General features: G+C 42.1%; 53 protein-coding genes (2 of these 53 cut by a window edge). 32 read left to right on the top strand and 21 right to left on the bottom strand.

Features of this window, described 5'->3' with window-relative positions; all coding sequences use genetic code 11:
* From EAH55_RS13560 to EAH55_RS13535, 6 genes are all read left to right on the top strand, one after another.
* Positions 1-1,218 carry the 3' portion of an MFS transporter gene (locus tag EAH55_RS13560; protein ID WP_121810138.1) on the top strand. 111 nt of this gene lie to the left of the window's left edge, so 1,218 of the gene's 1,329 nt are visible here — the last part of the coding sequence; its start codon lies beyond the left edge, outside the window; it ends in the stop codon at positions 1,216-1,218.
* 41 nt (positions 1,219-1,259) lie between these two features.
* Positions 1,260-1,607: a hypothetical protein gene (locus tag EAH55_RS13555; RefSeq protein ID WP_121810137.1), complete on the top strand. Its 348-nt coding sequence runs from the start codon at positions 1,260-1,262 to the stop codon at positions 1,605-1,607.
* 83 nt (positions 1,608-1,690) lie between these two features.
* Complete coding sequence (locus EAH55_RS13550) at positions 1,691-2,215, top strand: DinB family protein (RefSeq protein WP_121810136.1); 525 nt, start codon at positions 1,691-1,693, stop codon at positions 2,213-2,215.
* Between the two features lie 119 nt (positions 2,216-2,334).
* Positions 2,335-2,667 carry a YnfA family protein gene (locus EAH55_RS13545; RefSeq protein ID WP_208644848.1) on the top strand — a complete coding sequence of 111 codons (333 nt, stop codon included), beginning with the start codon at positions 2,335-2,337 and terminating at the stop codon, positions 2,665-2,667.
* Between the two features lie 57 nt (positions 2,668-2,724).
* Entirely contained in the window at positions 2,725-4,047 is a 1,323-nt protein-coding gene (locus EAH55_RS13540) for an MFS transporter (protein WP_121810134.1), read from the top strand.
* A 13-nt stretch (positions 4,048-4,060) separates the two neighbouring features.
* The gene (locus EAH55_RS13535) at positions 4,061-4,789 is read left to right on the top strand and encodes a (Fe-S)-binding protein (protein WP_121810133.1); all 729 of its coding nucleotides are present in this window, start codon (positions 4,061-4,063) and stop codon (positions 4,787-4,789) included.
* Positions 4,790-4,794: 5 nt separating this feature from the next.
* Here EAH55_RS13535 and EAH55_RS13530 read toward each other — a convergent pair whose 3' ends face one another.
* Both EAH55_RS13530 and EAH55_RS13525 read right to left on the bottom strand, forming a co-directional pair.
* Entirely contained in the window at positions 4,795-5,820 is a 1,026-nt protein-coding gene (locus EAH55_RS13530; protein WP_121810132.1) for a hypothetical protein, read from the bottom strand.
* An 85-nt stretch (positions 5,821-5,905) separates the two neighbouring features.
* Positions 5,906-6,514 (bottom strand): hypothetical protein, encoded by a 609-nt coding sequence (locus EAH55_RS13525; protein WP_121810131.1) that lies wholly within the window; start codon positions 6,512-6,514, stop codon positions 5,906-5,908.
* Between the two features lie 368 nt (positions 6,515-6,882).
* On the opposite strand from EAH55_RS13525, the gene mtaB reads away from it, so the two are divergent.
* The 4 genes from mtaB to EAH55_RS13505 are packed head-to-tail and all read left to right on the top strand — an operon-like array spanning position 6,883 to position 10,638.
* Positions 6,883-8,202, top strand: a complete 1,320-nt coding sequence (gene mtaB, locus EAH55_RS13520; RefSeq protein ID WP_121810130.1) for a tRNA (N(6)-L-threonylcarbamoyladenosine(37)-C(2))-methylthiotransferase MtaB — start codon at positions 6,883-6,885, stop codon at positions 8,200-8,202.
* Between the two features lie 28 nt (positions 8,203-8,230).
* Positions 8,231-9,400 (top strand): prolipoprotein diacylglyceryl transferase, encoded by a 1,170-nt coding sequence (locus tag EAH55_RS13515; protein ID WP_121810129.1) that lies wholly within the window; start codon positions 8,231-8,233, stop codon positions 9,398-9,400.
* Complete coding sequence (locus tag EAH55_RS13510) at positions 9,393-9,881, top strand: GtrA family protein (protein ID WP_121810128.1); 489 nt, start codon at positions 9,393-9,395, stop codon at positions 9,879-9,881. The genes EAH55_RS13515 and EAH55_RS13510 overlap by 8 nt, the downstream gene beginning before the upstream one ends.
* Positions 9,847-10,638, top strand: coding sequence for an inositol monophosphatase family protein (locus EAH55_RS13505; protein WP_121810127.1), 792 nt, complete (start codon positions 9,847-9,849; stop codon positions 10,636-10,638). Before EAH55_RS13510 ends, EAH55_RS13505 begins: the two co-directional genes overlap by 35 nt.
* Before the next feature lie 36 nt (positions 10,639-10,674).
* Here the strand turns inward: EAH55_RS13505 and EAH55_RS13500 are convergent, their stop codons facing one another.
* From EAH55_RS13500 to purB, 3 genes are all read right to left on the bottom strand, one after another.
* Positions 10,675-11,277: a hypothetical protein gene (locus EAH55_RS13500; RefSeq protein ID WP_121810126.1), complete on the bottom strand. Its 603-nt coding sequence runs from the start codon at positions 11,275-11,277 to the stop codon at positions 10,675-10,677.
* Between the two features lie 83 nt (positions 11,278-11,360).
* Positions 11,361-11,912 carry a NifU family protein gene (locus EAH55_RS13495; RefSeq protein ID WP_121810125.1) on the bottom strand — a complete coding sequence of 184 codons (552 nt, stop codon included), beginning with the start codon at positions 11,910-11,912 and terminating at the stop codon, positions 11,361-11,363.
* A gap of 219 nt (positions 11,913-12,131) precedes the next feature.
* Entirely contained in the window at positions 12,132-13,475 is a 1,344-nt protein-coding gene (gene purB, locus EAH55_RS13490; RefSeq protein WP_121810124.1) for an adenylosuccinate lyase, read from the bottom strand.
* A 209-nt stretch (positions 13,476-13,684) separates the two neighbouring features.
* Between purB and EAH55_RS13485 the strand changes: the two genes are divergently transcribed.
* The 5 genes from EAH55_RS13485 (at position 13,685) to EAH55_RS13465 (ending at position 20,916) form a co-directional block, all read left to right on the top strand.
* Positions 13,685-14,296 (top strand): TetR/AcrR family transcriptional regulator, encoded by a 612-nt coding sequence (locus EAH55_RS13485; protein WP_121810123.1) that lies wholly within the window; start codon positions 13,685-13,687, stop codon positions 14,294-14,296.
* 77 nt (positions 14,297-14,373) lie between these two features.
* Positions 14,374-15,726: a TolC family protein gene (locus EAH55_RS13480; RefSeq protein ID WP_121810122.1), complete on the top strand. Its 1,353-nt coding sequence runs from the start codon at positions 14,374-14,376 to the stop codon at positions 15,724-15,726.
* A 33-nt stretch (positions 15,727-15,759) separates the two neighbouring features.
* Positions 15,760-16,863 (top strand): efflux RND transporter periplasmic adaptor subunit, encoded by a 1,104-nt coding sequence (locus tag EAH55_RS13475; RefSeq protein ID WP_121810898.1) that lies wholly within the window; start codon positions 15,760-15,762, stop codon positions 16,861-16,863.
* A 25-nt stretch (positions 16,864-16,888) separates the two neighbouring features.
* On the top strand, positions 16,889-20,311 hold the full coding sequence (locus EAH55_RS13470; protein WP_121810121.1) for an efflux RND transporter permease subunit: 3,423 nt from the start codon (positions 16,889-16,891) through the stop codon (positions 20,309-20,311).
* Between the two features lie 119 nt (positions 20,312-20,430).
* A complete protein-coding gene (locus EAH55_RS13465; RefSeq protein ID WP_121810120.1) occupies positions 20,431-20,916 on the top strand; it encodes a DUF4126 family protein in 486 nt (161 codons plus the stop codon).
* On the opposite strand, the gene EAH55_RS13460 is transcribed toward EAH55_RS13465, so the two are convergent.
* Positions 20,913-22,040 carry a mechanosensitive ion channel family protein gene (locus EAH55_RS13460; protein WP_121810119.1) on the bottom strand — a complete coding sequence of 376 codons (1,128 nt, stop codon included), beginning with the start codon at positions 22,038-22,040 and terminating at the stop codon, positions 20,913-20,915. The two genes, EAH55_RS13465 and EAH55_RS13460, sit on opposite strands and share 4 nt — an antisense overlap.
* 177 nt (positions 22,041-22,217) lie before the next feature.
* On the opposite strand from EAH55_RS13460, the gene EAH55_RS13455 reads away from it, so the two are divergent.
* Positions 22,218-22,835 (top strand): TetR/AcrR family transcriptional regulator, encoded by a 618-nt coding sequence (locus tag EAH55_RS13455; protein ID WP_121810118.1) that lies wholly within the window; start codon positions 22,218-22,220, stop codon positions 22,833-22,835.
* Positions 22,836-23,053: 218 nt separating this feature from the next.
* Here EAH55_RS13455 and EAH55_RS13450 read toward each other — a convergent pair whose 3' ends face one another.
* The 3 genes from EAH55_RS13450 to EAH55_RS13440 form a co-directional block, all read right to left on the bottom strand.
* Complete coding sequence (locus EAH55_RS13450; RefSeq protein WP_114938063.1) at positions 23,054-23,467, bottom strand: OsmC family protein; 414 nt, start codon at positions 23,465-23,467, stop codon at positions 23,054-23,056.
* A 115-nt stretch (positions 23,468-23,582) separates the two neighbouring features.
* Entirely contained in the window at positions 23,583-24,002 is a 420-nt protein-coding gene (locus EAH55_RS13445; RefSeq protein WP_121810117.1) for a hypothetical protein, read from the bottom strand.
* Positions 24,003-24,074: 72 nt separating this feature from the next.
* The gene (locus EAH55_RS13440) at positions 24,075-25,322 is read right to left on the bottom strand and encodes a nucleoside recognition domain-containing protein (protein WP_121810116.1); all 1,248 of its coding nucleotides are present in this window, start codon (positions 25,320-25,322) and stop codon (positions 24,075-24,077) included.
* An 84-nt stretch (positions 25,323-25,406) separates the two neighbouring features.
* On the opposite strand from EAH55_RS13440, the gene EAH55_RS13435 reads away from it, so the two are divergent.
* From EAH55_RS13435 to EAH55_RS13410, 6 genes are all read left to right on the top strand, one after another.
* On the top strand, positions 25,407-25,841 hold the full coding sequence (locus EAH55_RS13435; protein WP_121810115.1) for a DinB family protein: 435 nt from the start codon (positions 25,407-25,409) through the stop codon (positions 25,839-25,841).
* A complete protein-coding gene (locus EAH55_RS13430) occupies positions 25,841-26,257 on the top strand; it encodes a DUF3052 family protein (RefSeq protein ID WP_121810114.1) in 417 nt (138 codons plus the stop codon). Before EAH55_RS13435 ends, EAH55_RS13430 begins: the two co-directional genes overlap by 1 nt.
* A 90-nt stretch (positions 26,258-26,347) precedes the next feature.
* Positions 26,348-26,776: an OsmC family protein gene (locus tag EAH55_RS13425; RefSeq protein ID WP_112570552.1), complete on the top strand. Its 429-nt coding sequence runs from the start codon at positions 26,348-26,350 to the stop codon at positions 26,774-26,776.
* Positions 26,777-26,805: 29 nt separating this feature from the next.
* The gene (locus tag EAH55_RS13420) at positions 26,806-27,645 is read left to right on the top strand and encodes a maleylpyruvate isomerase N-terminal domain-containing protein (protein ID WP_121810113.1); all 840 of its coding nucleotides are present in this window, start codon (positions 26,806-26,808) and stop codon (positions 27,643-27,645) included.
* 310 nt (positions 27,646-27,955) lie between these two features.
* On the top strand, positions 27,956-29,332 hold the full coding sequence (locus EAH55_RS13415; protein WP_121810112.1) for an OmpA family protein: 1,377 nt from the start codon (positions 27,956-27,958) through the stop codon (positions 29,330-29,332).
* A 385-nt stretch (positions 29,333-29,717) separates the two neighbouring features.
* Entirely contained in the window at positions 29,718-30,485 is a 768-nt protein-coding gene (locus tag EAH55_RS13410; RefSeq protein ID WP_121810111.1) for a hypothetical protein, read from the top strand.
* A 60-nt stretch (positions 30,486-30,545) separates the two neighbouring features.
* Here EAH55_RS13410 and EAH55_RS13405 read toward each other — a convergent pair whose 3' ends face one another.
* The 4 genes from EAH55_RS13405 to EAH55_RS13390 form a co-directional block, all read right to left on the bottom strand.
* Positions 30,546-31,409 carry an alpha/beta hydrolase gene (locus EAH55_RS13405; RefSeq protein WP_121810110.1) on the bottom strand — a complete coding sequence of 288 codons (864 nt, stop codon included), beginning with the start codon at positions 31,407-31,409 and terminating at the stop codon, positions 30,546-30,548.
* A gap of 4 nt (positions 31,410-31,413) precedes the next feature.
* Positions 31,414-33,030 (bottom strand): carboxylesterase/lipase family protein, encoded by a 1,617-nt coding sequence (locus EAH55_RS13400; RefSeq protein ID WP_121810109.1) that lies wholly within the window; start codon positions 33,028-33,030, stop codon positions 31,414-31,416.
* A 194-nt stretch (positions 33,031-33,224) separates the two neighbouring features.
* A complete protein-coding gene (locus EAH55_RS13395) occupies positions 33,225-34,028 on the bottom strand; it encodes an MBL fold metallo-hydrolase (RefSeq protein ID WP_121810108.1) in 804 nt (267 codons plus the stop codon).
* 30 nt (positions 34,029-34,058) lie between these two features.
* On the bottom strand, positions 34,059-34,628 hold the full coding sequence (locus tag EAH55_RS13390) for a TQO small subunit DoxD (protein ID WP_121810107.1): 570 nt from the start codon (positions 34,626-34,628) through the stop codon (positions 34,059-34,061).
* Positions 34,629-34,712: 84 nt separating this feature from the next.
* On the opposite strand from EAH55_RS13390, the gene pdxR reads away from it, so the two are divergent.
* The gene (pdxR, locus tag EAH55_RS13385; protein WP_121810106.1) at positions 34,713-36,206 is read left to right on the top strand and encodes a MocR-like pyridoxine biosynthesis transcription factor PdxR; all 1,494 of its coding nucleotides are present in this window, start codon (positions 34,713-34,715) and stop codon (positions 36,204-36,206) included.
* Between the two features lie 888 nt (positions 36,207-37,094).
* On the opposite strand, the gene EAH55_RS30890 is transcribed toward pdxR, so the two are convergent.
* The gene (locus EAH55_RS30890) at positions 37,095-37,238 is read right to left on the bottom strand and encodes a hypothetical protein (RefSeq protein WP_162996861.1); all 144 of its coding nucleotides are present in this window, start codon (positions 37,236-37,238) and stop codon (positions 37,095-37,097) included.
* Positions 37,239-37,274: 36 nt separating this feature from the next.
* On the opposite strand from EAH55_RS30890, the gene EAH55_RS13380 reads away from it, so the two are divergent.
* From EAH55_RS13380 to EAH55_RS13370, 3 genes are read left to right on the top strand one after another with little or no spacing between them, the layout of a single operon-like run.
* On the top strand, positions 37,275-40,271 hold the full coding sequence (locus tag EAH55_RS13380) for a glycosyl hydrolase family 28-related protein (RefSeq protein WP_208644847.1): 2,997 nt from the start codon (positions 37,275-37,277) through the stop codon (positions 40,269-40,271).
* A gap of 21 nt (positions 40,272-40,292) precedes the next feature.
* A complete protein-coding gene (locus tag EAH55_RS13375) occupies positions 40,293-41,552 on the top strand; it encodes a DUF5009 domain-containing protein (protein ID WP_121810105.1) in 1,260 nt (419 codons plus the stop codon).
* 23 nt (positions 41,553-41,575) lie between these two features.
* A complete protein-coding gene (locus tag EAH55_RS13370) occupies positions 41,576-42,724 on the top strand; it encodes a glycoside hydrolase family 18 protein (protein WP_121810104.1) in 1,149 nt (382 codons plus the stop codon).
* Between the two features lie 265 nt (positions 42,725-42,989).
* On the opposite strand, the gene EAH55_RS13365 is transcribed toward EAH55_RS13370, so the two are convergent.
* From EAH55_RS13365 to EAH55_RS13340, 6 genes are all read right to left on the bottom strand, one after another.
* The gene (locus EAH55_RS13365; RefSeq protein WP_208644846.1) at positions 42,990-43,781 is read right to left on the bottom strand and encodes a 6-phosphogluconolactonase; all 792 of its coding nucleotides are present in this window, start codon (positions 43,779-43,781) and stop codon (positions 42,990-42,992) included.
* Positions 43,782-43,927: 146 nt separating this feature from the next.
* Positions 43,928-44,194, bottom strand: a complete 267-nt coding sequence (locus EAH55_RS13360; protein WP_121810103.1) for an HPr family phosphocarrier protein — start codon at positions 44,192-44,194, stop codon at positions 43,928-43,930.
* Complete coding sequence (gene ptsP, locus EAH55_RS13355; RefSeq protein ID WP_121810102.1) at positions 44,191-45,903, bottom strand: phosphoenolpyruvate--protein phosphotransferase; 1,713 nt, start codon at positions 45,901-45,903, stop codon at positions 44,191-44,193. Before ptsP ends, EAH55_RS13360 begins: the two co-directional genes overlap by 4 nt.
* A gap of 12 nt (positions 45,904-45,915) precedes the next feature.
* The gene (locus tag EAH55_RS31155) at positions 45,916-47,502 is read right to left on the bottom strand and encodes a PTS system mannose/fructose/sorbose family transporter subunit IID (RefSeq protein ID WP_121810101.1); all 1,587 of its coding nucleotides are present in this window, start codon (positions 47,500-47,502) and stop codon (positions 45,916-45,918) included.
* A 42-nt stretch (positions 47,503-47,544) separates the two neighbouring features.
* Positions 47,545-48,015 (bottom strand): PTS sugar transporter subunit IIB, encoded by a 471-nt coding sequence (locus EAH55_RS13345; RefSeq protein WP_112570588.1) that lies wholly within the window; start codon positions 48,013-48,015, stop codon positions 47,545-47,547.
* Entirely contained in the window at positions 48,008-48,445 is a 438-nt protein-coding gene (locus EAH55_RS13340) for a PTS sugar transporter subunit IIA (RefSeq protein ID WP_121810100.1), read from the bottom strand. Before EAH55_RS13340 ends, EAH55_RS13345 begins: the two co-directional genes overlap by 8 nt.
* A gap of 375 nt (positions 48,446-48,820) precedes the next feature.
* Between EAH55_RS13340 and EAH55_RS13335 the strand changes: the two genes are divergently transcribed.
* From EAH55_RS13335 to EAH55_RS13310, 6 genes are all read left to right on the top strand, one after another.
* Complete coding sequence (locus tag EAH55_RS13335; RefSeq protein ID WP_121810099.1) at positions 48,821-50,674, top strand: glycoside hydrolase family 9 protein; 1,854 nt, start codon at positions 48,821-48,823, stop codon at positions 50,672-50,674.
* A 23-nt stretch (positions 50,675-50,697) separates the two neighbouring features.
* A complete protein-coding gene (locus tag EAH55_RS13330; RefSeq protein WP_121810098.1) occupies positions 50,698-51,831 on the top strand; it encodes a redoxin family protein in 1,134 nt (377 codons plus the stop codon).
* A 9-nt stretch (positions 51,832-51,840) separates the two neighbouring features.
* The gene (locus tag EAH55_RS13325) at positions 51,841-52,593 is read left to right on the top strand and encodes a ThuA domain-containing protein (protein WP_121810097.1); all 753 of its coding nucleotides are present in this window, start codon (positions 51,841-51,843) and stop codon (positions 52,591-52,593) included.
* A gap of 25 nt (positions 52,594-52,618) precedes the next feature.
* Positions 52,619-53,377, top strand: a complete 759-nt coding sequence (locus tag EAH55_RS13320; protein ID WP_121810096.1) for a ThuA domain-containing protein — start codon at positions 52,619-52,621, stop codon at positions 53,375-53,377.
* 75 nt (positions 53,378-53,452) lie between these two features.
* Positions 53,453-53,929, top strand: coding sequence for a hypothetical protein (locus tag EAH55_RS13315; RefSeq protein WP_121810095.1), 477 nt, complete (start codon positions 53,453-53,455; stop codon positions 53,927-53,929).
* Positions 53,930-53,948: 19 nt separating this feature from the next.
* Positions 53,949-54,707, top strand: coding sequence for a ThuA domain-containing protein (locus EAH55_RS13310; protein WP_121810094.1), 759 nt, complete (start codon positions 53,949-53,951; stop codon positions 54,705-54,707).
* Positions 54,708-54,770: 63 nt separating this feature from the next.
* Here EAH55_RS13310 and EAH55_RS13305 read toward each other — a convergent pair whose 3' ends face one another.
* Positions 54,771-57,671 carry the 3' portion of a ligand-binding sensor domain-containing protein gene (locus EAH55_RS13305; RefSeq protein WP_121810093.1) on the bottom strand. It continues 12 nt past the right edge of the window, so 2,901 of the gene's 2,913 nt are visible here — the last part of the coding sequence; the start codon falls outside the window, past its right edge; it ends in the stop codon at positions 54,771-54,773.

Here is a 57,671-nt window from a genome sequence, read left to right as displayed (position 1 = left end):
GAGGTAACCAAGTTCAATTCAAAAAACACCCAAATGGTTACTTTCTTTGGGCATAAGTATGTGAACACGGTTTTATCAAACTATATATTGGGCTTATCCTATCTAATCGTGGCGGCTATATTGCCCATCCTTACTTCCATAGCCGATTACCGGGGCAATAAGAAGTCATACCTGCAATTATTTACCTGGCTGGGCAGTCTGGCATGTGCAGGCTTGTTTTTCTTTAAGCCGGGCACGGGGCTGGAAATCCCGATGCTGTGCTTTGGGCTTGCCTCGATAGGCTATTGCGGTGGCTTCGTATTTTACAACTCCTATCTGCCGCAAATTGCTACGCCTGATAAACAGGACGCTGTAAGTGCCAAAGGATTTATTTATGGCTATGTGGGCAGCATCGTAGTGCAGGTATTGTGCTTTATCGTGATGCTTCAGCCAAATTGGTTTGGCATTACTGACGATTGGCTGCCTGCCCGCATCTCATTCCTGATGGTTTTTGTTTGGTGGATTGGTTTCTCTGTTATCCCGTTCCGCCTGCTTCCTAAAGGACAACCTAACGCCGGTAAGCATAGCTATAATGTACTTACAGGTGGCTTTAAAGAACTGGCCAAAGTTTTTGGCAAAGTGCGCAACATGCCTTTGTTAAAACGCTTCCTGGCTTCATTTTTCCTTTACTCGGTTGGTGTGCAAACCATTATGCTGGTCGCAGCCAATTTTGCTGCTAAAGAATTACACATGCCCGATGCCGCCCTGATCTCTATAGTGCTCATCATCCAGGTTGTCGCGGTACCGGGCGCATTGATCGCATCCAAATCATCTGAGAAATTTGGAAATGTGCGTACGTTGGTTGGTTTGGTAGCGGTATGGTCGGCTATTTGCCTGTATGCTTACTTTATCACCAGCTCTATCCAGTTTTATGCGGCTGCAGTGGTTATCGGGATAGTGATGGGAGGGGTACAATCCTTATCGCGCTCAACCTACTCCAAATACTTGCCCGAGAATATTCCGGATACGGCTTCATATTTCAGCTTTTATGATGTTACCGAAAAGCTGTCGATAGTAGTTGGCCTGTTTTGCTTTGGCTTTGTGGAGGCCGTAACTAACGAAATGCGCGACTCTACATTGGCTCTTGACGGCTTTTTTGTTTTAGGATTGATCATGCTTATTGTGTTAATGTTTACCGAGAGCAAGATCCGCAAGCAAAACGTTAAAGTAGATGCTTAAACAATTTGGCGGCAGGCTTGTACTATATAAAAACGTAAGCCATGATCCATACAGTTAATCACAATGTAACCGACGATAACGGCACACAAAGGAATATTATTATCGAGCCGGTGCTTCATCAATCAACAGATCACCAGTTAAATGCCACAGGCTTGTACAAGCTTTACAAGGGTGGTAACGATGGTGAAGCAATCCTTTTTGAGATCCAGGAGATAGCTCCCGAAATTGGTGAAAGCAAGCCGTTGCTTGACGATAAAAAGAATCCGGATTATTTAGGGCAGATTATGTTTGATGGCGATGCTACCGCTAAATGGCATTATTCGGAAGGTTCCCTTTCGCACTATGAGCAGCAACAGGTGGTTGAATTTATCCAAAATACAAATAGTTGATTTTTCTTTTTTTCCTGCTGACATAGGGTTGTCACCGGCCTGTGGTTACTTTGTATTGTAATCAAAAACAAAACCACAATACAATGGAAACCAACGCAATTCAACAGCCAACAGAAACTGCAGTAGCATCTGTTTATACACCCGATCAACTTTTACAAAGCTGGCTTGGCCAGCGTCGCGTTACCCGTCGGTTGATAGAAGCTTTTCCGCAGGAAGCGCTTTTTAACTATTCGATAGGAGGAATGCGCCCCTTTTCAGAAATGGTAAAGGAGATCATCAGCATGAGTAGCCCCGGCGTAAAAGGATTGGTAACCAACGACTGGACACCAATAGCAGGCCTCGATCATCATACCGGGAAAGTTGAAGCTCACTCTAAAAATGATCTTTTAAAGTTGTGGGACAACGCGACCGAAGATATAACAACCTACTGGGCGCAGATCCCTGCCGAACGCTTTCAGGAAACACTATTGGCTTTTGGTCAGTACGAAGGGGTTGCAAACAGCATTATTCAATACATCATCGATAATGAAATTCATCACCGCGGCCAGGCTTATGTCTATCTCCGCTCATTAGGAATTGAGCCGCCTGCGTTTTACGACAGAAGCTAAGCTTGATTTACAAGAATAATTAGAGGCCTCCCACACAGGAGGCCTTTTTTTATGATAGTCTCAAGCTAATGCTTGTGTTTTTATATCTTTAGCTGCATTATCACTTCTAAATTTTAATAATGGCAATCCTTCGCTCTTTTGCTTTGTTTTTATTGGCCGGTTTATTTGAAATAGGCGGAGGCTACCTGGTTTGGCTTTGGTTAAAAGAAGGTAAGCCGGTTTGGTTTGGAATATTGGGTGGTGTTATCCTGGCGCTTTATGGAATTGTTGCCACCTGGCAAACCGCTAATTTCGGGCGCGTGTACGCGGCGTATGGTGGTATTTTTATTGTGATGGCATTAATCTGGGCCTGGAAGGTTGATGGTTTTAAACCCGATAGATATGATATTATCGGCGCCCTGGTTGCCTTGATCGGTGCTTGTATCATTGTTTACGCGCCACGCGGACATTGATTGAGACCACAGTCAGTTTTTTGCAGTTTGTAAAATTTGCATACATTTAGTGAGCAAATGGAAAACAAAAACAACAAAAAAACCATAAGGGCTTGGGCTTTCTTTGATTGGGCCAACTCTGCCTATAACCTTGTCATCACTTCAACTATTTTTCCGGCGTATTATGTTGCCATAACAACCAATCATGCTAATGGCGATAGGGTTAATTTTTTCGGAAAAAGCTTTGTAAACACCGCGCTTTCAGATTATGCTTTATCGGCTGCTTACCTGGTGATGGTATTGCTGTTGCCCATATTATCGTCCATAGCCGATTATAAAGGCAATAAAAAGATCTTCATGCTGTTTTTTACGCTTCTTGGTTCGGCGGCATGCTGTGCGTTGTTCAATTTTGACAAAGATCACCTGGAGATGGGGATCATCTGTTTTGCGCTGGCGGCTATAGGTTACAGTGGCGGTTTTGTGTTTTACAATTCATACCTGCCCGAAATTGCTACGGTTGATATGCAGGATAACGTAAGCGCCAAAGGTTTTACCTATGGCTACATAGGCAGCGTACTGCTGCAGCTTATCTGCTTTTTGTTTGTGCTCAAAGGCGAGTGGTTTGGTATTGTTGACAAAACCTTTGCGCCACGCCTGTCGTTTTTGTTGGTAGGTTTATGGTGGATAGGTTTTGCCATGATCCCGTTCAGCGTATTGCCTAAAGGTAGCCCCAACGCGGTAAGCCATAGCCATAACATTATAAAGGGGGGCTTTATTGAGTTAGGACATGTATGGAAAAAGGTTAAGGAAATGCCGCTGTTAAAGAGGTTTTTACCGTCGTTCTTTTTTTATTCGATGGGGGTACAAACCATTATGTTGGTAGCTACCGGTTTTGCTGCCAAAGAATTGAAAATGGAAACCCCGCAGTTGATCACGATAATTTTGATTATTCAATTGGTTGCTATTTTTGGTGCAACGCTGATGTCTCGCCTGTCGGGTAAATATGGTAATGTAAGGGTATTAATTGGCGTAGTGATCCTGTGGATTGGGGTTTGCGTGGCTGCATATTTCACTTATACGCAAACACAATTCTACATAATAGCTGTTGTGGTAGGTTTAGTGATGGGAGGTATCCAGTCTATGTCGCGCTCAACGTATTCAAAATATCTGCCCGAAAATATCCCGGATACGGCGTCTTTTTTCAGCTTTTATGATGTTACCGAAAAACTGGCTATCGTAGGCGGCGTGTTTAGCTTTGGTTTTTTTGAAGAAATAACCGGAAGTCCGCGAAATTCGGTCCTGGTATTGGGCGTATTTTTCATTGTCGGCTTAATTTTATTGTTTTCTTTACTGAAGGCGGAACGAAACGTCAATAAAAATTTGGATTTTAGCGCCCGTTAACTAATTTGTGCAGATGAAGGTTGAGTTGTTCATACCGTGTTTTATAGATCAGTTGTTTCCCGAAACAGCTTTTAATACTGTAAAACTGCTGGAGAAAGCAGGTTGCAAGGTTAGTTATAATCCGGCGCAAACCTGCTGCGGTCAGCCGGCTTTTAACGCCGGTTTTTGGGATGATGCCAAAGAGGTTGGCAGCAAATTTTTAAGTGATTTTTCAGAAGATAGCGTTATAGTATCACCTTCGGCATCTTGTACCGGCATGGTGAGAAACTACTATAACGATCTGTTTACCAATACTGCTGTACATAACAAATGCCGGGCTATACAAGGGAATATCTACGAGCTATCTGATTTTTTGGTAAATATCCTGGAGTATGATTATTTCGGCGCCGAGCTTGACGGCAAGGCTGTTTATCATGATAGCTGTGCCGGTCTGCGCGAATGCAAGATCAAAGATGAGCCACGTCAGTTGCTGTCCAAAGTGCTTGGCCTCGAATTACTTGACCTGAAAGATGGTGAAACCTGCTGTGGCTTTGGCGGCACTTTTGCAGTTAAGTTTGATGGTATTTCAACTGCCATGGCGCAGCAAAAGGTAAATAACGCGCTTGATGCCGGCGCGGAGTATATCATTTCGACAGATACATCATGCCTGATGCATATGCAGGGATATATCGATAAAAATAATCTCCCTATTCAAACCATGCACATTGCCGATGTCTTGGCCCTGGGCTGGGGGAATGTGTAATCCTGCTATTCTTTAACCAGTTTCAACTTTAGGGTATCATCATACACTTTGGTATCCCATTGCATTTGCTTTCCGTTGTAGTTGCTGATCTTTACCTTTGTGGTATCATTGTTTGTGCCGCCGTCGAAATGTACATTGAATGTTTTTTGGTTAGCATTATAATTATAACGGCCAAACCATGCCCGGTTAGCCTCAAACACGTAAGGATTTGCACAAAATGATATTCTGCCGTCATCTTCAATGTATATATAGCACCAGTTTTGCGCACCATTCATCCAATCGTTTTCACCGACAGTTTTGCCATTTCGTTTGAATTCCTTGATTTTCCATTTTCCCGTAAAGGTTGATGACGGTACAGCCATCACATAGCGGTAAATGCTATAAAAAGCAAGGCCGATTACTAAAAGTTTTAAAACTGGTTTTGCAAAACTTAGCCTTAAGGGCGGTATTACCACTTCTTTAAATAAAACAGGTTTAATATCCGGCCATCGTAGTAGTAAAAGGTATAACAGGCCGGTAGTTATAATGATTGAGTTTATGAATGCCCCTGTGGCTATATCATAAAATACATTGATCAATACAATGTTTAACATTACCGGTAATAATATACAGGTGCCTAATAAGGTAGTACGCCTGAATAAAAGCATAACGCCACCGCCAATCTGAAGCAAACCCAGTATAACCGCGAAACTGTAGGAGTGGCCAAAATAATTCCAGGTGAGATCGAAGCCGCTTAGCTCGCCTATAGGGGTATTATCTCTCATGTAAACATGCCCGAACTGTGTTTTTAAGATCTTGGCAAAACCATAAGCCGACACTTGGTATGCAAGGAAGTATCTCATAACGCCACGCAAAAACGCGTGTATTACTCCTGAGTTAAATTCTTCCTTTTTGCTTTTTTGATGCCAATAGATAGAATAAACCAATGAAAAGATGAACATACCAGCAATAATCCAGGTGAAAAGCCTCGCAAAGGAAACATCACCAAAAGAATTAAACAGTTTGTAAAAGAAAGAGCCCAACAACGTCATTAAGCAATCATAAATTGCTATGAATATATACAGGCATTCGAAGAATTTAGCGAACCAATAGGAGCGTGGTGTGGGAGTCATAAGCTTACTTCCGTTCAATATCCAGAATAGTCCCTTCTTTCGCCATTTCTACAAGGAATGGTTTTGCAATGCCTTCCTGCGCGCTATCATAAGCAGTATCACCTTTTGCGGCGATATCATCAAGGCCGTCTTCGCGGTCAACCTCGTATTTATTCAAGGCCAGGTAAACCGAATCGCCTGAAACCTTATTCACTTTGTACAGGGTATAGTGATCATTCTTGAGTTTGATATGAAAAACATCGTTCTTCTGCGGTGATAAAACCCATTGGTTTACTTTTTTGGATTTCTGCTTTTCGCTTATGTAAAAAAATATCGAACCAATAACTATCAAAAAGCACCCTGCAAATGTCCATACCGGTATTTTGGTCTGTACTTTCAAATTGTCATAGCTTAATTTGAGCGAGGCCGGCATTTCCTTCAGCTTTAAAACCTGCTTGCAATTAAGGCACTGTGAAACACCTGTTTTACCTATCGGGAAAAACGGGATCCAGAAAATATGCGCCCAGCGTTGAAATACATTCATCTGGATGCTATTGGCCGTATTGCAGTTAGGGCAGGTGTCGCTGGTTATTTCAGATTTTAGCAGTTTGGCTTTGATACCGTATATGATCATGGTTGATAAGGTTTAGAATATGTAAAATCGGTTTGAAAATACAGAAATGATGCTGATAAATGAAATTATCAAATTGTTATACAGGGAATCGCTTTTAAAATACGAGGCACCTAATGGAGCCTTAAAATTGACTCGAATCTGCTATAAACACGTTACCCTCTCTGGGGTATTATATGACTCCGTTAGGAGTATCGTGTTTATAGCATGACAATCTATCACGAATCGGCTCCATCGGAGCCCCGTATCAACTATTCGTTTAAAAAGCGTTTTTATTACCTCCGTCTGGTTTTAACATTTATTCTTTTACGCTGATATGAAAAATGCTTCGAACCAACATTTTATAAAAAACTGTATCTTTGCCGTTTGAAATGAACAAGAAAGTCGCTTTTTACACTTTAGGCTGCAAGCTGAATTATTCAGAGACCTCATCTATTGGTCGACTGTTTAACCAGGCCGGTTATGATACGGTAAATTTTACCGAAACACCGGATGTTTTTGTAATCAATACCTGCTCGGTAACTGATAATGCCGATAAAAAGTGTAAGAAGATTGTTAAGGAAGCGCTCAAAATTTCGCCTAACGCCTATGTAACTATAGTAGGTTGTTATGCGCAGCTAAAACCACAAGAAATAGCCGAAATTCCGGGTGTTGACATGGTGCTTGGAGCTGCCGAAAAATTTCAGATAGTTGATCATATTACAGATCTAACTAAAAGGCCAAAAGCATTGGTGCTTAATCAGCCTGTATCAGAGGCAAATGAGTTTGTACCGGCATATTCTTTTGGCGACCGCACCCGTACTTTCCTGAAAGTGCAGGACGGCTGCGATTATTCTTGTACATTTTGTACCATTCCGCTGGCGCGTGGCGCAAGCAGGAGCGATACCATTGAAAACGTTGTTACGCAAGCCCGACAAATTGCCGAATCGGGAGTAAAAGAAATTGTACTTACCGGTGTAAACCTGGGCGATTTCGGTATCCGTAACGGACAGCGCGAGGATAAGTTTTTTGACCTTGTGAAAGCGCTTGATGAGGTAGAAGGTATCGACCGTTTCAGGATCTCATCTATTGAGCCTAACTTGCTTACCGACGAGATCATTGCCTTTGTTGCCGCTTCAAAACGCTTTGTACCGCATTTCCATATCCCGCTACAGTCAGGCTCTGATAAGATCCTGGGACTGATGCGCCGCCGTTATAAACGCGACCTTTATGTTAACCGTGTTGCCAAAATAAAAGAACTGATGCCCGATTGTTGCATTGGTGTGGATGTTATTGTCGGCTTCCCTGGCGAAACAAGAGAAGACTTTATGGATACCTATAATTTCCTGAACGAACTTAATATATCATACCTGCACGTATTTACCTACTCGGAGAGGGAAAATACTTTGGCTGCCCAGATGACTGGCGCTGTTCCAGGTTCAGCACGCGGAGAACGGAGTAAAATGCTGCACATCCTGTCTGATAAAAAACGCCGTGCTTTTTACGAAAGTCAATTGGGTGAAAATCAGGAGGTTTTGTTTGAGGGCGATATTAAGGATGGCTTTATGCATGGTTTTACCCGTAATTATGTAAAGGTACGCACCAAGTATGATCCTGTGCTGGTTAATGAATTGAAGACAGTACATCTAACAAATATTTCACCTGATGGTGATGTTGAAATAACAGAAGGCGAAGAAATATTAGTTCATTAAATTCTATATTCGCCTTAAAATATAACCTATGTTTCCTACGCTTACATCGTTATTAAAATATCTTTTTGGCTTTAATCTTCCTTTGCCCATACAAACTTTTGGCTTTTTTGTAGCGATAGCTTTTGTTGGCGGTTACTGGGCTTTTGGCCAGGAGTTTAAACGGAAAGAAGCATTAGGCGTTATTCATACCTTTAAAAAGAGGGTAACTGTAGGTTTGCCGGCTTCAAGTAGCGAGTTGATAAGCAATGGTATTTTTGGCTTTTTATTGGGTTATAAAATTGTTGATTGTGCGCTAAACTACCAAATGCTGTTAGATACGCCGCAAGAATTTTTACTATCCCTAAGAGGTAACTGGATTGGTGGCATACTCGGAGCCGCAGCTTTTGCTTATTGGGCATGGCACGAAGCTAACAAGCAAAAGCTTGACAAACCGGTAACTAAAGATATTGATGTACATCCTCATGAATTATTAGGCAGTATATTGCTTTGGGCTGCGGTGTTTGGCTTTGCCGGCGCCAAGTTGTTTAATGCATTGGAAAACTGGGGCGATTTTATGAAAGACCCGGTTGGTATGCTGGTCGGTTTTAGTGGTTTAACCTTTTATGGTGGCCTGATATGTGGTGGAGCGGCCGTGCTTTATATTGCTAACAAACACGGCATTAAACCATTAGATATGCTTGATATTGGCGGTCCGGGTATGATGCTGGCTTACGCTTTAGGTCGTATAGGCTGCCAGATGAGTGGCGACGGCGACTGGGGCATAGTTAATCTCGCACCAAAGCCTCAGTGGTTAAGCTGGGCGCCCAATTGGATGTGGAGCTTTAAGTTTCCGCATAACGTAAATGATGAAGGTGTGCAGATGGTGAACTGCATGGGTAAGTTTTGTCATGAGCTGCAATACCCGGTTTATCCAACCTCATTTTACGAATCTGTAATTTGTTTATTACTGTTCTTTGTATTATGGAAAATAAGGCACAATTTTAAAGCTCCGGGCGTTTTGTTTGGTGTATACATGATATTAGCTGGCGTTGAGCGTTTCGTTATTGAGCTCATCAGGGTTAATACTAAATATGTTGTTGCCGGTGTTCCATTTACCCAGGCCGAAATGATCTCGGTGATCATGGTTTTGGGCGGCGCGGCATTAATCATTACCGGACTAAACAAAGAAAAGAAAGCACTGGGCACTACAAATGGCTGATAACAAATCAAAAGGCAAATTAATTAATAACCAGGTATTCAGATTTGTGCTTTCGGCCGGGGCCGGTTTTTTGGTAGATGTTTGTGCATTTTACCTTTTTTACCATAATCTGCTTACACAGCATACTTACCACATTTTTGGGCTTACTGTTCGTAACTATACTGTTTCGCTGGCATTATCGTTTTTTATGGGCGTTGTGGTTAATTTTTTAATCACCCGATATATGGTATTTAACGAGTCGAAATCGGCACCACGCAAGCAGTTCTTTCGTTTTGTGACGGTAGCCTTTATCGGCTTCTTCGCCAATTTATCCGTTGTGAAAATATTGATCCAGGCTTGCAGTTTTAATCCAACGGTAGCAAGGATCTCGGCGGCATTGAGCCTGTTCTTTGCAAGCTTTTTTATCCACAAAGTTTTTTCATTTAGCCTATCATTAAAACGTAACCATGCAAACAGCCAACATCCTAAACCAGGTAATTGAAGTTTCAAAACAAGCAGGTGATTTTATTAGGCAGGAGCGTAAGGCTTTTGATCCTGATAGGATAGAGTATAAAGGGCTCAACGATATGGTATCATACGTTGATAAAACCGCCGAAGAAACCATTGTAAAAGGCCTGAGCAAAATTTTGCCTGAAGCCGGTTTTATTACTGAAGAAAAAACAACCACTAAAATAGGCGAGCGCTACAATTGGATCATCGACCCGCTGGATGGCACTACCAATTTCATTCACGGTGTACCTGCTTTTTCGGTAAGTATCGCTTTAAAAGAGTACGACGAGCTGATTGCAGGCGTGGTTTATGAAATAAATCTTGATGAATGTTTTTATGCCTGGAAGGATGCGCCCGCATACCTGAACGGTAAAGAGATCAGCGTAAGCAAAAACAACACGGTAGGCACAAGCTTATTGGCAACCGGGTTTCCATATTATGATTTTACCAAACAAGCTGCCTATATCGAATTATTTACCGAGCTGATGCGTACGAGTCATGGTTTGCGCCGCTTGGGTTCGGCTGCTGTCGACCTGGCTTATACAGCTTGTGGTCGTTTTGATGCTTTTTACGAGTATAACCTCAACGCCTGGGATGTGGCCGCAGGTATTGTAATTGTAAAGCAAGCAGGAGGCGAAGTGGTAAACTTTAAAGGCGGCTCGGAAGTATTGGATACCCGGGAGTTATTAGCTACTAATGGTAAGATAACAGGGGAGTTGCTGCAGGTGGTGCAGAAGTATTTTAAGTAAGGGAAATATTTAATTATTTGTTTGTCTAATTTGTTTTCAAATCTGATTATGCAGCTGAATTGAAAAGTTCTCCATTCGCATTCCTTTCCCGGTTAACTCAAAAGTTCCTAAATTGAGTTGAGCTGTAGCTGGCCAAACGTAACCGTAATCGCCGCCCTTCTTATTGAACCAATCAAATGGAATGATATCAATAGATGAATTATTGATAATTACTATAGCGAAATTTTCAGCATAGTCAAAATCATAGTTAATACTGCTTTTTCTAACATAAGTTACAAAATTTGATAGGCCATAATTGTTGCCCAGTTCATCTTTTCCCGCATGGAGCCCCTTTAATTCGATTGTGAAATCAATTTTATTTATAAGCCCGTAGTTGGTTTTTATTTTTGAAAAATTAATCACGTCTTCTTCTGTTTTCCAAATTATAAGATCGCCATTTTGATCAAACATCAAATTCGTAAAGCAATTAATGAAAAAGTTGAAATTGTGGTTGTTAAATATAGATAACGAGTTAAATAATCTTGTTTTAGTATCAAAGCTCAACTTATATTGCAGACCCATTTGTTCAATGAGGCTTTTGAAATCATATTCATCAAAAAAGTATGGAAAGCAATATTGGACTGGTGTGATTAATGACATTGATTAAAGTTAATAAAAAAAGCCTCTCATTCTCATGAAAGGCTTTTGGATAAGCAAAGGGGCTCGAACCCCAATCTTCAATATTATAATGCTTCAGAAACCACTTCGGTAACTTCAGGTACCATGCGTTTAAGCAGGTTTTCGATACCGGCTTTAAGGGTTACGGTAGATGATGGGCAACCGCTGCATGAACCGCGAAGCTCAACAGTTACTATACCTTCATTAAATGAGCGGTAAGTGATAGCGCCGCCATCCTGCTCAACAGCCGGGCGAACGTAATCATGCAAAATCTGCTGAATTTTAACTTCAGTTTCGGTACCTTCAAAGTTTCCTGCTTCGGCTTCTTCCTCTAACTGGATCTTTAATTCAGATTCGATAGCGCCTTTAACAAACTCTTTCATGATAGGCTCAACATCTGCCCAGTCACTGCCTTCAGTTTTGGTAATGGTTACAAAATTGCTGGCAAAGAAAACGCCGTTTACAAACGAGAACTTGTACAGTTCTTTTGCAAAAGGTGATTTTTCGGCACTTTCCTTAGTAGGGAAGTCAACACTGCCATTAATAAGCAGTTTGTTAACTATGAATTTCATAGTTGCCGGGTTAGGCGTTAATTCGGTATATACGTTGATGTTCATCGTTTCGTGTTTTTATTCAATCTAATTAACAAATTTAATGAGCTTTTTTATTAAAAGCTACCTTAAACTTTGTTATGACATTTCTTTGATGCGAAGATTTAGATGTGCAGATAAGCAGATTTCAAATGTGCAGATTTCAGATGTGCAAATTGATGCACAATCAAAGCATCAATAAATCAAAATATTATTTGCACATCTGCACATTTGAAATCTGCACTTCTAAATACCTGTATAATTTAATGGCGTTATTTTTTTAATCTCCTCTTTAATGACATCACTTACATTTAACGTATCAACAAACTCCGCTATTGTGTTGGCGTTGATTTGCTGATTGGTACGGGTAAGATCTTTCAGAGCCTCATACGGGTTAGGGTAAGCTTCGCGCCTTAATATGGTTTGGATGGCTTCCGCTACAACGGGCCAGTTAGCTTCAAGGTCGGCATTAATGGCATCTGTGTTAAGCAATAGCTTGTTTAATCCCCTTACAGTTGATTTAATGGCGATCAATGTATGCGCGAACGGTACACCGATGTTCCTTAACACCGTAGAATCGGTAAGGTCGCGCTGTAACCTTGAAATTGGCAATTTGGCTGCGAGGTGCTCAAATAAAGCATTGGCGATACCCAGGTTGCCTTCAGAGTTTTCAAAATCAATAGGGTTAACCTTGTGCGGCATGGCCGATGAACCAACTTCGCCGGCTTTGATCTTTTGCTTGAAGTAATTCATGGAGATGTATGTCCACATATCACGGTCAAGATCAATCAGGATATTGTTAATGCGTTTTAGGGCATCGCATTGCGCGGCAAAATTATCATAGTGCTCAATTTGGGTAGTAAACTGTGAGCGTTTGAGGCCTAAAATATTGTTAACGAAATTATTGCCGAATGCTTTCCAATCGATAGCAGGGTACGCGATGTTATGCGCGTTGAAGTTACCGGTAGCACCGCCAAATTTAGCCGAATTCGGGATAGGTTTCAGCAGTTCAAGCTGGGCTTCCAGGCGTTCAACAAAAACCAGGATTTCCTTACCCAGGCGGGTTGGCGAAGCCGGTTGCCCATGCGTATGCGCCAGTAAAGGAACATTTTCCCAATCTGCAGCAAATGCCTTCAGGATGCTTACCAGGTCAGTAATAGCTGGGTAATAACTGTTATTTAAAGCCAGTTTGAAAGTGTATGGAATAGCAGTATTATTAATATCCTGCGAGGTAAGGCCAAAGTGAATAAACTCTTTGAATGGTTCCAGACCCAATTTATCAAACTCTTTTTTAATGAAGTACTCTACTGCTTTAACGTCGTGATTTGTCGTTTTTTCAATCACTTTGATACTTCCAGCGTCATCTTCCGAAAAATTTCTGTAAATGTCGCGTAACTTTTCTGATAGATTTTTATCAAATGCTTGTAACTGAGGTAGTGGGTATTCGGCAAGTGCTATGAAATACTCTATCTCAACAAATACACGGTACTTGATAAGGGCATATTCTGAAAAGTATGCAGCAAGTTCGGCAGTGGTGTTTCTATAACGGCCATCAATAGGCGAGATCGCTGAAAGTGAAGTAAGCGTCATATATTAAAAAGAGAGTGGATGAAATTTTTTGCAAAGGTAATCATTTTTGATGGCCTAAGGCAGATTAAAAGCTTCGCAAATAAACCACTGTATAACAAGCAATAATTAAATGGATTTTAAAAACGGACAAGTATTTGTAATGAAAAAGTAAAAATGAATGGAAACTTTTTATTCAAAAAATGTTTCCTTAGTTTTGACCCGGAAAGTCAATGAGTCAAACCGAAAGAATTATTAAAGGCGCCGAAGACCTGTTTTTAACCGCAGGTATTAAAAGTATCACCATGGATGATATTGCCAGGCATCTTGGTATGTCGAAAAAAACCATTTACCAGTTTTTTAAGGATAAGAACGAACTGGTGGTAGCGCTCACTAAACAGAAGCTGAAGGAAGATGAGGATCAAATGAATGATATCATCAGTAAATCGGCTAATGTGATTGAAGAGATGATCAACATGACCAAATGCTCGGAAGAGATCTTTTCGAGGATCAACCCGATAGTTATTCACGATTTGCAAAAGTATCATCCCGAAGCCTGGAACGATTTTCAGAAATTCAAATCCGAAATATTGATCCAAAAAATGGAAGAGCTGCTGATCAAGGGAATGGGACAGGGGTATATCCGTAAAGATATTGATGTACGCATTATAGCAAGGATGCGGGTTAATCAGGTAGAACTGGGCTTTAATACATCCATTTTCCCGGTGAGGGATTTTAGTCCTTGGAAAGTGCAGGTTCAGTTTTTAGATCACTTTAATTATGGCATTTGTACCATTGAAGGGTATAAACTGCTTAACGAGTATAAGAATATTAATAATGAATAACATGCTGACATAAGGTTGTCACTAACTGCATGAAATTTGTACCAGTTAAATTAAATCACTCAATCACAACATATATAATGAAATATCTATTTTTCACGGCAGCTGCAATTTGTGCCATCGCTTTTAAAAGCTTTGGGCAGGAGGCTGCGCCCAATGTACAAACCTTTAACTTTACTGTTGAGGATTGTGTTAACTATGCCTATGAGCATCAGGATTCGGTAGTTAATGCCAAGCTTGATATCAAGAGTGCCGAGTATAAAGTTAAGGAAACCACCGGCATTGGCTTGCCTCAGATAACAGGAACTGCTTCATTTCAGGATTACCTGAAAATTCCGACCACGTTATTGCCCGGTGAGTTTTTTGGACAGCCGGCCGGTACTTTCGTACCTATCCAGTTTGGTGTTAAATACCAGTCGAGCTTTGGGGTAAATGCTAACCAGATCTTATTTGATGGTAGCTATCTTGTTGGTTTAAAGGCGTCCAAAACTTATAAAGAACTTTCTATCCGCAGCCATATCCGTTCAAAAATTGAGGCTAATGTTAATGTTACCAAAGCTTATTACCAGGTTTTGGTTAGCAATGAGCAGTTGAGATTATTGAATGCCAATATTGCTCAGCTAAAGCAGCAAATGGATGAAACCACACAGCAAAATAAGCAGGGCTTTGTTGAAAAAATTGATGTTGACCGGATTGTTGTCCAGTACAATAACTTAGTTACGAGCCGCGAAAACACTATTCGTTTACTGGCTTTAAATTATCAGGTACTTAAGTTTCAGATGGGTATGCCTATTGAATATGCGCTTAGTTTGAAGGATAAACTTGAAGATATCAAACTTGAAGACAATACAGCCGATCTTGCTGCCGATACCGCGTTTTACCACAACCGCATCGAGTACAATTTAGCCGAGACTAATGTCGACCTTAAGCAACTGGACCTAAAACGTCAAAAATCGCTTTCTCTGCCGTCGCTTAAAGCTAACGCGGCTTATACCTCATCATATCAGGACAATAATTTTAGTAACTTGTATAAAATGAGTTTTCCGTCAAGTTACGTCGGTTTAACTTTAAACGTACCATTATTTAGCGGTCTTCAGCGTGTTAATCAGATCAGGCAATCAAAAATAGCCGTACTTAAATCACAAAATGATTTGGAGAACGCTAAAAATGGTCTAAAGCTACAGGCTAATCAGGCCCATGTTACTTATGTGAACGGTTTGCAGTCGCTTAATAACCAAAAACGTAATCAAACCCTTGCGCAGGAAGTATTGCGCGTTTCAAAAATAAAATATCAGCAGGGTGTAGGTTCAAGTATTGAGGTTACGCAAGCGCAAACAGGGCTCGAAGATGCCGATAATAAATACATACAAGGCCTGTATGACGCCCTGGTTAGTAAAGTTGACCTTGATAAAGCTTACGGACGAATTAAATAACGACAACACTAAACTCACTATATAACAATGAAAATGAAAAAATTTATATACATACCATTCCTGGTTTTACTTGCGGCCTGCTCAAGTAAGCCTAAAGATAAAAAGGCCGAGCTGGCCGATCTGAAAAAGCAGCAATCAGATATCAATTCAAAAATTGAGAAGCTGCAGTCTGAAATGGGCACTACCGATTCGGCAAAAAGCACTGACGTAAGTGTTACTGAAGTAAAAACGGGCAATTTTACCAACTACGTTCAAATACAGGGTAAAATAGATGCGCAGGATAACGTTACTGCCTATCCTCAAATGCAGGCTGCCATTACCGCGCTTTATGTAAAACCGGGGCAGCATGTAAGCAAGGGTCAGATCCTTGCACAGCTTGATAATAGCGTTATGCAGCAAAACATCGCTCAAAGCGAAGCCCAGGTGAGTTTAAACCAGCAATTATTTGATCGCCAGAAAAACCTGTGGGATCAAAAAATAGGCACCGAAGTACAATATCTGCAAGCTCAAACCACTTTACAAAGCAGCCAGAAAGCTTTAGCATCGTTAAAAAAGCAATCTGCCTTGTATCGTATCATATCACCAATAAATGGTACCGTAGATCAAATGGACCTGAAACTTGGACAGAGCGCGACACCGGGCCAAACAGGTATCCGTATTGTTAATGCTGATGTTTTAAAGGTAAAGGCTGATGTGCCTGAGTCATATGCAAGCAGTGTAAACACCGGTAACGATGTTAAGATCTTAATACCGGATGCTAATGATTCATTAGTTACCAAAGTAACTTTCGCCGCAAAAGCTATTGATCCTACATCACGTAGTTTTGGAGTGGAGATAAAGCTGCCAGTACGCAGTACACTGCGCCCTAATATGACGGCTATTTTAAAAATAGCCGATTATGCAAAAAATAACACTATTTCGGTACCTGTAAAAGCAGTGCAGAAATCAGAAACCGGCGACCATGTGTTTGTAAATCAGAATGGTATTGCAAAACAGGTAAATGTAAAATCGGGTATTACTTATGGTGGCCAAACAGAGATATTATCAGGTTTGAAAGCCGGTGACCAGCTTATAGTTGAAGGCGCAACAGAGGTTGAAGACGGCGATAAAGTCAAAGTTGTTCAATCGGCCAATTAGTTATTAACCAATTGATCTGTTCATTATGAAAGATGTAAAGAAAGAATTTGGCCCTTCAAGTTGGGCTATTGATAACAAAACGGCCATTTATGTGCTCATGTTCCTGATCACGGTGCTTGGCCTGGTAAGTTATAACCGCTTGCCTAAGGAAAACTTTCCGGATATAGCACAATCAAAGGTGTTTATAACAACAACCTTTGCCGGTCAGTCTCCGCAAAATATCGAAAACCTGGTAACCCGCCAGATAGAAAAGCAGCTGAAATCATTAAAGGGATTGAAGAAAGTGACTTCAAACTCGGTTCAGAATGTTTCTATTATTACTGCCGAATTTCAGGCTAATATTGATATCAAGGATGCAAAAATAGACGTAAAGGATAAGATTGACCAAGCCAAGAAGGATCTCCCGCAAAATGATAATAATTATACCGATCCTGTTGTTTCGGATATTAACGTTGCCGATCTGCCTATTTTATATATCAATATTTCAGGTAATTATGATCTGAAAAAGCTAAAGGAATATGCTGATATATTAAAAGATGAAATTGAAAGCTACAAGGAAATTTCAAAAGTTGATGAGGTAGGTGCTTTAACTCCTGAAATACAGGTTAATGTTGATATGAACAAGATGGCTGCCGCGCAACTAAGCCTGCCGGACATTAGTACAGCCATTGGTTACGAAAATATATTGTCATCAACAGGTACTGCTAAAACCGACGGCGTTCGCAGAACCATTGATATTAAGCAGGATTTTAAAAATGCCGATGAAGTGGCTGCCATGGTGATCCGTAACCCTAAAGGGCAGGCTGTTTATTTACGGGATATTGCCGAGGTTAAAGATTCATTTTTAGAACAGGAAAGTTATGCAAGGTTAAAAACCAATGATAATCCTAACTTCAAAAATGTAATTACCCTTAACGTGAGTAAAAGGGCGGGCGAAAACCTGATTGAGGCTTCTGATAAGATCAACGAGTTGATCAAGCTAAAACAAAAAACAGTTTTCCCTAAAGGCCTGGATATTGTTGTTACCGGCGATCAGTCTGACAAAACGCGTACAACACTTAATGACTTAATTAACACCATCGTTATCGGCTTCCTTTTGGTTACCGTTATCCTGATGTTTTTTATGGGCACAACCAATGCCATTTTCGTGGCATTATCTGTACCGTTGTCATGTTTTATTGCCTTCCTGGTAATGCCTGCCATTGGCTTTACGCTCAATATGATCGTGTTATTCTCGTTCCTGCTGGCGCTGGGTATTGTGGTGGACGACGCCATCGTAGTAATAGAGAACACACACCGTATTTTTGCCAATGGGAAAGTGCCAATTAAAGAGGCTGCTAAAATGGCGGCAGGAGAGGTGTTCCTTCCGGTATTTTCAGGTACCATGACTACTTTGGCTCCGTTTGTGCCTCTGGCTTTCTGGAATAGCTTGATAGGCCATTTCATGTTCTTCCTGCCAATTACTTTGATCATTACCTTGTTGGCATCCTTAGTGGTAGCTTATATCATTAACCCGGTATTCGCGGTTGATTTTATGAGGCCACATCACGATGGCGAACATGATCATCCTAAGTTTGACAGGCCTACAAAAAGGGCCATGATATTTTTGACAATTGCAGCAGTTATTGGCTATCTGATGAACGTTGGTATTGGAAACCTGATGGTGCTGATCATGGTATTATACCTGATTAACCATTTCTTCCTGCTGCGTGTTATTGATAGGTTCCAGAAAAATGCCTGGCCTAAATTTCAAAACTGGTATGCCAAATGGCTTGAACGTGCTGTACGCAGGCCGGTAACCGTTCTGGTCGGAACTATCGGCTTGTTTATTTTTGCGATTTTCTTGATGGCGGTACGCGGCAAAACACCAGAGTTTTTCCCATCGGGCGACCCTAACTTTGCCTATGTGTACATTACTTTGCCTATCGGTACCGATCAGGCTTATACCAATGAAGTAACCAAACAGATAGAAAAGCGCGTTGCACAAGTAGTTGAGCCTGATAAGGATATCGTGTCGTCAGTTATTTCAAACGTAACAAAAGGGGTTACCGATCCTACTGATGAAGATCAGGGCGATTATGAAAATAAAGGTAAGGTTACCGTAGCGTTTGTTGAATTTGGTAAACGTAACGGTAAGGATACCAAAAAGGTATTAGCCAACATCCGTGCGGCTGTACAAGGGATTCCCGGTGCAAAAATAGCTGTTGCACAGGAGAGCAGCGGTCCTCCGGTACAAAAAGATATCAGTATTGAGATAGTGGGTGATAACCTGGATACGCTGGTTGCTACCGGCAACAGGCTTAAAAGTTATTTGGCTAAGCAAAATATTGCTGGTATCGAAAACCTGATTGCCGACGTGCAAAGCGATAAGCCGGAAATTGTGTTTGATATAGATCGTGAGCGTGCTAACCGTGAGGGAGTATCTTCTCAGCAAATCAATCAAAACCTGTTTACCGCAATTTATGGTTGGAAGGCAGCCGATTTTCGCAATACCCGCGAGGACGATTATAAAATCATGGTAAGAACATTGCCAAGTCAGCGCAGTAATATTGATGAGATCAAAAACCTGAAAATTACATACCGTGATATGGCCATGAGTGGCGCGATACGCCAGGTGCCAATATCGGCTTTCACTGATGTGCGCTATACCACCACTTACAGTAATATCAAACGTAAACAACAGCGTAGGGTGTTAACGCTTGGCTCAAATGTAATTAAGCCAAATAATCCTAACGAGGTTAATGCCAATATCCTTAAAGCGATAAATAACTTTAAGAGGCCGGATAATGTGACTATTCGTCAGGGCGGTGGACAGGAAGACCAAATGGAGGCCATGACCTTCCTGCTATCGGCGCTTGCTGTATCATTCGGATTGATCCTGGTTATTTTGATGATCCAGTTCAACTCAATCGGTAAAACGCTTATAATCATTAGCGAGATCTTTTTTAGTATTATAGGTGTATTGCTGGGCGTCAGCGTATTCGGTATGACCATGTCTATCGTAATGACCGGCGTTGGTATCATCGCTTTAGCGGGTGTGGTTGTTCGTAACGGTATCTTATTGGTTGAGTTTACCGATATGTTGCTTGAGCAAGGCGTAAGCATTCACGATGCAGTAGTTGAAGCCGGTCATACCCGTATGACACCGGTATTACTTACCGCCACTGCCGCCATTTTAGGTTTAATACCGCTGGCGGTTGGTTTCAATATCGACTTCGTAGGTTTGTTTACCCATTTTGAACCGCATATCCACTTTGGCGGCGATAACGTTGCTTTCTGGGGCCCATTGGCGTGGACAATGATCTTCGGTTTAGGTTTTGCTACGGTTATTACACTGATACTTGTACCTTGTTTATACCTGATCCGTTATAACCTTAAAGCAAGGTTGTTCGGCAAAAAATCAGTTGAACCTAAACATGCAGCGGTGTTAGAACCAGAAGCAGTTTAAAATAAGGTTAATAGATATAAAAACGGCCATGCTATCCTTAGCATGGCCGTTTTTTTGTAGCTATGGGGCAGAACATTACGTCAGGTTTGGGGTTCTTTAATCAAGTATTTTGAAGCGAAATGAAACTTAAAGTATCAAACCCAATTTGGCCGGTGATTGGCATCGGTACATTAGCCGGCATGCGCACATTATCGGCCCCGGTTGTAACTACGCATATACTTAGTAAGCATCCATCAAAAAGGCTGGAGAAATCGCCATTAAAGTTCATGCAATCAACAACCGTTGCAGCCGTTTTAAAGATTTTGTCGGTTACTGAACTTATTGCGGATAAATTACCATCAACGCCAAACCGAATAGAACCGGAGGGCGTAGCCGGCAGAGGTTTGTCAGGTGCTTTGGCCGGTGCAAGCATTTATAAAGCTGTTGGTGGTAAAGCCTTAGCCGGAGCATTGATAGGAGGGGCAGCGGCAATAGCGGCAACTTATGCAAGCTATTATTTACGTAAAAACATAGTTAAGGCAAACCATGTCGCCGATCCGTTGATTGGCGCAGCCGAAGACGCTTTGGTAATTGGGGCGGGCATCAGCTTAAGCAAATTGGTTTAAGCTCCTGTGGCAGGTTGAATATATTTTTCAAGTTCGCCCAAGTTGCTGAGTTCGTTACGTGAACGAGGCAGACTGCCCGGGAAATTCTTCTGGATAAAAGTGATCAGGTTTTCGCGGATGTAACAACGCAGGTCAAAGGCGTTTGACGAGGTGCTTGCGCTCATTAATACCCTGATTTCGATAGTATGCTCCCGCACATCGGTTACCTGTACTACTTTAACCCGTTTATCCCAAAGACTTGATTTTATAATCAACCGCTCAAACTCCTCACGAATGGCATCAATAGGCACTGTATGGTCCATATATAAAAATACCGTACCCAGTATATCCGCCGAAGTGCGTGTCCAGTTTTGAAACGGTTTTTGGATAAAATAATTGATGGGCAGTATCAGGCGCCGTTCGTCCCAGATTTTTAGCACTACATAAGTGAGGGTGATCTCTTCAACACGGCCCCATTCGCCTTCTACAACCAAGACATCATCAATGCGGATAGGTTGCGTAAAGGCTATCTGAAAACCGGCCAAAAGGTTGCCTAATGAACTTTGCGCCGCGAAGCCCACTATAATACCACCTATACCAACGCCGGTAAGCAGGCCGGTGCCTATCTTGCGCATGCTTTCAAAACTAAGCAGGATGATGGCGATGGTTAAGAAAATGATGGTTACCACGATGATCTTGCGGATAAACTGAATCTGCGTTCGCACCTTACGCTCTTTCAGGTTATCAACCTTATTAAGGTCGTAAGTGTGATAGATATAATCTTCCAGGATGCGTACTGAACGGACAAGCAGGCCTGCAAATGATATGGTAAGCAAGATCTCTATGGTTTTATCAAGCGGCTGATAATAGAGTTTATTCATCCGCAGTAAGGGCGATAGCAGGTTGAACAGGAACAATGGTATAAAGTAAGCCACCGCCGGGCCAAGGTTTACAATTATTGATCGTAGTATGGAGTAATCAGTTTCTTTGCGCTGGGCGTAGATCCGGAATAATTTTGTAATGATAAATTTAGTGATAAGGCCGATAAGTATTGCCGAAGCGATGATGATCAAATTCCAGGCAAAGGAGGGGATCCGTTGCGAAAACTCAAGCAAATCGGGTGGTAATCTGTTTCCAATATCCATAATCTAAAAATTGGTGTCCCCTATAAAATAGTTGGAATGTAAAATTGTTTTAGCAAATGCCCTGCAGAAGGGGGTTGCCACACTTATTTGATGAATTTTTGATAGTTTTGTTAAAAAAGTCAGGAAATCGATTGTATTGACTTATTTGTTTACCTGTTTTTAAGCAAAATTTTTCACATGGCAGCAGCTAATGACCAGCAGGATATTAAAAGGGAGAAAATTTTAGAGGCCTCGCACCAGCGTTTTTTACATTATGGTTATTCAAAAACAACCATGAACGAAATAGCCGGTGACTTATCCATGTCAAAAGCTTTGCTTTATTATTATTTCCCGGATAAAAGTCAGCTGTACATTGCTGTAATGCGCAAGCTTGCTACCGACTATCTAAAAACGCTTGAGAGCAGGTTAAATAGCTTCACTAACTTAAAAGAGGCATTCACATTCCAGGTAAATACTCATCACGAGTTTATCGTTAATAACTATAACTTTTTTGATTTTTTCAGGCTTAACGAGCAAAACCTCCCCGAAACCATCTGGCAAATAGTTGGTGAAGTGCATAGCGCGGAATTGAACCTGTTAAGTAATGCCATTAAAATCGAGGTTGAGAAAGGTGCGATAAAGCCGGTAAACAACCCTGAAGAGATTGTTGACGTATTGATGGATGCTCTACATGGTATCAGGGTTGGGGCCATATCTCAAAAGAAAACCAACTTCCCGCGTAAGGAACATCTCGAAGAAATCCACACCAAAAAACTGCTTCTGCTTGATATTTTTATCAAGGGACTAATGGCTTAAAGTCATCCGAAGGTATAAAAAGCCTGTACTGTCAGTTAGCCGTCAAATGAATTGCCTGTTTAATGCTGGGCCTGTTATTTATGGGTACATTTGTACTTGCAAGTAATTTAACAGGCTGGTAATTACCTTTTTGTTTAATTATTTACAAATACTTCTTTTTTAAGAGGTGATTGTTTTAGAGTGATTTAGTCCGCGTAGCTTTTTGCCGCGCGGACTTTTTATGCGCTGATATTTGTGTTAATGTCAATATTGCCAATCAGTATTTTATGAACCGGACAAGCGTTTGCTATTTTAAGTAGCCTGTCCCGCTGCTCGTCGTTAACTTCGCCTTTAAAACTTAGCTTGGTTTCAATACGTGTGCCGCTTAAAGTTTTATACATCTCAATATCGGCTTTGATTTCTTCTATAGGCCACATTTTGCGGTCGATATACATGCGCAGGGTAATAACCGTGCAGCTTGCAAGGCTGGCCAGCAATAAACTAAAGGGGTTCATGCCGGTGTTGCTGCCATTGGCTTTCAATGGTTCGTCGGTTATGAGACCGTGCCCGCCACTATTAACTATTGTTTGATACTGGGTATGCCCTATAAATGCGGTGGCGCTTTCTATCAACTCAATTCCGGTTTCTTCCATAAGGCTATTGTTATAGTAATTTACGATTAGTCTTTAGTCTAAAGTCATAAGTGCCAAGTTTAAAGAAGGCAAGGAGTCTAACGTTTGACTTTCGACTTCATGCATCTGACTTTATTTATTCAGAACTTTCGTTAATATCAACCAGCGCCCAACTTTTTTTAAGGTATTTAGGGCCACCATTATATTTCAGTAATACCTCAAAATTAGTCCGGTTCATTTCGCCTTTGCTGCCTTTCGAAAGTACGTATGATTTAATGATAAAAATAGAATCGGCTTTTTTACCAAACTGGTATTTATCATCGGGGAACGAAATGTTGCTGTTACGTATGGTTGGCGTAACAAATTCAGTAGCCATCTTATAAGCGTCTTCGGCAGTTGGCGCTTTACTGAACGAAAGTACTTCTGAAACGCCACCCGATGTAGCAAATTTGGCCATAATAAATATAAATATCAGGCCGGCAATCACAATGGCGTACACGCCTTTCATAGCACGCTTTTTTTTAAGGTGCTTTTCCTTAAGGTAAGTTTGAGTCATTAGTTTAAAAAAGGGTGCGATAAAAGTAGCAATTTAATTGATGAATAAAAGCAACCCTTTGTTAAACAGCCCTTATGGCTGATGGCCGAAGAATAAGTAAGCGATAAAGATAGCCGCGATAACCCCGGCCAGATCGGCAATAAGTCCTGCCGGAATAGCGTAGCGCGATTTTTTGATACCCACGGAACCAAAGTATAATGCAACAATATAAAAGGTAGTATCCGCCGAACCGTTAAAGATCCCGGCCAGTCTTCCGGCAAATTTATCAACGCCGAAGTTTTGCATTACGGTTATCATCATGCCTTTGGAGCCCGATCCGCTGAGCGGTTTTAAATAAGCAACCGGCATGGCGTCAACAAAGCGGGTATCTAAATGGAATTGGACACAAACCCAGCGCAGCCCTTCATTCATATAATCCAAAGCGCCGCAACTCCTGAAAACGCTGATACCAACCAGCATGGCTACCAGGTAGGGGATTATCTTTACCGATGTTTCAAAGCCGCCTTTAGCACCTTCAACAAAAACTTCAAATACATTTACCTTTTTTATAAGTCCGCCAACAATGAATATCACCGGTATGGTAAACAGCATTACATTGCTGATAATGGATGATACCGTACTAATTTGTTCTTTAGTTAGTTGAGTAGTAAAGTACCATACAACCAGTGTAATAAAAGCTGTAACGCCGCCAAGCCAGCCAATAATTACCCTGTCAAAAAGATTGATTTTTTGTTTAATGGCTACTGCTATTAGGCCCACAACGGTAGCCACATAAGTAGCAATAATACAAGGTAAAAACACCTCGGCAGGATCTTTAGAGTTTAAGATAGCCCTTTGTGCAATAATGGTGACCGGTAATAATTGTAAGCCCGAGGTGTGTAGCACCAGGAACATGATCTGGGCATTTGAGGCGGTTTCCTTATCAGGGTTTAATTCCTGTAGACTGCCCATAGCTTTTAACCCAAGTGGGGTAGCCGCGTTGTCCAGCCCCATTAAATTGGCCGAAAAGTTCATCATCATCTGACCGGTAGCAGGGTGATCTTTAGGTACATCCGGAAACAAACGACTGAAAAATGGCCTTACTATTCGCGATAAAAAATTGATGGCCCCGGCTTTTTCGCCAATATTCAGAATACCGAGCCAGAACGCCATAGAACCGATTAATGGCAAGGCGATATCCATTACCGACGACTTAGATGAATTGAACAATCCTTCAACCAATAATTTGAAAGCTTCTGTATCGCCAAAAAAAACTAATTTTATGAGTGAAACTACAAATGCAATTACAAAAAAAGCTATCCAGATATAGTTAAGCGCCATAGTAATGTTTAAGGCTCTGAAGTTAGTGCTTTTGCTGTTTAATATGAAATGCTCATACTTTTATACTACTCATAAAACCGATATATGAACCAGGCGATTAATAAACTCAGCCAAATTATTGACGATGTACGACTGTTAAAGGGACAGGATACCGATTGGACTTGTAAAGCATCGCCTGCCAAATGGTCAAAAAAAGAAGTGATAGGTCATTTGATTGACAGCGCCCAGATCAACCTGCAACGTTTTGTTCGCTGCACTTATGAAGAGAACTTCAGGCTCACCTATGAGCAGGTGGAGTGGGTTGCGGCTGCTCATTACCAGGACGCGGATATTAATGAACTGATTGAACTTTGGGCATTGTTAAACCTGCAAATTATAAGGGTTTTGAATAATTATCCTCCCGATAGGTTAAACGCCCGTTGTGATAACAGCAAACGGGAGCCAAACCTGCAAACGGTTGAATGGCTTGCCGCCGATTACGTTGACCATATGTTACATCACCTGAAAGATATATTGTAATGGCTGGCTATTCGGGTACACCTTTGGCGAAAAAACTTGGCATAAAAGCAGGAGCAAGATTAATGCTGATCAACGCGCCCGAGCATTACATCGATTTGTTTACCGATATGCCTCCTGATGTTTATTTTACCGCCGATGTTTCACTTGAAAATGATGTGATCCATTTCTTTAGCAAAAGCGCAGATGAATATCAAGCTAAACTCCCGGAGTTAATGAAACAAATAAAGCAGGATGGCATGATCTGGGTTTCCTGGCCCAAAAAAGCGTCAAAAGTAGTTACCGATATCACTGAAGATTTGATCAGGAACTTTGCCCTGCAAATTGACCTGGTTGATATTAAAGTTTGTGCTGTTGATGAAGTTTGGTCAGGTTTAAAGCTGGTTATACCTGTTAAAAGCAGAAAACATACAACATAGGTCATTTTTTACTAAAACCAATTAAACAACAGTAGTGTGTTTTAGCATAAGCACTTAATTATATAACTTAGCGCAATAATACCAGATAATATGGCTCAGATTGAATTAAAACGTGTACATGGCGATTTTGGCTTCGAAGCTGTTGACGCTAATGGACACACCGTAAAAATGGACAGTAGTCCGGAAAGTGGCGGTCAGGATTTTGGTATCCGCCCAATGCAGATGCTTTTAATGGGCCTTGCCGGTTGTTCGGCAATTGACGTGATCAGTATCCTGAAAAAACAACGCCAGGAAATAACCGACTATAAAATGGTGGTTAATGGTGAACGCGAGGCGGGCAAAGAGCCTTCGCTATGGGAAGATGTGGATATTGAATTTCATATCTATGGTAATGTTGATGAAGATAAAGCCGTACGCGCTGCCGAACTATCTATCAACAAATACTGCTCTGTTGCGGCAACGCTTTCAAAGGCTGGTGCGGCAATTAAATGGAAGGTAATTGTTCACCCTGCCCAATAATAAAATTTATTACGGATAAAAAATACCAGATGGCGGAACAGGAAGTCCCTATTAAAACAGTGCACCTGTTCCCCCTTTTGGATCAAAAGCTGATAGAGTTACTCAAGTCCCTATCGGCCGGAGAGTGGAATAAGCCAACATTGGCAAAACTTTGGACGGTGAAAGATATTGCCGCCCATTTGCTTGATGGCAATATGCGTGTTATTTCCTTGTCGCAGCAATTTATCGGCGATCCTCCTTCAGTCCCCATCAACAATTACAGCGATTTAATTGATTTTTTGAATGGCTTAAATGCAACCTGGGTAAAAGCCATGAGGCGCGTGAGCCCGCAATTGCTAATCGAACTTTTAGAAGCAACAGGCCAGCAATACAGCGAAATAATGTCAAAAGCCGATCTGCTTGCACCCGCGCCATTTTCGGTAGCCTGGGCAGGAGAGGAGGAGTCTGTTAACTGGTTTCACATCGCCCGTGAATACACCGAAAAGTTTCATCATCAGCAACAAATCCGCGAAGCCGTTGGTAAGCAGGGTATTATTACAGCCGAATTGTTCTACCCCTGCATTGATACATTTATGCGCGGACTTCCGCATGCATACCGTACCGTTATTGCCAATGCCGGCGCGTTAATCCAGGTTACCATAAGCGGTGAAGCCGGAGGTAATTGGTTTCTGCTCAAAACTGCCGATGGCTGGATGCTTACCCAAAACACCGGTTCTGCGCCGGATACTAAGATTACACTGTCGGCTGATATTGCCTGGAAAGTATTCACAAAAGGTATCGATCCGCAAACCGCGTTTGACGCATCCCATGTCAGCGGAAATATTAACTTGGGCGAAAATCTGTTCAATATGGTTGCCGTAATGGCTTAACAACTATTTTGTTTATTTACTCCTTATCTGTACAAAACTGTATTGTTTTTTACTCATTAACCATTTGGTACAAAAAGTTAAATAATTGATACAAATTACGTGTTTTAACCAATCTGAATTGCATCATAAAAGTATCGTTGTTTCGCTTAGTTAATCAACGGGTTATATTAAATTTTTATTTTAATTTTTGGATTTGTTTTAGACTGATTTACGACCTGGTTTTCCGGTTGCCAAATCCTGATGGCATCAATGTTGGATTATCCGGTGTACGTTTTTCTTAAATGTTAAACGGAGAATTAAAATTAGAAATATGAAAACAAATTTAAAAAAAGCCTCACTGCTCCTTACCGGGGTACTGGTTGGCAGTAAATTATTCGCTCAGTCACCAGATACTTCAGCAGCAGCAAGAGATTATGTAAAACCGTTTTCAGGCGGTGATCAATTACGCACCTGGTCAATCGGTGTACATGGAGGACTGTTAACTCCTTACACCATATTTGGCCGTAATAACCGACAGGATTTTACCAACCCAAGCGAACAGTTTGGATACGGTGCTTACATTAAGAAACAAATTTTACCATCATTTGGCTTACAAGCCGATTTCCTTCGTGGCCAGGTGTCATCATCAAACAGCCATGTAACCACAGCCGGTACTTCTGCTTATGATTCGTACTCTACAAAACTAAACTGGTCGGCAGCGTTGAGCGCCAACTTTACATTGGCAAATATCAACTGGCGCCATGACCGGCCGTTCATTCAGCCTTACTTAACTGCCGGTGCAGGGTATATGAACTATACACCGAGGATTACACCGGCCGGCGGTCAGCAGGAAAACTTCAAGAAAACCGACAATGGTCACATTGGTGAAGTATTCATCCCGATTGGAGCAGGTTTGAAGTTTAATCTGGCTCCGGGTATCAACCTTGATCTGGGTTACCAGGTTAACTTTGTACAGTCTGATAACTTTGACGGCTATAACTTCGGTGGGGGCGATGACCGCTTTTCATACGCTCACGTTGGTTTAGAGTTTGCATTGGGCAGCAAGAAAAAGCCGCAGATGGCCGTTCATAACCCGGTATCATCAATGCGTACCGAGTACCAGTGGGAAAATCAACGCACCCGTGCCGAACTGCAACAGCAAATTGATGCTGAGAAAGCTAAAAATGCGCAGCTTGCAAGCGATCTTGCTACAACCAATGCTAACTTAGCTAAGTTAACTACCGATAGCGATGGCGATGGTGTTGTGGACGTAAACGATAAATGCCCTAACACACCAGCCGGTCAAAAAGTTGATGGTTCTGGTTGTCCTTTAGCTAAACCGGTGGTTTATGTAACCGAAGAAGATAAGAAAGTAGTTAAAGACGCTATCAAAAACCTTGAGTTTGATTTGGGTAAAGCAACTATCCGTGCTCACTCATACCCAAGTCTGGACAGGGTAGCACAGTTACTGGTTGATAAAAACTTCAGCCTGAAACTTGCCGGTCATACCGATAACACAGGTTCTGCAGATTTAAACATGCGTTTATCAAAAGACCGTGCCGAGTCTGTTAAATCATACCTGGCAAGCAAAGGTGCAAATCCATCACGTATAGAAGCAACCGGTTACGGACAAACCCAGCCAATTGCTACAAACAAAACTGCTGCCGGTCGTCAGGCTAACCGCAGGGTTGAGTTTACCTTATATTAATAGATATTATTAATACTCCATAAAAGCAAAGGCCGCTCATTTGAGCGGCCTTTTTATGTATAGACAGACCCGAATCTGTCGTTAGCTTTTAAGTATAATAAATACGTAATCCTACTTGTTTTTATCTGCCTGCGACATCGTACCGTGACCTTATTTAATATCAGTGTAATTTAAAATAAGTTATTTAAAAGATTGATCAATATGCGCGTTTATTGCAACAAGTGGTAAAGAATGCGGGGCTTTTAGTTAAAGGTTAAGGTTTATAGCCTGCCGGTAATTAATGTCAATATTAAACTGACTTTTTTATGACTTTTTTAATTACAAATTAAGAAACAGCTTCTTTTATCACTTGTTCACTGTTATACATCTCATATATCTATTAGCTATGAAAGCAATCTTAGTGATTCACAATCTTAAAAAGGAAAGTAATTACGCGCTCACCTACGCCGGTAATTTAGGCGCAAAACTAAAAACTAAAGTAATTGTCATGAACACAGTACCCGAGCCATTGAGCGTTCAGTTATCGGATATCTCAGTTCAGGACATGTTTGATAACGAGGACTTTGGTTTTAAAGACCAAATTAAAAATGCCGAGAATATAGTTTTCCTTAGCTATCTGGATACTTTAGGAATGTCGCTCCATGCTATTACAGCTAAATATGACGTTGGGTTAATTATTAAAGGTGTTTGTGGAACTACTAAAGAGATCAATGACCAGGTTCTGCCTATTTTAAATCACGCATGCTGCCCGTTGCTGGCTATTCCTGAAGACGCCTCTTTTAATATTAACAATATTGGTTACCTCGCCGATTTGCGTTATGCCAAAAAAGATATTGTAAGTTTTTTAAGTAAAATAAGCGAGGCTTTGGATGTAAAAACTTCGCTTTTTAATATTACCGAATCGGGATTGCCACATATGAACGATAGTTATGCCGAGACTGTATTCAGGCAGTTATTTTGCAATTCGGGACTTAACCTCGTAAATATTAAAGAGCGTGACATCATGAAAACTGTTGACGTTTTGGCCAATGTAATGCAGGTAGACTTTTTTGTATTGAGTAACCGTAGCTCGCAGCTAAACGGCCTTTGGGATTGGGAAAATATGGAAAACGAAGAGCACGCGCATCTTCCGGCATTGATTTTTCCCTGTTAATGTTGCGTGAAAAAGTATAAAGGGAAGGCTAACAATACCTTCCCTTTATACTGGTAGTCCTTACAAAATATAAGTACCGTTCGCTTTTAAAACCTTGCTGAAAAATAACAAGTGCCCCGGTAAGGCATTTTGCCAAAACTCCCAGGTATGGCCTCCCGGTTGTTCTGAATAATCATGAGGGGTATGATTATAAACCAATCTTCTGTGCAATTCCCTATTTGGTTCAAGCAAAAAGTCATCAACTCCAATATTAATTACCAGCGGTAACCCGTTCCGCCTCATCTGATCGGCCATATTCACTACGGAGTAGGGCAGGTAGGAGTCTGGTGTCATTGGCCCCCAGATTTTATCAAGCATTTTGGTAAGCATCTCAAACCTGTCGGGAGGTAATTTCCAGGTGGTCATGTTTGGGTCAAGGGCTCCGCTCATGCTTCCAGCCGCCGCAAACAGTTCCGGATGTCTTGTCGAGAGGTACAAAGAACCAAAGCCACCCATAGATAAACCGGTGATCAGTCTACCTTTTTTATCGGCAATGGTACGGTACTTACTATCTATAAATGGAATTACTTCACTTATAATATAGGTTTCAAACTTGCTGTTAGGATCAACCGGGCTATCAACATAATAACTAAAGGTTTCACCCTCGGGCATTACAATAATGATATTGTATTCATCGGCGAGGTCTTTTACCAATGATTTATCGGGTGTTTTAAGCAGCCAGTCATCAAAATGCCCGTAGCCGCCATGCAACAGGTACAGCACCGGGAAATTGGCTTTGCTTTTTGCGTAAGCCTTTGGAAAAGCAACAGCCGCCTTATAAGTTTTGTTCATAGCAGCGCTGGGAATTTGCACTGTATCAACTTTTGCAGCAAAAGCCCATATGCTGTAAAGTACCAGGGGAATAATTAAAGTTAGCCTTTTCATGTGCTTATGGTTTAGGTGCGGCTGCTACAATTTGCAATAACTCATCATCGGGGTGGTTTTTAACAACGCATTGGTTATCCAGTATCATGGTTGCGCCATTATCGGCTGTATAAGCAGGCCACTTAGGTAATGATGATGTGTTGGGGTTGCCGGTTTTGGCAAAGTTTATCCAGGCGCTGCTTATTTTATCTGCGAGGGCATAGGCTTCTTTACCGCCGCCTGTCATTTCCTGGCAACGTGCTATATTATTAAACTGGAAAGCGATATCCATACAGTGCATAGCCTTGTACATGCCGCCGTTTACAGGTGACTGCCAGGTAAACAGGTACATATAAACTGGCGCGGCACCGCTCACGGCTTTTTCGTTTGCTTGTTTGATAGCTAATGAACGGAAGTTAAATTCAATATCTGTGTATTCTGATGGTTTTGAAATGGTTGGATAAGCCTTTTGCGCGGCGGCAATGAAAGCGTCTGTTTTATCGCCATATTTTTTTTGCAGACTGGCCTTTAGTTCATCCATTGTTTGGCTTTTCGGGCCGGGCACAAATGGCGCGAATTCGTTTTTGGTGGTACCTACCAATAGCGGGACATTTTTCGAAAGATCTTTAGCCGCCTGGTCAGATGGTTGATAGGGCAGGAAATCGCCATCTAAAGCCGGGCCCCAGCCATTCATGTTCTTGCCTTCTTTTCTTAAGTCGGCTGATACTTTGCGCATAGCTTTTTTACCGGCTTCGTTCAATATATCATACGGTAATTTTTGAAGTGAGTCAACTTGTGACGGTTGCAGATGAAGTTCTTCCAGTAATGCCGCGGCAACTTTTTGTGTAACCGGTTTTTTGTTGAAGTTGGTGATGTAGCTACCGCTTTCAACAATGGCATTTTTAAACAAGCCCTTTGCGGATGGAGCATTCATCAGGGAAGTAACCTTACCGCCGCCACCTGACTGCCCAAAGATGGTCACGTTATCCGGATCGCCGCCAAACTGGGCTATGTTTTGTTTAACCCATTCTAAAGCCATTTTCAGATCAAGCAGGCCTGCATTTGATGAACCTTTATATTTATCGCCGTAGGCAGAAAGGTCAAGAAAGCCAAGGATATTTAAGCGGTGATTTACAGATACCAATACTACGTCACCCTTTTTGGCAAGGTTTTCACCATCGTATGACGGAAGCTCGATAGATGAGCCCGCAGTAAAACCACCGCCATGTAACCACACCATGACGGGGCGTTTTTTGCCGTCGTTTAATTTCTGTGTCCATACATTGAGCGATTGGCAATGCTCGTTTGAATAGCCCAGATCATGCTGAAAAGCAAATTCAAACTCATCGTTAACGGTTGTTGTAGGATCGGTAGGGCATACGGGGCCGTAAGTTTTTGAACTGCGCACATCTGCCCATGGTGTAGGTTTTTCAGGAGCCATAAAACGGTCGGCTTTGGCGTAGGGGATACCTTTAAAGGTATAGATGCCATTGTGGATGTAGCCTTTTACTTTACCGCTTTCGGTTGATGTTACAGCCACATCATTACCGGCAACAACGGGTTCATTGCTGTTTTGGCAAAATACCGTTACGGGTAAAAAGCAAATAAATAAAAGCAGCATGAGGGTACTGTTTTTTTTCATAATTGTATTTGGTTAAATTGGTTTAAAGCAATAGGTCCCTGCACGCTCGAGGGATCCTGGAAGAAGAAAAACAACTATCAGCAATTAATTCTGACGTTATTGTGTAAATATAACACAATGGTTTTGCCAAATACAATTTATATCATACTTTTTACTTTCGGAAATTTCTGTTTAAATATTGTGTTTCTGAGTTTTTATAAGCCGTAACTATCTTTATATCGCTGCATCGAAGCTTCAAATATTTCCATTGCGTTACCCTCAATATCCTGATTTTCGAATGCACCGTAAACTGTGTCAAAATTAAGTTGAGATGCTCTTTGATATGCTTTGGCAAATTCTGTTTTGGAGAGTAGTATAATATTAGGATAGCTGTACATGATAGCCATGTGCCGCTTGCTACGGGCTATATTAAAGGTATCGCCACAAAACATCATACCTTGAGGTGTTAATCCTTTTATATGTAACACGCAACTACCTGCAAAATGCCCGCCGATATGCACTATACTAATACCGTCCCAAAGTTGAGTGGTGTTACCATCCCATAAGTAGATGTATGGACTATCAAAAGGCACCCATTTCGCATCGTTTTGATGGATATAAATTGGACATTCAAATTCGGCAGCCCAATCATTCATATTGCTGTAATAATGCGGGTGCGAAAAGGCGATGGCTTTTAACCCACCTTTAGCCCGGATAAAATCTATTGTTGCTTTATCCAGATATGGGATGCAATCCCACAAAATATTGCCTTCCGGCGAGATCAATAGTAATGCCCTTTGGGCTATGGCAAAATCTGGTTGTATTTTGAGCGCGTATAGGTGCTCGTTTAGCTGTGTGATTTTAATAGTACGATGCTCCAATTCAGCAGAAAGCGTCCATTGCTGGCCGTTTTCCGGAACATACTGACGGTCATCGGTACAGATCGGGCAAATTGAGGGTGTCGTTGGTTCATCCAAAAATTGTGTACCACAAGTGCCGCAGATGATGGTTTTGTTCATGATTTTATAAAGCTTTATCTAAGGGGTGTTTTATATGCGATAATCTATCTGAGCTAAAGCCCTGATCTGTTTTAGATCGATGACAGTGTGGTGAAGGTCCTGGTCATCAGCTTTCAATCCATTTTGCTGAGATTGGTAGGCTGATAACTTCTTATTAACGAGCCGTGTGGCTAACCATTTATCCAAAGTCCACGAATATTGCGTTAATGATGCCAGCAGAAAGCTTGCCGCGCTCAGTGTGAAAACCGAATAGCCTAAAGGCGATTCGATGCCGAAGGAGATTGCCATCGCGATAGCAAAACATAAACTGAGTATGCCGCTGCCAATAGCCGCCATACGGGTAAATAAGCCGAGTATCAGCAATAGTCCAAATCCGCCCTCGCCAATAGTGGCGATAGTTGCGAGCGGATTAACAATGCTTTCGGGCAGGAAACTCATTACTTGTTTGGCATAGGCTACAAAATGTTTCCAGTCGCCCCAGCCAACGTGAGGGTGCCCATTGGGGCCGAATAAACCAAGCCTGTCGGCTACTTCCCACAGGTAGCTTATGCCTATAGCTACCCTGAGGTATATGGATGAAAGTTTTTGATTGATATGCATGGGTTTTATTTTTTTTGATGATCAAAATTACCATGCTTTTGGACTATAATTGTAGTCCAGAATGTAGATTAAAGATAGTCCAATATGATGCTTGTTGAAAGTTTATTAAGCGTGGATAAAAGCAGCCAGGTACCTGTTTACCTGCAAATTAGTAATGGTATTATCCGATACATCAGGCAGGGGACTTTGAAGCCAGGCTCCGCGCTTCCGGCCAGCCGGGCCTTGTCGGTATCTTTAAATGTTCATCGCAAAACGGTAGTGGCCGCTTATGACGAGCTTTATGCCCAAAGCTGGGTAGATGTGATACCCCGCAAAGGGATCTACGTGGCTAAAAATCTGCCCGATGTTGCACCCCGGCCAATCGAAAAGGCCGTCCTGAAGCATAGCCTGGCTAACAAAACATCATTCAAGGTGGATGACAACAGGATCGGGCCGCAACGTATGTTCGTCGGTATCCCCGACGGCAACCTAACCTTTACCGAGGGCTTTCCCGACACCCGTATTGCGCCTGTTGACTTAATGGTACGCGAATACAGGCGAATGGCGGGCTATCATTTTACGCATAAATACCTGATGTATGGCCCGGAGCAGGGTTCGGAAAACTTAAGAAACGAACTTGCCCGTTTTTTGGGCGAAACCCGTGGCCTGCACGTAACTCCCGGAGATATTTTAATAACCAAAGGCGTTCAAATGGCGCTTTACTTGTGTGCCCAGGTGCTGGTCAATAAAAACGATACTGTAATTGTTGGCGACCCGGGATACAACGGTGCCAATGAAGTGTTTGAGCAGGCTGGTGCCCAGTTGGCGTTTGTGCCGGTGGATGAGCATGGCATAGATATTAACGCTGTTGAGGCTATCTGTAAAACAAAAAAAGTACGGATGTTATATGTTGTGCCGCATCACCACCAGCCTACTACGGTTACACTCAGCTCCGAAAGGCGTATGCATTTACTGGAGCTGGCTGCCAAATATCAGTTTGCCATTATTGAAGATGATTATGACTTTGATTTTCACTATACCAGCGGCCCGATATTGCCATTGGCCAGTGCCGATTATTATGGAAACGTAATATACGTTGGTTCATTTTGTAAAACAATTGCTCCGGGAATCCGCATTGGTTTTATGGTTGCGCCTCAAAACTTCATGGTTCAGGCTACTCGCTTACGCAGGCTGATTGACAGGCAGGGCGAGCATTTGCTCGAAGAAGCTATGGCAAGTTTGTTAAAGAATGGCGATATCGGCAGGCACCTCAAAAAAGCCAATAAGCTTTATCACGAACGGCGTGATATCCTTTGCCGACTACTACAAGAGCAATTGGGCGAATATATTTCATTCAAAATACCCAGCGGCGGCTTTGCCATATGGGTAAAGTATCTTCATGACCTGGACACAGCGGTTGTGTCAAAAAAAGCTAACGAATTGGGCTTATCCATAGGGGCGGGGCTCGATTATTATTATGATAAGTCTGTTAAGCACAGTTTTGTGCGGATAGGTTTTGCTTCATTAAACGAAAAGGAAATGCAGGAAGCGGTAAACATTTGGCAAAAGGCCATTCTAAAGTGCATTCACTTAGCTTGAAAGTTTGGCATAGGGGGTAAATACCGAATAATATCGCTTTGACTAATGCCCGTGTCATGTTTTGGCAGTTGTGTGTCAGGTTTTTAAGGGGGGGATTTTCTGCCAAAATTGGTATTTGTCATGCGCATGACAAATTGTCGTTTAATTTTTTTTAAATTGCTAATACGGGTGTTATCTAAAAATACGGTGCAGGTTTTTTTACAAAAAAATGTTTGATAAAAGATTTTTTGCCCTGTAAAGCAATGTGTGAAATTACGTAGCGAAATAAATTTCGCTAAAAATAAATTAATGCAGGTTTCACGGTTTTTGTAAAAATAATTCGGCAAAAAACGGCTTAATGGTTTTTTCTAACCCGGTTTAGGCCTGTTTTTTTGATACTTAACGTGAAAAGAAGATTTAAATTCAAAAAATCTGTGTTTTTAAAATTGATTTTATAGAAAAGCTGAATTTAAAAAATGATGTTTTTGGTCTAACATCTTGATTTTTAGGTGCGATTTTTTAATGGCATATATTTAGCTGAATGTCTGCCAGGAATGATACAATTGTTCTTACATCCTGCAACAGCATGCCTGTAGGAACGGTTGTAATTCCCTAAAACATTGTTAGTTCAGTAATTAAAACATTTTAAAAAATTAAAGTTATGTTAACCGTATTAGAAGTTGCCCTTTTCTTAGCTGTTATTATTGTTCCGTTAACTCCTGCAAGAAAAACTGCAAAATAATTGGACATTAAAACCAGTTAATGAATGGGCGGCCTTTGGTTGCCCATTTTCGTTTTAAAGGTATTTGTAAAAGCTCATGCAAATGCCTAAGTAATCCTTTTTCTATTTCTCTTCCCCGGCGCAAAAACGCCTCCCTTTGTTACCAATTTTCTTGTTTAGACCTAATGTTACCTATGGTAGTGGTGATGTAGTGCCGTAATAATAGCATCAAACAGCACTATCAGATAGATTTGTGCACCAACAATCCGGTATACGCCTATCAGCAATTTTACATGGCCTGTAAAAAAGTACGGCTGATTTATTATGTACATTGGATGTCGGTACCATATAAACCATATTAAAAAAAAGTGAAAAAGGGAACCCTGTTAGTCACCGCGTTTATTTTTATTCAAACCTTTTGTTTCGGCAATAATATCTCTGCAAAGAACGATAATGGAGGTAAATCCGTATACCAGGCCCGTTTGCAGGATTCGGACGCTGTTTATTTTACTCCCGAAAATTTTAAGATCAAGGCCGATGGCAAAACCGATGTTTCAGATGAACTACAGGCGGCCATTACCAAAGTGAAAACCGAGCATAACTTTGGCGTGCTTTTTATCCCCGAAGGGAAATACCTGATCTCCAAAACTATATTTATACCAACTGCTGTAAGGCTGATAGGTTACGGCAAAAACAGACCGCAGATTATCCTGGCTAAAAATTCGCCCGGTTTTCAAACCGCTGATGAAAATGATAAAGGCCATGCTAAGTACGTGTTTTGGTTTGTAAGCAGCCTATCTAAACCCGGCGATGAGGTACATGATGCGGGCGCGTCAACTTTTTATAGCTCAATATCAAACATTAACCTTAAAATAAATGATGGCAATCCTTACGCGGTTGCTATGCGCACCCATTTTGCACAGCATAGTTTTATAGCTCATGTGGATGTAAATATTGGCAAAGGACTGGCGGGTATGTTTGATGTAGGTAACGAAATGGAGGATGTTCGCTTTTTTGGTGGCCAGTATGGTATCTATACCACCAAACCATCACCTGGCTGGCAGTTTATGATGGTGGATACTTATTTTGAAGGCCAGCGTGAGGCTGCCATTCGCACCCAGGAGGCAGGGCTTACCATTGTGCGTATGAATGTTAAGCATGTGCCAACGGTAATCAGCATTAATCCCAACTATCATGAAAAATTATTTATGGAAGATTGCCGTTTTGATGGCGTAAGCGGGCCGGCTATCATCATCAGTAATGAGGACAATGCTTTCAACCAGATCAATCTTCGTAACGTGGTTTGCCGTAATGTGCCTGTATTAGCCAGCTATCGCCGTAGCGGCAAAACAACTCCGGGAGGGGGGAACATCTACCGTGTAAAAAACTTCACTTATGGTTTACAGATGGATGGCCTTGATGCAGATCCGCAATATAAAACCACCAATGAACAAGAACCTTTGACCGCATTGCCAGAGGCTGCCAAAAAGGATATCCCCGATTTTCCGGCAATTGAAACCTGGGCTAACCTAAAGGCTATCGGTGCTAAAGGCGATGGCGTTACTGACGACACACAAGCTATACAGGCAGCTATTGACAAATACGAAACCATATATGTGCCACAAGGATGGTATCGCGTTAGCCAAACTATTAAACTAAAGCCCGATACCAAATTGATTGGTTTGAACCCCATTGCTACACAGTTTTTAATTACCGATAATACACCTGCTTTCGGCGGCTTTGGTGGCCCGGTAGCGCTGCTGGAATCATCAAAAGGAGGGAGCAATATTTTAAGCGGGATCGGTCTTTGTACTAATGCTGATAACCCGCGTGCTGTAGCTTGCAAATGGATGGCAGGTGCTGGTTCATATTTGAACGATGTGAAATTTGTTGGCGGTCATGGCGGTATGCAGCGTGTTGGCGCGCCCAAAAGTACAGCGGGCGGTGGCGCCTATAACCGGGCTCAAAATGGAACGGACTCATCGTGGGATACACAGTATTGGAGCCTTTGGGTAACAGATGGCGGCGGCGGTACTTTTAAAGATATCTGGAGCGCCAATACTTACGCTACTGCCGGTACTTATATTTCCAATACGCAAACTCCCGGTCGTATTTATGCCATGTCGATAGAACATCATGTGCGTAACGAAGTACGTTTTAACAACGTTTCTAACTGGAAGGTATACGCTATGCAGTTAGAGGAAGAAAGCCGGGAAAGTACCGAGTGCCAGCCTATGGAGTTAGAATATTCAAGTAATATGGTGTTTGCCAACCTGTACATGTTCAGGGTGATCAGGGTTAACAAGCCCGCACCGTACTCCATCAGGAAATGGGGAGGTAAAAACATTGAGTTGCTGAACGTTCACAATTACAGCCAGATAAAATATACCACAACTTTGCCATTGTATGACATCAATACTGCTACGGAAGTAAGGCCATGGGAATTTGCACGACTTTATATTGATGATAAAGCCAACACGGCCGAACAGCAAGGCGGCACCATCAATAAGCTTGCAACGGGTTTTGAATTTGTATCGGCAGTGTGTGCCGATAGTAAAGGCAATATTTATTTCAGCGAGCAGCGCATGAAAAGGATCTATAAATGGTCGGCGGCGGATAAGCAGATCAGTTTACTCGCTGACTATCCATGGGAGCCACTATCCTTAGCCTGTGACAAAAATGACAATCTGCTCGTTGTTTTTAAATATGTGCCGAAGCCTGGCTATCTGATAAACGGCAAGCCCGAAAAGTTTGATAATCCTGCCGATGCCGGAGGTACCTCTTTTAGTGGGTGGGGTAATTCGGGTTTTGCAAGTTGGGCTTACAGTATCGACCCTAACAATCCCGATGAAACTATCCAGAAGCTGAAAATAGTACCCATGGGGCAGGTGAACCCTGTTTATAAAGCGCTGTACCCGGCGCACCGCTGGCGTGACTATCATGATTTTAATGCGGTAACAGTAAATAAGCTAACGGAGTGTTTTGTAGCGCCAGATGGAGTGACTATTATCCCGGCGGTGTACGATTTGGCCAGGTCAACAGCTTTGGCAGCCGCGTATCCCGGAAAGCTACTCTACAGCAGCGATGAGTATGACAAACGTACCGTGAGCACAACTGTAAGCAAGGATGGTTATCTTTCTGATTTAAAATATTTTGCCGAAAGAGGTGAGTTTGCCTCTGCAACCGACGATAAAGGAAATGTTTATATAGCCGACGGACAGATTTATGTATATGATAGTGCAGGTAAACAAATCAATGTGATAAAAGTACCAGAACGACCAACGGGATTAGCGTTTGGTGGTTCTGATAATAATACTCTATATATTACGAGCCATAACTCATTGTTTTCCGTAAAAGCTAAATAAAACATCCCTAAATAAAGCCATATGCAACAATTACCAAAGCGCTTGTTATCCATCGATGTATTGCGTGCTATCACTATGCTGCTGATGATATTTGTTAACGATGCCAGCGGTGTAAAGCATATTCCCGAGTGGATAGACCATGCCAAGGGATTTGAGGACAGGATGGGTTTTGCCGACACTATTTTTCCGGCATTTTTGTTCATCGTTGGCTTGTCGTTACCATTTGCCATCAATAACAGGATCAAAAAAGGTGATAGCGGCCGGCAGGTTTTGTTTTACATACTGATAAGGAGTGTTGCATTGCTCATTATGGGTTTTTACCATGTAAACCTTGAAGATTATAATTCATCGGCTGCTATAATTCCGAAAGCAGCATGGGCGCTGGTTATTACAACAACGTTCTTCCTGATCTGGCTGGATTACCCCGAAACTATGGCAAAGGCCAAAAGATATTCGCTGCAAATGCTGGGGATTATTATGTTGATAGCCATGGCCGTAATTTATAAAGGAGGCGAAGATGGTGAGGTAAGGTGGATGGAACCATCCTGGTGGGGAATATTAGGTTTAATAGGCTGGGCATACCTGGTTTGCGCGCTGATATTTGTCGCAGTTAAAGGAAAATTAAACAGGCTTGTCGTAGCATGGGTAGTACTGATAGCCATTAATATTATTGCCCACTCGGTATTTAAGATAAAAGTAACGCGTGATGAAGAAATGGTCACTATCGCCGGTAACAACTTTACCGGAAGCTTTCTTGGCAACGCGATTATCTTTTTAAAACCACTCTGGATAATCCATGATGCCTCAACCATGACTTTAACTATGGGGGGCGTGGTTATCTCTGGCATCTACGCTAAATTGGTTGAACAAGGTAAAACGCAACGGATCTGGGCTACATTGGCAATTATTGGCGTTCTGTTCCTGTTTGCAGGTTTTGCTTTGAGGCCTTATACCGAAGGGATTTCCAAAATTCGTTCAACACCGGCATGGGTGCTTATTTGCTCGGGCATTACTACGCTGGCGTTTTTAATATTGATATATGTGGTTGATGTTAAAGGGAAAATAAGCGCCTTTAACTGGATCAAACCCGCCGGCACCAGTACGCTCACCTGTTACCTGATTCCGTATTTCCAGGTGTTTATTCTGGAGTTACTTCATATTAACTATCCGAGCATCATTAATAATGGATTTCCGGGATTGCTGCGTTCATTCCTTACAGCTGTGATCATTATTCTATTTGTCGGACTACTTGAAAAGAAAAGATTACGCCTGAAAATTTAAATATTATACATACCTAAATTCTAATGACAAACTTTGCATCATTATTGCGGCCGGGGCAATATAAAACCCGGCTGATTGCTTTCCTATGCCTTATACTTTCGGCAAACCTGGTTTACGCGCAGAAAAACCGGGCTAAAAAGCATGTTATAATCGGCTATGTGAGTGGTTTTCGCGGGTTGATAGATACCAACATGGTTCATCCGGCAAAGCTTACCCATATTAACTACGCGTTTGTAAATGTAATCGGGAACCGGGCTTTTCTTACACATCCCCGAACAGATACCATCAATTTCAGGTATTTGGTTGGATTGAAGAAAAAGAACACCGATTTGAAAGTTTTGATTTCGATAGGCGGGTGGCTGTGGAGCAAAAACTTTTCAGACATGGCACTTACTGATACTTCGCGTAAAGCTTTTGCGGCCAGTGCTGTTGAATTGGTTCGTAAGTTTAAGATGGATGGCATTGACATCGACTGGGAATATCCTAACGAATCCGGCGCGGGTAATGTCCATCGCCCGGAGGATAAACAGAACTATACCAGTTTATTCCTGGAACTGAGGACTCAGTTGAACGCGCTTGAAAAAGAAACAGGGAAAAAAATGTTACTTACAGCAGCCGTAGGTGCCTTCAGGCATTTTGTGCAGAACACAGAAATGGATAAAGTAGGCGCTTGCCTGGATTATATCAACCTCATGACTTACGATTACGGTGCCGATGTAGCGGTACATCATACTGGGTTGTATGCCTCAAAATATCTTAAGACAGAAAATAATTCGGATAATGGCACCAGGGTTTTTATTGAAGCAGGTGTTCCGCGGAATAAGCTTGTTTTAGGGATGGCTTTTTACAGTCGTTCCACAAGAGTGTCGGACAGTACCAAAACCGGGCTGGGTTCGCGCAATCTCGAAAGGATGCGGGGCGGTGGCTATACCTTTATAAAAGATAGTCTGCTTACCAACAAAGCATTTAAATATTATCGGGATAAGAGTGCGAAAGCACCGTATTTGTATAATCCCACAACCCGCCAGTTTTTATCATTTGACGATGAATGGTCGATTAGAAAGAAATGTCGGTATGTGAAAAAGAATGGTATGGCCGGGGTAATGTTCTGGGAATATGTTGATGATAGGAAAGAGTATTTGCTTGACGCCGCTAATAGCCATTTGAATTAAAAATGGTATAAACTCATTGCAAAAAGAACAGCGTTAATTTAACAAAGAACAGTGTGGGATTGTGCGATTCCCCTCTTGAGAGGGGCGGAGGGGTGTGTTTCTGCTTCGATAAACTTGTAGCAGAACACACCCCTGCTACCCTCGCCCCTCCGCGCCCCTCTCAAGAGGGGAGTTTTAAAATCCTTTGTTTATTTGATTCCTTAAGCTGAGGGTAATATCGTACCCGGTGGCCTGCTTTATAAAGTTCAGGTTGATTATAAATAAATTACCAATTATAACCACGTTCTTTAGCGTAATCGGCTATTAAAGCGCCCGCATCCGCATCTAACAATATCTCGCAATTTGGATGTAGTTGTACTACAGATGCCGGGATATCCGTGGTTACCGGGCCTAATATGGCCTGTTTAATAATTTCGGCTTTGTGGCTGCCTTTGGCTATCAGGATAAGCTTGCGGGTATGCATAATGTTTTTAACGCCACGGGTTAGGCCACCAAGTTCGGTTTCTGGTGGGACTTGCGTTTCACGGCGTACACGAGCTTCAAAATCCGGATCCATTGGTGATACCCAGGTCTCGCTTTCAAATGGCGTTCCTGGCTGATTGATGCCAATATGCCCATTACTGCCGATACCCAGCATCTGCAAATCGGCACCGCCACGCTCGGCGAGGCGTTTTTCAAACAGGATACTCTCTGCCACAAAATCATCAGAAAGGGTAGGCGGCATAATAAAGTTTTCTTCAGGAATCCCCAGCGGACCGGCAATCTGGTTCAGGATCATCGTATAACAGCTGCCTGCATATTCGCGCTCCAGGTTAGTGAGTTCATCTACATTAAACAGGGTAATGTTTGATACATCAAACGGGTATTGAGCGTAAATTTCTGAAACGATACGGTGCATGCCAATGGTGGTTTGCCCGGTTGAAAGGCCAATTACCGATGTCCGTTTTTCAAGCATCTGCGCAATGATGCGCCATGCCGCGGTGATATCAAATTCCTGTTCGCTTTTGGTTATAGTTACTTTCATGTATGATGTCGGTGTTTTTGTTTTTTCAATCATTGCCGTTGACTTTAGTCAACGGGATAATGACAAATAATTTAACGGCTTTAGCCAGATTGTCGCTTGCATTTGGGCTAAAGCACCCTTACTGTTGCCATTACCGTTGACTAAAGTCAACGGCAATGAATAGATTGTTTTTTTTGCTTTTATAGTTCTTTAAGCTGTTTTGTGAAAAAATCATCGATAATAACGGCTGCGCTCACTTCATCCTCGCCATCCATAATTACCGAAATGGTTTCGCCGCCTTTAATGCTCAGCGACAGGATATTAAGCAAGCTATTCAGTTTAACAGTTTTATCGCCTTTTTTTAAACTGGTGGCAGATTTAAAGCCTTTTACCAGTTTAACAAGCTGGGTTGCCGGTCGGGCATGCATTCCCTGCGCCGATGTGATGATATAATCTTTGGTTATCATTGGGTTATCTCCTTTAAATAAGCAATAACGTTTTCTGAGCTATCCATGGCCATTACCTGTTGGCATACCTGCTTAGCTGTTGCTTCGCTGTTATTAATGATGATGTTTTTAATTGCTGGAATGGAGACAGCACTCATGGAAAACTCTTCAAGCCCCATGCCTAATAATAACAGGGTTGCCAGCGGGTCGGAGGCCATCTCGCCGCACATGCCCACGTGTATGTTATGCGCACGGCCTTGTTCAATTACATTCAGAATGAGGCGTAGTACACCTGGATTAAACGGGTCGTACAGGTGGGTGATCTTTTCATTCATCCTGTCCACTGCCAGGGTATACTGGCAAAGGTCATTAGTGCCGATGCTGAAAAAATCTACTTCTTTAGCCAGGATATCCGCCGTAACAGCAGCTGATGGAATCTCGACCATGATCCCAACCTTCACATCATTGTTGAATGCGACACCCGCTTCAAGCAGTTCGTTTTTTGCTTTATTCAGGATGAATTTCGCCTCGCGAATTTCTTTTACGTTAGAGATCATGGGGAACATGATACTAACCGATCCAAATGCGGAGGCCCTTAAAATGGCTTTAAGCTGCACAATAAATAGACCTTCCTGATCGAGCGAAATACGGATTGCACGATAGCCAAGAAAAGGATTAAGTTCGGTTGGTAAGTTGAAGTATGACAGGTGTTTATCGCCGCCTATATCAATGGTTCGTATAACTATGGGTTTGCCTTTTGCCTTTAAAACCGCTTTTTTATAAAACTCAAATTGTTCATCTTCATCGGGGAAGGTGTCACGGTCCATAAACAGCATTTCGGTGCGGAAAAGGCCAACACCTTCGCCGCCGTTGTCATGAACCATAGCCAGGTCATCGGCATTCGAAATATTGGCAAGTAGGGTCACCTGTTTACCATCAGCGGTAATGGCAGGCTTGTCTTTAACCATTTTTAACACCTCTGCCTGTTGCCTGAAAGAGGCGGATTTAGCCGAGTATCTGCTAATAATATCCTCGCCTGGGTTAACATAAACCGAACCGCTGAGGCCGTCTAAAATGATAAAGTCGTTATGATTGATAGTCATTAACTCATCGCCGCAGGCTACAACCGCAGGCAGCCCTTTTGATTTGGCTATGATGGCCGCGTGCGAGGTGCGGCTACCCGCCTGTGTTGCAAAACCGGTGACAAGGTTAAGGTCTAAAGTGATCGTATCAGAAGGAGTGAGGTCATCGGCAATAACAATGGTATCCGGCTCAAACGAGCGGTTATTGGTATCACCCGTACGGTTGATGTATTTGAGGATACGGTTGCCGATATCCTGAAAATCAGCCGAGCGGGCACGCATATACTCATCATCCATGCTTTCAAACAGGGCGACAATGCCGGCGGTAACTTCTATCATAGCATCGTTCGCCGTCTTTTTCTCTTCTTCAATTTTAGCTACCACATCTTCACGGATTTGCGGATCATTGATCAGCTCCACCTGTGTTTCCAGTATAGCTATGTCATCATCATTGAGCATCAGTTGCGAGTTGTTCTTGATGGCATCGATCTCGGCAAGCGCGTTGACAACCGAAATGTCAAAGCGTTCAATTTCCGCTACTATCTCAACCTGGTTTTTTAAAACAATACCGTTGGTGGCAGGCGCGTTTTTTTTAATAACAAACGCCCTTCCTATAGCAATGCCCGGTGAAACTCCAATTCCCTTCATTTATGTTTTTCTTTATGCAAACAGGTGGATAATACTCCCTGCAAAACCAAGCAACAGCAGGCCTAATAACAGGTATGTGGTTTTAATATTCTTTTTAACAAAATAATACACTAAAAAAGTAAGTCCCAACGGTATCATGGCAGGCACTACCTGGTCTAAAATGCTTTGAACGCCCACTGCGGATTTTTCTGTGCCGATATGTAATGGTGTAGTGATGTTCATGAGCGTTGCCGGCATAGCCCCAACAACCATCAGCCCTAAAATAGATGAGCCTTTAGTGAGTCTGTCCATTACATTATTTTTGGCCAGGTTTTGCAAAAAGCGCGTACCCGCATCGTAACCCACAAAAGTTAGTTTATAGCGTAACAGTAAATGTGGAACATTAAATATGAGCAGGAACAACAATGGCCCCAGGATATTGCCTTTAATAGCTAGCGATGTTCCAACCCCGGCGGCAATCACTTTAAATGTGCCCCAAAACAAAGAGTCGAATACTCCGGCCAGCGGCCCCATCAGGCCCAGTTTTACCGAATTGATGGATTCCTCGTCGAAATCCCCGTCATTGCTGTTTTGCTCTTCCATAGCAGCTGTGATGCCCATTATTAATGTAGAACCGTATGGACTGGTATTAAAAAACTGCAAATGTCTTTTCAAAGCAGCCGCCATTGTCTCCCTGGTATTGTAAAGCTTTTTCAGGACTGGTATAATAGAAAATGCGAAGCCGGTATTTTGCCATGTTTCAAAATTGAAATTGGCTTCCAACGCCAACGAGCGGAAGAAGAGCATGCGGATATCACGCTTGCTCAGCTTTGGGTTCGGCTTTATTTGCTCTGCCGGTTCCTCATCAGCTCCAAAATCATCGTCGTCATCGACGGCCGGTTTAGGGGCAATCTGTGTTACCGATAATGCGATTATAACACCGAAGCCGCCAATGGCTATTACCGGTAATTTCAGATAGGCAGCCAGCATAAAGCCCAGGAAAAAATAGGGGGCCATGTTTTTATTGAACATCAGGTTCATGAGCAGGGCAAAGCCTAATGCGGGTAGCATATTTCCTGCAACCTGTAAGCCTGTTTGTACCCATGCCGGTATCATATCCAAAAACGTTTTCATGGCACCAGCACCTAACTGTAATGCAAGCATAATGATTATGCCCATGAGCACCGGCCTCAATAGGCCTGAAATGATATGTAGGCGTTGAATGCCTTTAAAATCACCATCTTCGGCATATTGATTGAACTTTTTATTGAGCATAGCCCGCAATACAAACAAACCACTGATCACCATTTCGGCCAGTATGGAAACAGGTACGGCTATGGCCAGGGCAATTGCCGGCCCTTTGCCAGAGATGATAGCAAACGCGGTACCCAGTACGCCACCCGTGATCACATCAGGAGGTATAGCTGCGCCAACCTTGATGTTTCCCATGAATATGAGTTCAAGTGTAGCGCCAATGATAACGCCCTGGGTTACGTCGCCAAGCACCAGGCCAACCAGCGGGCCAAGCACCAAAGGGCGGCTAAGCAGGGTAGTGCCCAGAAAATCTTCCGAATGTCCAAACATCGCTATCAGCGCGATGAGTAAGTATGATACTGACAAGAGGATTAAGTTGTTGTTTGTTAATGTATTAAATCTGTTTATTTAAATCAGGTTTGCTACAAGTTGTTTATTATCAGTAGGTACCTGCCTTACTTCCAACTCAAGGCCTTTTGCCAGCATTTCGCGAATGATAGCTATATCATCGTCATTAACTGCTATCGCTTTTGAGATCAGCTTTGAGCCGTCTTTTGACCGTAAGCCACCGAAGTTGATTGTTGTTATTTCGGGCACTTCCACTGCCAGTGCGGCTGCATCCTTAACGCTATTGATCAGGATTAAAACTTTCGCGTTTTTGCTTTTCTCGTCATTTAAAAAAGCGGCCGCCTCTTTTATCGGTTTGATCAATAGCTTGGTGCCTGCCGGTTTTGCAAGGCCAAGGGTCATCTTCATAAACTCATCCTTGGCTACTTTGTCGTTGGCAATCAGCAGGCAATCGGCACCAAGCGCAGGCGTCCATGTAAAAGCTACCTGGCCATGTACCAGCCTGTCGTCAATACGGGTTAGCTTAATCATTTTCTTCCTCCTGGTTTTGGGCGGTTAAAAGTTTATTTACATATACCATTTGTTGCTTAGCGTTTTCAATAGCTTCGGCAATTACTTCTTCTGAGGGAGTGTCTGCATCAGCCAATATAATTTCAATTACCAGCGGAAGATTAAAACCTGAAACCACATGTACGTTAGGCTGCAGGGCATATTGCAGGATCTGATTGGTAACACTGCCGCCCATGATATCCGAAAAAATAATCAATTCATCATTGTCGCCAATCTGATCAACTACTGTTTTGATATCATCTTCTAATGAGCGGTTTTCATCAACATAAGCTTCAATCAAAAAAATGCTATCCGCGGTGCCGGTGATAATATCAAGCGACGATTTTATGCCGCCTGCAAGTTTGCCGTGCGTTGCTATCAGAAATTTTCTTGTGCTTCCGGTATTCTCCATCAATAATTAAGGTTTTTATATCCGCGTTTAAGGGCGCGGGACTTTCATAACTGGTTTATATATGAAAATTAATCTTCTGCAATTATCAGTCAAACTTTATTCAATTGCTATTTTGAAGGCACTACAACACCACTACTGTAATTTATTGTGCTGATTTCGGCTATTGAAGAAGTTTGAAGGCATAAGTGCGAAGTCTTAAGTCAAAATAGAAAAATCGGGTAAAAGGACTTTTGACCATGGACTTTGAACTATTGATTTACCAGTAGTGCTGATGTAGGGGCATGAAAATATCCATCAGCAACTTTATGTTTTAGCTTTGAAACGGGATGCAAAACGCTTTCCTGTTAACCATTTTATAATTCCTTAACTTTATATATGAACCTAAAAAAGCGTATCGATCTTCTTTCGGCTATATGCAAAAAGTGCTGCCTTGTTTTAGCAGGCTTGCCATTTATTGCGCAGGCGCAAAGTATTAAAGTGGTAACCAATCATGTAGGTTACGAGGATAATAAGGCCAAACGCGCCATTATAGTTGCGGATAGTCATCTTGCCTTTGCATCATTTAACCTTATTGATGCTGATAAAGGAAATACTGCATTTACCGGGCAAATCAACTACAGCGGGCCCGTGAACAAATGGAAGAACTTTGAATTTTGGACGCTTGATTTTAGCGGTTTTACAAAATCGGGGACTTACAAAATACAATTCAATTCGCCAAAGGGGATGATTTCGTCTTACCCTTTTATAATAGGCAAGAACGTACTTGAAAAAGCAACCATATCTGATGTGGTATATTACTTTAAAGGACAGAGAAGTTCTGGTTTGTTAGATAAGGCCGATCATCATTTGGTATTATCAGGAACAACGGACACTGTTGACGCGCACGGCGGTTGGTACGACGCCACCGGCGATTATGGCAAACATTTATCGCACCTGTCATTCTCTAATTATTTTAATCCGCAGCAAATCTCATTAACGGCTTTTAGTCTGTTCAAAACCTATGAGTTGTTAAGTGCCCGCGCCGGAACTGATTTCAGGCAGTTTAACAGGCGTATTTTGGACGAGGCCATGTATGGTGCTGATTACCTGGTAAGGATGCAGGCAAAAAACGGCTCATTTTACCGTTCTGTTTCTTCGCCCGGACCCGGTAAGCTACCTAAAGATAGGGTGATCCAAGCAGATGAAGGTAGTTACCGGATCAAGAAAACCAAAGATCAATCGTTCACCAAAACCACAACCGGTAAAAACTGGCGCAGTTACCAGGTCAGTTACCGTTCGGGTGCAGGGATTTCAATTGCCGCGTTAGCCATGGCTTCAGCTTATCCAACTTCGGGAGAGTTTAGCAACGCAGATTACCTGAAGGCTGCTGAAAATGCCTTTGGCTTTTTGGAAAAGGAAAACCCGCAAATGGATTATGACAAAAAGGAAAACATTCTTGACGATTATTGTGCCTTAAGCGCCGCGACTGAGCTTTATAAGGTAACTCATAAAGAGATATACAAAACAGCAGCCGAAAAACGGGCAAACAATCTGCTTAATCGCCTAAGCTCCTGGAATAAGTATCAAAACTTTTGGCGTGCCGATGATAAAGACCGGCCTTTCTTTCACCCTTCAGATGGCGGTTTACCAGTTGTTAGTCTGTTGTATTACTACCCATATGCCGCCGCCAATCTTCAGGCAAAGATCAAGTCGGCTGTAAGGAAATCAATGGAATTTGAGTTGGCTATCACTCATGAGGTGAATAATCCCTTTGGTTACAGTCGCGAATTGGTACAGGATACTTTGGGCAACCGCCATAGTGCTTTCTTTTTCCCGCATGGCAGTGATGCTTCGCCCTGGTGGCAGGGAGAAAATGCAAGGCTTGGTTCGGTGGCTACTGCCGCGCGGATGGCTGCAAACCTGTTTAAAGATGATAAACCTTTTCATGACCAGCTTTCAGGTTTTGCCATTGACCAGCTTAACTGGATTTTGGGATTGAACCCATTTGATGCCAGTATGCTGCAGGGTACAGGGCATAACAATCCGGCGTATGGCTTTTTTGGCACGTTTGAATATACCAACGCGCCGGGCGGTATTGTAAATGGCATTACCTCGGGCTTTGATAATGAGGATGATATTGACTTTAATATTCCCTATGCTGTGTCGGGCAAAGACTCGGACTGGCGCTGGGCCGAGCAATGGTTGCCGCACACGGCCTGGTACCTGCTGGCAGTTTCAACAAGCGATTAATTATAAACCATTATACCTAAGTTATGAAGAACTGGAGCTTTCACATAAGTTTTGCCCTTGCGCTGTTACTATGCGTCCCGATATTTTGCTTTGCGGCGGATGAGCACAAAACACTGGCTATCGGCGCTCAGGCACCTGATTTTAGTTTGCCGGGCATTGATGGTAAAACTTACACCGTGCAATCATTTAAAAATGCCAAAGTGTTGGTTGTGGTTTTTATGTGTAATCATTGCCCAACATCGCAGGCTTACGAAGACAGAGTGGTCAAACTGACCAGCGATTATGCATCAAAGGGTGTTAGTGTTGTGGCTATCAACCCCAATAATCCATCTTCATTGCGTTATGATGAATTGGGATACAGTGATTTAGGTGATTCATTTGAAGAAATGAAAACACGTGCCAAAGATAAAGGCTTTAACTTCCCATACTTGTACGATGGCGAAACTGAAGTGGCCTCCAACAAATATGGTCCCGTTGCTACTCCCCATATTTTCGTGTTTGATAAAGACAGGAAGCTTAGGTACAACGGTCGGATTGATGATATGGAAAATCCTGCCAAAACCCCAAAATCGCAGGATGCACGTAATGCTATCGACGCCGTATTGGAGGGTAAAGATATTGCCGTGCCTGTTACCAAAACTTTTGGCTGCTCGGTTAAATGGGCCGAGAAAAAGGATTGGATAGATAAAGCCCAAATTCAATGGGCAAAAGAACCGGTAAAGATTGATACCATCAGCGCTGCCGGAATCGCGACTGTTGTGAAAAATAATTCGGACAGGTTGAGGATGATCAACCTTTGGGCAACCTGGTGCGGCCCTTGTGTTGCCGAGTTTGATGACTTGGTTACGCTAAACAGGCTATATCGCGACAGGGGGCTTGAGTTTGTGAGCATCAGTGCCGATGATCCTGCTAATAAGGATAAAGCCTTGAAGTTTTTACAACGTAAACAGTCGTCTGGAACTAATTACATCTATACCGGCGATGATAAATACAAAATGATTGAGGCGGTAGATCCTAAATGGGATGGGGCTTTGCCTTATACCATGCTGGTTGATCCGGATGGGAAAGTAGTATACAGTCATCAAGGGGCTATCGATATTGAAGAACTTAAAAAAGTGATCTGGAATAACCCGATGATGGGCCGGATCTACAAATAATTGATACCGATGGGCAAGCTGAAATATATTGTAAGTGCATTAATCCCACTGTTATTGGTAAATATTGCTGTTGCGCAGCCATACAAATTCAAGGCTTTGGTGGTGATTTCCCGTTCTGATGATCACATTAAAATGATGACTGCTGCCAAACCGTTTTTCGAAAAACTGGGTAAGGACAATCAGTTTGAAGTTGATTACACGGACGATTCAAGCAAGATCAACGACGGGAATCTAAAGAACTATCAGGTATTTGTGATGATGCAACTGGCTCCTTTCGATATTTCGTATAGTCAGCAGGCTGCTTTACAAAAGTTTGTTGAGCAGGCGAAGGGTTGGATTGGTATTCACGGCGCGGGCTTAACCGGAACTGAGTTTTTAGCTAAGAATACCAGATATTGGCAATGGTTTGAGGATTTTATGGGAGGAGTGGTTTATTCGCCGCATCCGGCTTATCAAAAAGGAGCTGTTATTGTGGAAGACCGCCAACATCCGGCCACCAAAAATCTGCCTGCTAAATTTGAGATTTCTGATGAATGGTACGAGTTTAATAAAAGCCCGCGGCCCAATGCGCGTGTTCTGGCTACCGCCGACGAGTCCAGCTATAAGCAAAATAAACCGATGGGTGATCATCCCATCATCTGGACTAATGAAAAATACCGTCGCATGATCTATATCGGTATTGGGCATGATCCTTCAGTATTTACTAATCAAAGTTATGTAACACTGCTCAGAGATGCCATCCTTTGGGCCGGCTCAAAATAAAATTATCAACCTGTAAACAATCACCATGAAAAAAATAGTACTGATATTAAGTCTTTGCCTGTTAACCGTTGTAAGCGCCTGGGCTCAAAAGGCGCCACGCTTTAAAGTGATAGCCCTGTATGAAAATGGCGGCCACCATATTGAGTACTCAAAAGCAGCTAAAGTTTGGCTGGATAAGCTGGCTGCCGATAATAATTTTTCTATCGATTATATTCAAACTACTGATACAATTGATAGTGCATTTCTATCTAATTACCAATTGTTTATCCAGCTGGACTACCCGCCTTATGCCTGGAAAGAAAAAGCGGTTGAAGCATTTGAAAAATATATTGACGAAGGCAAGGGAGGCTGGATTGGTTTTCACCATGCAACTCTTTTGGGCGAGTTTGACGGTTACCCAATGTGGAACTGGTTCTGGAATTTTATGGGCGGTATCCGTTTTAAAAATTACATAGCGACCTTCGCCAAAGGCACCGTTAATATTGAAGATAAGAAACACCCGGTAATGAAGGGTGTATCACCGTCATTCCTGGTTCAGAAGGAAGAGTGGTATACTTATGATAAAGATCCGCGGCCCAATGTGCATGTACTGGCATCGGTAGATGAATCAACTTACGAACCTAAGGATGGCATTACCATGGGTGATCACCCGGTTGTATGGACTAACCCTGCAAAAAAAGCCCGCAACGTTTACATTTTTATGGGCCATTCGCCGTTGCTTTTTGATAGTAAAGATTATACTACACTTTTCAGCAATGCTATTTTCTGGGCGGCAAAAAAATAATATTCAACAAACCTAATTGTATCCACAACCATGATAAAAAAGCTATTGTTCTTGTGTATTTTACTTATGCCTCTCATGGCTATAGCACAGGGGAATACATCGCCTATTTTGCTGCAAATGCGTAGCGGTAAAGTTTATTTTGACAATGTTTACGCTCTGAACCCAACTTTTAAAAAAGCTGATCTTTATACCAAAGCCTTGAATTGGTTTAAGGGCGATGAAAAGACAATGACTGTAGCTAATGAAAAGAAAGGCGAAGTCGTCGGTACTTATACCACCAGGGTTAACATAGGTAATACCGGTAATTACTATTTTGTAAGGTTTGTGGTTGATGTTATAGTTTACGACGCTACTTATGAGGTCAAGGTTTTTGACATTTATGAAAAGCCAATTGAAAAAGGCATCTCAAACGAATATTCAAAGATAGAATACCGCTGGTGGGATTTCAGGCGCGGCAAGCCCTGGTCAGCGGATGATGAGCCATTGTTTAGGGGGATAAGTGCCTCTGTAAATAATGTAATGGATTCGCTTGGTAATGAAATGAATAAATAATCCAGTTGAAGTATTTGTAATGAAGAAATTGATATATACTACTGTGTTTCTGTTGGTGATACTTTTGGCTGGTAAAACGACTTTTGCTCAGCAACCTCGCTTTAAAGTACTGGCATTATACTCAACCAATGTTGAAAGTGATCACGTTGATTTTGCCATGGATGCCATGAAGTTTTATAACAAAATGGCTAAAGCAAAAGGCTTTGCATTTGACACCACAAGCAACTGGGCCGACCTGAACGATAAAAAATTAAAAAATTACCAGGTAGTTATTTGGCTTAATGAATTTCCGCATAATCAGGCGCAAAGAAGCGCTTTTGAAAAATTTATGGCTAACGGCGGTGCCTGGTTAGGGTTCCACGTGTCTGGCTATAATGATAAGTACACCAAATGGCCATGGTTTGTTGATTTTTTAGGGGCTACTTTTTACAACAATAACTGGCCACCGCTGCCCGCCAAAATGATTGTGGACGATAATACTCACCCGGTTACCAAAAGTCTTGGTAAAAGCTATGTTGCCCCTATAAACGAGTGGTACGGCTGGAAACCTAATCCACGGGATAATAAAGATATTAAAGTACTGGTAACGCTTGATCCGGCTAATTACCCGTTGGGTAAAAAGGATATCATTCGTGATGGCGATATTCCCGTGGTATGGACTAATACTAAATACAAAATGCTATACATGAACATGGGGCATGGCGATCTGATATTTACCTCGCCCGAGCAAAATCAAATGTTTGAAGATGCTTTGCTATGGTTGGCCGGGAAAAAATAATCTCTTAAGGCATTCTGGATAAATAAAAGCCAGGTTTCTTTAATGCAGCCTGGCTTTTTATTGCTATTTGGTCACTTCAATCAAAAAATCATAAAGGTTTATTTCGGTAGAGAGTTGTAGTTTTTTGCGCACCCTATACCGGCTAATCTCGACACCTTTTAATGAGATATTAAGCAGTTGGGCAATCTCTTTTGATGACAGGTTTAACCGTAGGTAAGCACATAGTTTCAGGTCGGTTGAGCTTAGTCCCGGAAACTTGGATTTCATGGTGGTTAAAAAGTTATTATGTACCTGGTCAAAATACAACGCGAAGTTGTCCCAGTCGTCATCACTCTTTTCAGTATCACTTAATAGCTTAAACACACTTCTGAATTGGTATGAAGCATCGGCAATGTTGAGCTTCTTGATAAGCGCCATTAACTCATCTTTGATATTGAGCAGCAATTTTCCGCGATCAACCATTTGCATGGTTAGCGTAGCCAGCTCCTTGTTTTTATAGGTTAGTTCGGCCTCAAGTTTTTCGTTTTTAAGTGCTATGATCTCTTTGTCGTTACGATCAAGCTCAAGGCTGTGCAGGTAGCTTAACCTTTTCTGTTCTTCTTCATGGCGTTGCTGATGGAGTGCGAAACGTTTTTGTTGTGTTTTTACACCTACGTAGATTACGTAAACTATTATCAATAAATAAAGAAAGTAAGCCCAGATGGTTTGATACCATGCAGGTTCAACAATAAAAGTATAGTTCACCGGCGCCGATGCCGCACCCAGGTTATTACGTGCCTTTACCGAAAAAGTGTATTTGCCGTAAGGAAGGTTGGTATAATCCTTTTCCGTTTTAACCGACCATTGCGACCAATCCTTGTCAAAGCCAATGAGCTTATAGCTAAATTCCTCGTTGCTTTTTTGGGCGAACAGGGTAGAGGTATACTCAAAATGGAAGGAATTCCAGTGGTTGGATAACGATACCACCTGCTGTGTGTTTTGTGCCTGGGCAAGCCGGTTATTTTTAACAAAATACCCTCCAAAAATCAGACTATCTTTTTCGGCTATGGCTTTTACTGTGGTCAGTAATACGTTCAGTTTGTTTTCTGACGATACATACTGGCGGTAGTTTAAATGGAATACACCGTTGTTTGAACCTACAAAGATGTTCTCCATATCATGAGGATAAATATATTCGGACCCCCTTACGGTTTGTCCGGCCAGCTCAGGAAAATAAATTACCTTATAAGGCAAATTTGCCGATCTTTTGCCGAAATCAATTACACCAACGCGCTGGTTACTGATAAACCAGATATTGCCTTTGCTATCCTCGGTCAGGAACTCAACTTTATCCCTATTAAATATGGGTTTGTAGCATGCAGACCGTATAAAGTCACCCTCGGTAGTATTGTATTCATAAACACCTTTTTCGGTGGCAGCTATTACTTTATTTTTAATAAAATAAACGTGATTATTCAGTGCCGATGGTAACCCGCTTTTTTGTGTATATTGAGTATAGCCGACTATCTTTTTTCTATCTTGAGATAGCTGCACTTTAAAGATGCCCCGGTAAGGATGGGTTGCCCATACAAAGTTCCTGTTATCAAGCGCAAGGTTTCCTAACGATTCATAAATGCCATCTAATCGGCCTTCAAAACTAAACCCATTATTATTATATTTTAAAAGCTGAAAACCCGTATAGGTTCCGGCTATAATATCCTGCGACGCAGGGAAGGCTTTCACCATCCAGGCACCGGGGCCGGGAGTTATCAGTTTGGCCTGGTTATTATCTATTTGTAAAACACCGTCCTGGTGGCCTGCTAACAGCCGGCCATTGATCTGCGTAAGACTTAGCACCTGGCCTTTGGTGTTTGGTATTTCGGTAAAAGTACCTGTGGCCGTACTAATATCTTTTTGTTGTGCACCTATAGGCACCGCATATAAACCGTTCGATGTGCCGATGAACAGTTTATTATTAAAAATGCTTACTGCATTGCTTTTTACAAGGTTTTCGCGATTGGGGTAAATGTTTTTAACTGAAGTGTTGTAGTTGATGAAGTCGAGCCCGTTCTCCAGGCCGAGCCATAAATTGTGGTTATTATCTAACAAAATGCCATGAACATTATTGTTTTGCAATCCCTGGTTATTGGAGAACTGCTCTATCAGCTTACCTTTGCCATCAATAATAATTAAGCCTTTTGCCGATGTCCCTATAGCATACCTGTCGGAGCCAATTTTCTGAACAAAATTTACAAGATCGGTAAGCAGGGTTCCGTCAGTGAGTGTAGCTTTTTTAATCAATGATGTACCCTCCATGATGAAAAGGCCATTTTTACGCGTGGTTAACAGTAAGGTATCTTTGCTAAACTCAGTAATGCCGGTTATTCTTAAACCCGTTGTGGGCTGTTGTACACAGGCTTGCCAGCGGGAATCTTTAAATGTAACCAGGCCGATATCTTTATCATGGGCAAATAACCTGCCGCCTGCCTGGCTTAGCAGCATCCAGCCACCTGGTGCATCGAAAGTACGTATGGTATTGTTCTTCAGTTCAAAAATGCACTCTATCGTGCGGAAAAACACCTCGTCGTTATGAATTACGATATCCCAGATATCGGCAAATTGCTTTGCCTTTTGCGGTAACAGTTGTTTAAGCGAGTGATATTTGAGGATCCCGGCATCATTCGGGAAAAAGTACCCAACCTCGTCCTGCCCGCCAACATAAACGCGGCCCCTTTGATCAATAGCCACAGACTTTATAGCACTTTTATTGGGCAACGGATAAATTTTCCAATAACTGCCGTCAAATGTGAGCAGGCCTTCGTCATTAGCAAAATAAAGGATGCCGTTCTTATCCTGTTTTATGTCCCAGATTTCGCTGCCGGCGTTGTATTCATTGTGCGTGTAGTTTTTAATGGCCGGAGTACCAAGTGTAGTTTGAGCGAAAGATGTGCACAGTAATGCACGCAGAACAATAACAAATAGGAG

The organism is Mucilaginibacter kameinonensis (assembly GCF_003675385.1).
Classification (GTDB): Bacteria; Bacteroidota; Bacteroidia; order Sphingobacteriales; family Sphingobacteriaceae; genus Mucilaginibacter; species Mucilaginibacter kameinonensis.
Note: the sequence above shows the minus strand (reverse complement) of the source record. Positions and strands in the feature narration are given on the sequence as shown.

Coding starts and splice junctions, on each gene's coding strand:
- EAH55_RS13555 (WP_121810137.1), top strand. CDS start 1,260: ATGATCCATACAGTTAATCACAATGTAACCGACGATAACGGCACACAA.
- EAH55_RS13550 (WP_121810136.1), top strand. CDS start 1,691: ATGGAAACCAACGCAATTCAACAGCCAACAGAAACTGCAGTAGCATCT.
- EAH55_RS13545 (WP_208644848.1), top strand. CDS start 2,335: ATGGCAATCCTTCGCTCTTTTGCTTTGTTTTTATTGGCCGGTTTATTT.
- EAH55_RS13540 (WP_121810134.1), top strand. CDS start 2,725: ATGGAAAACAAAAACAACAAAAAAACCATAAGGGCTTGGGCTTTCTTT.
- EAH55_RS13535 (WP_121810133.1), top strand. CDS start 4,061: ATGAAGGTTGAGTTGTTCATACCGTGTTTTATAGATCAGTTGTTTCCC.
- EAH55_RS13530 (WP_121810132.1), bottom strand. CDS start 5,820: ATGACGTTGTTGGGCTCTTTCTTTTACAAACTGTTTAATTCTTTTGGT.
- EAH55_RS13525 (WP_121810131.1), bottom strand. CDS start 6,514: ATGATCATATACGGTATCAAAGCCAAACTGCTAAAATCTGAAATAACC.
- mtaB (WP_121810130.1), top strand. CDS start 6,883: ATGAACAAGAAAGTCGCTTTTTACACTTTAGGCTGCAAGCTGAATTAT.
- EAH55_RS13515 (WP_121810129.1), top strand. CDS start 8,231: ATGTTTCCTACGCTTACATCGTTATTAAAATATCTTTTTGGCTTTAAT.
- EAH55_RS13510 (WP_121810128.1), top strand. CDS start 9,393: ATGGCTGATAACAAATCAAAAGGCAAATTAATTAATAACCAGGTATTC.
- EAH55_RS13505 (WP_121810127.1), top strand. CDS start 9,847: ATGCAAACAGCCAACATCCTAAACCAGGTAATTGAAGTTTCAAAACAA.
- EAH55_RS13500 (WP_121810126.1), bottom strand. CDS start 11,277: ATGTCATTAATCACACCAGTCCAATATTGCTTTCCATACTTTTTTGAT.
- EAH55_RS13495 (WP_121810125.1), bottom strand. CDS start 11,912: ATGAACATCAACGTATATACCGAATTAACGCCTAACCCGGCAACTATG.
- purB (WP_121810124.1), bottom strand. CDS start 13,475: ATGACGCTTACTTCACTTTCAGCGATCTCGCCTATTGATGGCCGTTAT.
- EAH55_RS13485 (WP_121810123.1), top strand. CDS start 13,685: ATGAGTCAAACCGAAAGAATTATTAAAGGCGCCGAAGACCTGTTTTTA.
- EAH55_RS13480 (WP_121810122.1), top strand. CDS start 14,374: ATGAAATATCTATTTTTCACGGCAGCTGCAATTTGTGCCATCGCTTTT.
- EAH55_RS13475 (WP_121810898.1), top strand. CDS start 15,760: ATGAAAAAATTTATATACATACCATTCCTGGTTTTACTTGCGGCCTGC.
- EAH55_RS13470 (WP_121810121.1), top strand. CDS start 16,889: ATGAAAGATGTAAAGAAAGAATTTGGCCCTTCAAGTTGGGCTATTGAT.
- EAH55_RS13465 (WP_121810120.1), top strand. CDS start 20,431: ATGAAACTTAAAGTATCAAACCCAATTTGGCCGGTGATTGGCATCGGT.
- EAH55_RS13460 (WP_121810119.1), bottom strand. CDS start 22,040: ATGGATATTGGAAACAGATTACCACCCGATTTGCTTGAGTTTTCGCAA.
- EAH55_RS13455 (WP_121810118.1), top strand. CDS start 22,218: ATGGCAGCAGCTAATGACCAGCAGGATATTAAAAGGGAGAAAATTTTA.
- EAH55_RS13450 (WP_114938063.1), bottom strand. CDS start 23,467: ATGGAAGAAACCGGAATTGAGTTGATAGAAAGCGCCACCGCATTTATA.
- EAH55_RS13445 (WP_121810117.1), bottom strand. CDS start 24,002: ATGACTCAAACTTACCTTAAGGAAAAGCACCTTAAAAAAAAGCGTGCT.
- EAH55_RS13440 (WP_121810116.1), bottom strand. CDS start 25,322: ATGGCGCTTAACTATATCTGGATAGCTTTTTTTGTAATTGCATTTGTA.
- EAH55_RS13435 (WP_121810115.1), top strand. CDS start 25,407: ATGAACCAGGCGATTAATAAACTCAGCCAAATTATTGACGATGTACGA.
- EAH55_RS13430 (WP_121810114.1), top strand. CDS start 25,841: ATGGCTGGCTATTCGGGTACACCTTTGGCGAAAAAACTTGGCATAAAA.
- EAH55_RS13425 (WP_112570552.1), top strand. CDS start 26,348: ATGGCTCAGATTGAATTAAAACGTGTACATGGCGATTTTGGCTTCGAA.
- EAH55_RS13420 (WP_121810113.1), top strand. CDS start 26,806: ATGGCGGAACAGGAAGTCCCTATTAAAACAGTGCACCTGTTCCCCCTT.
- EAH55_RS13415 (WP_121810112.1), top strand. CDS start 27,956: ATGAAAACAAATTTAAAAAAAGCCTCACTGCTCCTTACCGGGGTACTG.
- EAH55_RS13410 (WP_121810111.1), top strand. CDS start 29,718: ATGAAAGCAATCTTAGTGATTCACAATCTTAAAAAGGAAAGTAATTAC.
- EAH55_RS13405 (WP_121810110.1), bottom strand. CDS start 31,409: ATGAAAAGGCTAACTTTAATTATTCCCCTGGTACTTTACAGCATATGG.
- EAH55_RS13400 (WP_121810109.1), bottom strand. CDS start 33,030: ATGAAAAAAAACAGTACCCTCATGCTGCTTTTATTTATTTGCTTTTTA.
- EAH55_RS13395 (WP_121810108.1), bottom strand. CDS start 34,028: ATGAACAAAACCATCATCTGCGGCACTTGTGGTACACAATTTTTGGAT.
- EAH55_RS13390 (WP_121810107.1), bottom strand. CDS start 34,628: ATGCATATCAATCAAAAACTTTCATCCATATACCTCAGGGTAGCTATA.
- pdxR (WP_121810106.1), top strand. CDS start 34,713: ATGATGCTTGTTGAAAGTTTATTAAGCGTGGATAAAAGCAGCCAGGTA.
- EAH55_RS30890 (WP_162996861.1), bottom strand. CDS start 37,238: ATGTACATAATAAATCAGCCGTACTTTTTTACAGGCCATGTAAAATTG.
- EAH55_RS13375 (WP_121810105.1), top strand. CDS start 40,293: ATGCAACAATTACCAAAGCGCTTGTTATCCATCGATGTATTGCGTGCT.
- EAH55_RS13370 (WP_121810104.1), top strand. CDS start 41,576: ATGACAAACTTTGCATCATTATTGCGGCCGGGGCAATATAAAACCCGG.
- EAH55_RS13365 (WP_208644846.1), bottom strand. CDS start 43,781: ATGATTGAAAAAACAAAAACACCGACATCATACATGAAAGTAACTATA.
- EAH55_RS13360 (WP_121810103.1), bottom strand. CDS start 44,194: ATGATAACCAAAGATTATATCATCACATCGGCGCAGGGAATGCATGCC.
- ptsP (WP_121810102.1), bottom strand. CDS start 45,903: ATGAAGGGAATTGGAGTTTCACCGGGCATTGCTATAGGAAGGGCGTTT.
- EAH55_RS13345 (WP_112570588.1), bottom strand. CDS start 48,015: ATGATTAAGCTAACCCGTATTGACGACAGGCTGGTACATGGCCAGGTA.
- EAH55_RS13340 (WP_121810100.1), bottom strand. CDS start 48,445: ATGGAGAATACCGGAAGCACAAGAAAATTTCTGATAGCAACGCACGGC.
- EAH55_RS13335 (WP_121810099.1), top strand. CDS start 48,821: ATGAACCTAAAAAAGCGTATCGATCTTCTTTCGGCTATATGCAAAAAG.
- EAH55_RS13330 (WP_121810098.1), top strand. CDS start 50,698: ATGAAGAACTGGAGCTTTCACATAAGTTTTGCCCTTGCGCTGTTACTA.
- EAH55_RS13325 (WP_121810097.1), top strand. CDS start 51,841: ATGGGCAAGCTGAAATATATTGTAAGTGCATTAATCCCACTGTTATTG.
- EAH55_RS13320 (WP_121810096.1), top strand. CDS start 52,619: ATGAAAAAAATAGTACTGATATTAAGTCTTTGCCTGTTAACCGTTGTA.
- EAH55_RS13315 (WP_121810095.1), top strand. CDS start 53,453: ATGGCTATAGCACAGGGGAATACATCGCCTATTTTGCTGCAAATGCGT.
- EAH55_RS13310 (WP_121810094.1), top strand. CDS start 53,949: ATGAAGAAATTGATATATACTACTGTGTTTCTGTTGGTGATACTTTTG.